The organism is Halobacillus sp. B23F22_1 (genome assembly GCF_043497005.1).
Lineage (GTDB): Bacteria > Bacillota > Bacilli > Bacillales > Halobacillaceae > Halobacillus_A.
In genome coordinates, this window is sequence record NZ_JBIEKE010000003.1 from 282576 (window position 1) to 340246 (window position 57671).

The window sequence follows — 57671 nt, forward strand, 5'->3', positions numbered from 1 at the left end:
CGACGTCAACATATTTATATTTTTATTTTTTATGGAGTATTTTATTGATTCTTTTATGCTAGAGTTTGAGAATTCAGTGTAACAAAGAGGTGGTAATACATTTACCTTTTGAGGAATAAATCTTTCTAATTTATTTCCGTGAGAGAATAACATAAGATCCACAGAGAATTTATCATAATCTAAAAGAGAGAGTAACGTTACTAGACTCTTTTCAGCTCCAGCCACATCTAAAGATTCAATTACAAATAGTATTTTTTTCAAGATTCTCCCCCTTATCTTAATACGTAGCTAGGTACCTTATAACATAATGTTCAATATCTTTTGCAAACTCCCTAAATTCAATCTGACTTAATACTAAATACACATATTCAATTAAGTATAATTTATAAAGTATTTCCCTATCGGTTCTAAAAAAACTTTTAATTTCTTGAGATTCGTAATCTGCGTTAGAGGCAATAACTTTAATTTCACTAGAAACACCACTATCAATCTGTTTCTCCATTTCGAGTTTATTTAAGAAAAATTGAATATCAAAAATGGGAGAACGGAAATCACAAAACTCCCAATCTATAGGAATAAGATTATTTTTGTAGATAATTAGATTATTACAGGTAATGTCTCCATGTGTAACCACTTGTGGAATATATGTCATAGGAAAGTTATTATTCAAGTAATTTATTGATTCTTCAACAAAATCGCTAATACATTTAGTTTGAGTTTTGGATAAAATATATGTGTTTTTCTTCAAATTATCAAATATTCCATTTTTCAAAGTGTTAAAATACATATCTGAATTAATCTTCTTTACCTTTGACAACTTTATCATCTTAACAAATAAGTCACTACACACCTTTGGATTATTAACTAGATAAGCATAAGTTGGATGATTTCCATTTATATAATATTCTTCTAAAATCATGTTCTTCTTATCCCATTTAACTAAATTAATCATTCTATTATATTTAATTAAGTTAAATTGCTTTTCTGCCAATCTTTCATAATTATGGTGGTACAGATTATAAATAATATTATTAGAGGTTGAGAATACCTTATAATTTGTATCACTTACTTTCATAACCAAGTCACCTTTTTTTGGTAAATATATTAAACGTGATTTAGACTTCAAAAAAATCTTTATATATAATAATATTTTTTTATGCTTATTTGTATGAGGAAGCAATGGGTTTATTTTGAAAAATAAAATAACAATAAGCTTTAATAAAGAAATATTTTTGTTAACATATAATCTTTTTTCTAATTGAATATATTTTTCCATAGCTCATTCCCTTATTTAAAAGTATTTATAGGTTTGTTTTTCAATCCATTTGTTAATTTTATTAATAACTTAAAAAGCTTAGGTTTTACAAAGAAAATAATAAAAAACACTTTTTGTTTAATGCTAAAGAAAGGATTAGCTAAAAGACCTGGTAAATTTCTATTAAATGTTTTCTTTAATATTTTCAGCTCCTTATTCGAATTCAATATATTATCTTCGGTTACAAAATAATTCCAAAATAAAAGATCTGTATATCTTATTTCTGATAAATGTAATATTTTCTTGTTTCTTAATCTTCTAAATAAATTAACTCTTTCATTTAATGCAAACACTTTATCTAACTTACTTACATTATATGGTGAATTCACAATACTACCTTCTCTTATTAAATAGTTATATAATTTCTTTCTAATATAAGTAACCTTTTTCGCTTCGAGTAATAGCTTATGGGTAATAAATTCGTCCTCATAAATTTTACTCTTATCAAATTTAACTTCTTTGAAAATCTCTTTTTTAAATAACTTGTTCCAAACTACAACGAAAGTCTCTGGTATCTCAGTATAAATTTTTTCTAGAGCTTCATAATTAGTAAGATTAATTATTGGACTATCTCTATCTTCACATTTTGAAACATCGTTCTCATCTTCATTAAGTTTAAAAAAATCGCATACAACTATATCTGACCCGTTTTTTATAGCAGTGTTATACATCACTTCATACATGTTTGTAAGTAAGTAATCATCGCTATCTACAAAACCTATATAATTCCCGGTTGCATAGTTAAGACCCATGTTTCTTGCGTCTGAAATACCTCCATTTTCTTTATGAATTACATTTACTCTAGAATCTTTTTGTTTATAATATTCACATATCTTCCCACAATTGTCCGGTGATCCATCATTTACTAAGATTAATTCAAAGTTTTTAAAAGTTTGAGATAGAATAGAGTCAATACATTTTTCTAAATACTTTTCGACCTTATAAACAGGAACAATGATGCTAATTTCTGGATTCATTAGATTCTCTCCCTATTTTTGAATTGGTAATGCAAATTAAGTAACTTAGGATTAAGCGCAATCATGATAATAATTAATTTATATTTTGAATTTAGGTGTTTACTTTGTAAAATTTTTTTATAATGATTTCTTATATGCTTTTGAATAGTTAATAAATATCTAATTCTTAATTCAGTATTTTGCACTTGATTAAGTATATATACACTATTATCAACGCTCCAATAAACAAAGGTTGAATAACATTCGTCTAGTAAATTAGGATACTTTTTACGTATAAATTCTAAAATTTCTTCCCATCCTACAAAACTTCCTAATCTTCCTTCATGGTATTCTTTATTAAGAATACTGTTCTCTCTTTTAAAATACATATAGCCAGTGAAGTTAGTGAATACAACTTTGCTAGCTTTAGCAAACATTTGATAAGAAGTCGCTAAGTCTTCATGTAAAAGTCCGACCGGAAACTTAATGTTTGACATACATTTCCTATTAAACAATTTATTACAGACTGAAAAGCGATAAATTTCCCCTTTAAAAAGTTGTCTTAAGCCTTCGTTGTTATCCATTTCTAGTATTAAATCTTTCTCCTTTTTAGGTACAGATACATTTTTTTCATTAACTTCCCCAAATGTACAAATAGAGATCTCGCTTCTTGTATATATACATAATTCATATAACTTTTTATACATATTTATATCAATATAATCATCACTATCCACGAAACCTATATACTCACCCTTAACTATATCTAATCCTGCGTTCCTTGCTGAGCTTAACCCTCCATTTTTCTTATGAATTACCCTGATCCTTTTATCTTTTTCTGCAAACTCATCACAAATTTCGCCACTTCCATCAGTAGATCCATCGTTAACAACTATCACTTCAATATCAGTAAACGTTTGTTCAAGAATACTATCCAAACACCTTCTAAGATAAGGCTCCACATTGTAAACAGGAACAATTATACTTATAGCTGGATTCATAATCTCACCCACTTTACAATTCAATTTTCTCCTTTACCAAAGTCGAAGAAACACCCTTCGTATAAGGAAAATACACAATATCCACTCCAACGCTGTGAAACTCTTTCTCAACTTCCATAAACAAAGCGTCACCCTTCCAGTCATCCCCTACAAACATGACATTGAAATTTAACATTTCCCAGGCTGCTATTTTGTCTCTATTGACTTGTGGAATAACCTGGTCAACATAACGGATGCCACTTACAATATCTCTGCGATCCTCAAATGGAATAACAGGCTGCTTGTTTTTATATTCCTGAACGAGCTCATCTGCACTTACGCCGACGATAAGATACTCGCATTGTTCTTTCGCTTTACGTAAAATGTTTAGATGGCCGACATGGAATAGATCAAAGACGCCGGTTGTATATCCGATTTTATATGGCTTCATAAACTTCTCCTCCCTTTTCACTAAAGCAGATGCCTTCCATTTGATTTACGACTTGTTCTGATGCCTGGCCTTGTTCGTAAGAGCCTATTTTCTCTAAAAATAATTTTAGCTCGTCCTGATAATGGTTTTCTTCAAACTTTTCAATCCTCTTAGTGAGCTCGTGATTAGAAGCTGCCTTAACAAATGGGAGTTCTTCTACATTAAAATATAGCTTTCTATCTTTCATCATGTATTCTTTCAGGTCAGGTACATATAAGAAGCAGGGCCGTTTGGTGATGGCATAATCAAACATGAGGGAAGAATAGTCTGTTATCAGTGCATCAGAAATGAACAATAGCTCCTGTATATCACTGTATTCCGTTACGTTTATAACACCCTCTCCCATCTGCTCGTCTTTTAATGAAAGGAGATGAGGATGAAATTTAACGATAATGGTCCACTCTCCTCCAAATCGTTGGGTGAGTGATTGGCGTAACTGCGGATAATCCAAGTCATAAACTGAGGTATCGTTCTTTCCTCTAAATGTAGGAGCATACAATAGCACCTTTGTGTTAACTGATAAATTCAACTTTCGTTTTACTAAGTTACAGCCGCTTCTTTCTCCAAATAAAAGGTCATTCCTGGGAGTTCCATGTTTAAAAATTTTTCCATCATACCAGTACGATCTTCTAAATATATCTGTACTGTTTTCACATCCTGAGATCAGTAAGTCACATTTCTTAGAATCATGCTTGGCCATCTTCACATAATGTTCAGGAAGTGTTGCTTCTGCGTCTTTCTCGATTTGTTTTAAACGCATCGAGCTGTGCCAAGTCTGGATGTAATATTGACTCTTTCTTTTTACAAATAAATCAGTGGTTCTAAAGTTGGTAATGATGATTTTAGATGTACAAAGTTCATAAAAGTACTTGATGGACATGACTTTTACTTTTCTTATTTTTGGGGGAATGTTATGTGCTTCTGGATTATTGAAAGCCCAGACGATATCGAATTTACTAGCATCTTGCTGAAGCACATACTCTGTAATGTATTTAGGGTTGCATCCATATTGGCTGCCGTAATAACTAAACATGAAGACTTTATTCTTTTTAATAGGAAAGCTGTTAAAGAAATAAATAATGATATAGGAAAGGAATTTTTTAAGTAGATTCATGTTACTTCGGCTCCTTCCCTGCTAATCTTTTCAAGTCCTGGTGGCTTAGAAAAAACTTTTAATTTCCTCATTACTTTTCGAAAGCCCAAGTAAGCAACATTCAAGTAAGGACTTTTATAAAATAAACTCAGCTGAAAATTCAGCTGCTGATCATTTTCGGTGGCCTGTTTAAAATTAGAATAGTTCTGACGAATGTACTCTTTTATTTCATTTCGATGCTCTCTTTTTTTATCTACCTTACGATTTAAAAGCAGAAGATTGTAATGAATGAGCAGGTTCTTTAATAATTGTTTGTAAGATTCTTGAGTGAGGCTCGTATGTTTTTTTTCCAGAAAATCATGCCTGACTTTAAGGCCTTTAATCATATCTAAATTTCTAGTTGTGTAATTAGCTACGATACTGTCATCACGCTGGTAATAGTTATATAAAGGTTCGTTCAAAACAATAAAGGTTTTAACGCGATGCATCACGTTGTGAGCCCAGAAGACGTCTTCAAATAATACTCCTTTTTCAAATTCCAGGTCGCGAATAAGGTCGGTTTTATAGAGCTTGCCCCAGGCGAAGTTTTTCACGGTTTCGTTTTTTACGAGTTCATACATTAGCTTTTCATTGTCGTAGATTAGAAGGTCGCCATTTTTTGAGTAATACCTTTGGTCAAATAGCAGATGCTCCTTATGTGCATAATAAAAAGCTGATTGAATGACATCAGCTTTAAAGGCGAGCATATGGTGAAGCATGTTGTCAATGGCTTGTTGTTCCAGCCAATCATCACTATCGACAAACATGGTGAATTCTCCAGTTGCGTGCTTCATTCCAAAATTCCGTGCATCCGACAGACCGCCATTTTCTTTATGCAAAGCTTTCACTCTCACATCTTTCTCAGCATATTGATCTGCTATTTCACCACATCGGTCAGGGGAACCGTCATCGACTAGAATAACCTCTATATTGCGGTAGGACTGTGTAAGTATGCTGTCTATGCAGCGGTGGATGTATTTTTCTACTTTATATATAGGAACAATAACGCTGACTGTTTTATTCAATTCTTACACCTCCTATGCTAGTTGATAGAGTTTATCTAATTCATGTTCATTATGATAATTTTGATTGCTGCAATTATGCTCCAGCTGACTTCTTAACTCCTTATCCTGATACAGTTTTTCGATACCATCGGCAATTCCTTCTGGAGACAGCTCACATATAAATCCATCAATTCGATCGTTTACTTGACTGGTTGCCGTTTGATAATTCGTGATAACCACAGGTTTACCTAAAAGCTGGGCTTCTCCTACGGTCACCGCCTTTCCTTCATAGCGGGAAGGCTGAACGTAGAGGTCTGCTGCTTTCATAAAAGGATAGGGATTGATTTTTTTACCTAACAAATAAAAGCAATCTTCCAATTTATTATCTTTGATTTGCTTTCTTAGCTTATCTTCATCTCCGCCATAGCCGACCACGTACCAGGCCAGCTGATTATACCCTTTATCTACCAGCAGTTTCATAGCATATACTGCCTGGTCAATTCCTTTAGCATGCGACAGACGGGCCACGGTTATTATTTTGAACCTTGGGTCGTTCTTCATTGGGTTGTCTACCGTCTCATTTGATAGAGTTCGCACTAAGTGAGGCGAGGTAATATTCTCTATCACTTTTACTTTATTTTTTAGTGGAGGGTATTTTTTAATGAAGGCTTGTTTGCACTGTTCCGACACAGCGATGATATGGTCGAACTTATCCCATAATTCAAGATCCATTTCCAACTCCGTGTCCACCGTCGAATAATCGGTATGAATCCAGGCAATTTTCGTCTTTGCTTTTACTTTTTCCGCCACCAGGTAATGTGGCCAAAGGTAACTGATCGCGACGTCATAAGTCTTATCAACTTTAGGTAAAAAAGGCAATGCGTACTTCCACATGTACTGCATTTGCTTATACCCGTTCTCAGTTGATGCCCCCTGGTTCGCCCGGTACTTCGCTATGAGTCTTGCCATGCCTATTGGCAGTTTTCCTTGCTTGATCACTTTTCCAATTGACATTCTAAATGTTTTATAGGACGGTACTTCATGTAATAGCTTAGGCTGATCAGGAAGAAGATCCATAAATTCCCCCGTATGGCTGCAAAGCATTAATTCAACGTCGTATTTATCGTAGTCAAAGTGGGTTAACATGCTGATTAAGCTGCGCTCCACTCCTCCTACTTCCATATCAAAGGAGGTAATTAACAGGTTTTTCATAGCTTTCTCCTTGCTTCCCATCATAAATTTTTAACAGCTTCGATATGCCAGCGTTTAAACTGTAATGGTTCAGCTCAAAACTATTAATGATTTTGTTAATATTCTTTTCTTTTTGTCCAGCTTTTCTAATGATTTCATCTGCCCACTCTTCCGCTCCATCACTCACGGACAGCGTAGAAAACAACCCTAAACCTAAATCGGCTTCTGGCTGAATCGCTTCAGATACAATACAAGGCAGTCCGCTCGCTTGTGCCTCCAGTAATACCAACCCTAGTCCTTCATAGATCGAAGGAAAAACAAAAACATCCATAGTATGAAGAAGGGTCGCAATATCATTTCTAACCCCTGCAAATTTTATGTTTTCTTTAATCCCTAACTCATCAGCTTCTTCTTCCACTTGTTTTCTAAGGTCTCCGTCCCCTACTAACAAAAGTTTCGCAGAGGGTTTTTTATTCACTACCGATTTCATCACTTTTAATAAAAAGGAATGGTTTTTTGCTTCGATAAAGCGCCCAATATGTCCAATGACAAAGCTGTGGCCTAATCCATATTCCATTTTGAATTCATTGACTTTCTGCTGAGGTTTTCCTATAAATGAGAAATAGTCAATCACATTAGGAAAGTATGAATATGCAGGCTTTTCAATTGTTCGACGGCCAAATAGGTATTTCCCTGATTGTTTACTGCACGCTAAATAATGGGTGGATACACGTTTAATGACTTTGCGCATACCACCAATATAAACTTTCTTAAGCAGTCGATCATGTTCATCATCCGTCGTATGAGCATGAGCAACTCTCACTTTCACACCAGCTAGTAAAGCAGCCGTATTGGCAATGCCACAGTGAAAAAGCGTGTGAGCGTGAACAGCTTGATAAGGGCCAAATTGTTTTATAGCTTTGTATAATTCTTTAACCGAGCTTGTTTGATTGAGATGAATCACTCGGCCGCCCAGCATTTGAATTTCTTTGTCGTAATGAGCTTCATCTTGACTATATGAAATAAAATCAAATTGAATCTTGTCCCTATCTATATTTCTGTATATATTCATTAACATCGTCTCTGTGCCTGCTCTGTTCATGCCTCCTGTGACATGGAGAACTCTCATAGGTTTTGATTGACTCATCCTTTCCCCTCAAATCCGAATAAAATAGCTAACTTTTTTCTTGCTGTTTCTTCCAGTGAATAAACTCAATGATATGTTTATACTCAGGCAGCTGTTCTTTCTCAATTCCTGCCTTTTTCAAATCGTATACAAATTGAACCCATTCATATTCAATTAAAGGTGGAAGTTTTGTCATTTGACGTTCTGAATTCAATAAATCATAGACATCCACGTCTAATACTTCGGCTATCTTTATAACAAGCGTAATCGAAGGATTTTTATTAACGTTTCGCTCAATATTACTTAAATTTGATTTTGATGTGTTGGCTTGTTTTGCAAGCTCTGATAACGAAAGACCTTTCCCGCGTCGAATTTTATGGATGGTTGTTCCTATCATTCATAAGTACCTCAATTTTTTTGTCATACAATACCTTCCTTATTTGTGGCTTTCTCGAATGTATCTTCAATACAATTAATGACTCTGTTTTGATCCATATCACTTAAGTTGGAACCTGATGGCAGACAAATTCCTGTCGTAAATAAATTTTCTGAAATGCTTTCAAAAGGGGCATGTGAGTAATATTTACAACCTTTAAATAGAGGTTGTAAATGTAATGGTTTCCAAACAGGACGTGCTTCTATGTTTTGGCTGGTCATATCTCTGATGATTTGATGTGGGGTGACCGATGTTACGTTTGGGTTAAGAGTAAACGTCGTAAGCCATCGGTTAGACTTCGTATAAATCAGCTCAGGCATAAAGCTGATTCCTGGGAGCCTTGATAACTTTTGTTTATACCTCTTAAAAATTCGGCGTCTTGCTGCAGCCCGGTGGTCGATCGCTTGCAATTGAGCTCTTCCTACCCCGGCTAACAAGTTGCTCATTCTGTAATTAAATCCTATCGTACTATGCTGATAGTGGATGGCCTTGTCGCGAGCTTGAGTAGCTAAAAAACGAACTTTCTCAAGTCCCTGTAAATCGTCTGATACGAGCATACCGCCTCCTGAGGTTGTTATGATTTTATTTCCGTTAAAGGAATAAAGCCCATAATCACCGATTGTACCTGTATGTTTCAATTTATAGGTGGACCCCAAAGATTCTGCTGCATCTTCAATAAGAGGGACATTATACAACTGACATATTTCTTGAAGCTGCTCCATCTTTGCGCTTTGTCCGTACAAATGAACAACTATGACTGCCTTTGGTAATTGGTGCTTTCGGTATGACTCTTCTAACGCGGCTTCTAATGCTTGAGGAGACATGTTCCACGTTTCGGGTTCAGAGTCTATGAACACAGGTTCTGCTCCTTGATACAAAATAGGATTCGCTGTTGCTACAAACGTCAAACTCGAACAAAAAACGGTATCTCCTCGCTGGACTTCTAATAAAGAAAGAGCTAAATGAATCGCAGCTGTTCCTGAACTGACAGCAACTGCTCCTTTAGCTCCTACATACTCTGCTATTTCTTTTTCAAAAGCGTCTATATTTGGACCAACTGGTGCGATCCAGTTACTTTTAAACGCTTCATCTATATAATGTTGTTCATTTCCTGTCATGTGCGGTGGAGAGAGGAATATTCTTGGCTTTGACAAATGGTTCACCCCCTGCACGATGCAAAAACTCAATGGGCATCGCTTTTTTAATACTTCGAGCTGGCGAGCCTGCTATTTTACTGGAGGTAGGAACATCTCGGATCACTGTTGATCCAGCTCCTACCACTGACCAATCTTCAATCGTAACTCCTGGAATGACGGTTGACGCTGCTCCCATCACTACCCCTTCACCTATGGAAACTTGTCCTGTCAGCGTAACGTTAGGGCAAAGATGGGTGAAATTCCCCACTTGATTATCGTGTTCTACGATGGATGCCGTGTTAATAATGCAATGTTCACCAACGCTCGCTGCTGCATTAACTACTGCGTAAGGCATGACCACGGTTCCCCTTCCGATAAAAGCTGAAGGGCTGATAATCGCAGAAGGATGAATAAGGGTAGCAAAGTGTTCGTCGCCGATTAGTTGAACCACCCGTTTTCTTGTTCGGTTGTTACCAATAGCTACTACAATTCTGATTTCTTCGCTTACCATGTGATTGATGTCAGCAATTGGCCCAAAGTAAATGTCGTTTTCGATAAAGCCAAACGTGTATTTATCATCAAGAATAGCGGTGAGTTGTTCTGTTCCTCTAGCTGCAATAATATCCTGGATAACTCTGCTGTGACCTCCATTTCCAATCACGATGATCTTCATATTACATCACTTCCCTGGAACCTTTAAATTTCTCCATTGCGCCACGCCCTTCAGGTGTTATTCCCTCTTTCTTTGCAACCTTTTGAATCGTCATCCATAAGATCTTTACATCCAGCTTTAGACTTTGATGTGTTACATACCATGTGTCGTAATGAAATTTTTCTTCCCATGAAATATTATTTCTCCCATTAACCTGCGCCCATCCCGTAATTCCGGGTTTCACTTCATGTCTTTGGGCTTGCTCTTTCGTATATAAAGGAAGATATTCCATCAGAAGAGGTCTCGGTCCAACTAAACTCATTTCACCTTTTATTACATTGAAGAGTTGAGGAAATTCGTCTAAGCTATATTTCCTTAGAAACTTACCTACTTTTGTTAAACGCATTTCGTCGGCCAAATCTCCTTCACTCATGGTTCTGAATTTGAAAAGATTAAATGGGTGACCAAATTGTCCTGGTCGCTCTTGTTTAAAAAGAATAGGAGCGCCCATGGTTGTTTTTACTAATAAAGCTACACCTATGACGATGGGAGAAGCGGCTAGTAAAAGAACGCTGGAGACCACTAGATCGATTGTTCGCTTCATATTATGTTCTCCCCTTTTACTTACTTGCTGGCATAAATAAATCCGCTGCTTTATTCAGCACCGGAGGTTTTCGTTGTGGTTTTAGGATGTTGTTTTCTTCATACCCATTTGGGTTACCTGCTTGCCATCTCCACGTGTCTTGACACATTTGTTGGATTCCTCTGCTTGCCTTCCACCCTAATTCCTTTTCAGCTTTTATCGGATTGGCATAACAAGCAGCTACGTCTCCAGGACGTCTTTTTAAGATCGAGTATGGAATTAACTTATCGGACGCAATCTCAAAAGCAGCAATCATTTCGAAGACGCTGTATCCTCGTCCCGTTCCTAGATTATAAGCCTCGACACCTGTAGAGGTTTGTATCTTTTCTAATGCCCGGCAGTGACCCTCAGCTAAATCGACGACATGAATATAATCCCTGACGCCTGTGCCGTCTTCCGTCGGATAATCGTTTCCAAAAACGTTCAACCTTTCTAGTTTGCCGATCGCCACCTGAGAAATGTATGGCATAAGATTGTTTGGTATACCATTGGGCGACTCTCCAATTCTTCCGCTTTCATGGGCACCAATCGGATTGAAGTAACGAAGCAGGGCAATGCTCCAGCCTGCGTCAGAAAGACATAAATCTCTTAACATATCTTCAATCATCAGCTTCGTCCGACCGTATGGGTTCGTCGCTGTTAACAAGTGATCTTCTGTAATAGGTACTTCATTAGGATTTCCATAAACAGTAGCGGAAGAACTGAACACTAAATTTTTCACATTGTAATTTTTCATAACTTCACATAAAATCACCGTACTGATGACATTATTTGCGTAATACCACAAAGGCTCTTCAACTGATTCTCCTACAGCTTTCAACCCAGCGAAATGGATGACAGCTTCAATGTCGTTTTCTTCAAACACCCTGGCAAGTTCTTCTTTTTCTAAAAGATCAAACGCATAAATCGGAAAGGTTTGGCCGGTGATCTCCGTTACTCGTTGCAGTGATTCACGATGACTGTTGGAAAAATTGTCAACGACCACGATATCATGACCTTCGTTTAACAGCTCTACACACGTGTGAGTGCCAATGTATCCCGCTCCACCCGTTACTAAAATAGCCATATGTTGCTTTCCTCCTTTTTCTACCATATTAAATAATTGCTTTCATACTGGATATTTAATGTCATTACATTTTCATAGAAGTAATAAGCGAAATAGCAAACGATAATGGCTAAGTATACAAACTTTTTATCTCGCTGATGAAAAAGCGGGATGATCCAGGAGATTAGGATCAGCTGATACAAACTAAAATAAATTGAAAACCTGGCAAATATCCAGTTTTGTGTAGCAATAACCATAAATACAAACCCAATGAGAGCCATATTAATAATGACATCACTGTTCGGCATGATTTCTCTCAGCTTATGCCTGCCTAAGTAAGCGACGAATAGGGGGACACTTTCAACGGCTACTCTAAGAAGATTTGCACCGCCTTCAGCGAAGTCTTTATATTCTCCATATTGGGTGTCTTCAATAGCAGAGAATAAAATTGAAGAAAATTGCTCAAATCCAGCGGCTAGCAGTACCGCCACTCCTAACAACGCAATCGTAGCTTTGGAAAAAGCTTTAGCTTGAACAAAGAAATAAACAGGCAGCAGGATGAGCGCACTTTGGTGAAATAGTGATGCAAACATTATTACGATGGCATATCTTTTAAAGCCGCCTTCTATTAAAAATTTAATTGCCGTAAATGCGATGGCCGCTGCTAATGTCTGCCGGATGCCATTCATTGTAATTAAAAATAAACCGCCCGTAATATAAACATAAATACTTAGTTCAAGCATCCGAGAATATTTGTATAATACGATCATAATTAATGTATTTGTAATGACTGCCGTCGTAATGATTAGAATCTGTGGGTCACTTGAAAAAGATTGTAACACCATTTGAAGGATTCCAAATCCAATGTCTTTTTGCTCCTGTACCAATTCCCACGTAAATGTATTCACTTCAAAAGAATGCATATAAAAGTACGTATCGCCAATGTTCGTACGTAAACCTGAAACAGCCGCGATCGATAGTAACGCAATCATAATGAATAATTTGTTCGGTTTAAATAAAACGTCCGTGTTCGTATGAACTTCCACGGCCAATACTCTGGCCAACAGAACTAATCCAAATACGAGGAATAAATTCATCCATAATAATGTCATATCGTTTTCCTTTCCAAGCATGTAAGCAGGCTGCTTAGTTAAGAACGTTCCTCGTTCGACTTGTGACGTAGATATAAAGTAAACAACCAAATGGAAGTGCTAACATCGTTAACCCTTTTTGGGGGGAGTCCCTTAAGAAATTCTTATTTCGCATCATTAAACTGCTGGACACATAATGAATCGCTTGTCTATATTTAAAAAAGACACTTGCAAAGCTTAGCGTCATCAATTCTTTCCTATAAAAAGCAAATCCTTTTGGATTTCTTCGATACTGTTTTAACATATTGCGCGAAGAACCGTCCGCCAAATACTCTACTCTGCATAACACTTTATTAAGCAGCAGCATTTCATAACTTTCATCGAGTCGAAAATATTTATAAGCCAGTCCGACGTATTTTTCATTTTGGAAGATAGGATAAGGGAATTCTTTTGTTAACTCAGTGCGATAGACTAATTTTTTATCACCTTTCACCCCATGATTGTTATACAAATCAAACAGTGTGGATTGCTTTAATCCTTGAGGTAATGGAGTACCAATAATTTCCCCATTCGTGTATGAATCAAGTCCAACAATTCCGCTTACGCTTTCATTCCCATACTGTTTCCAACAAGAGATAATCTGTTCAACAGCATCTTCCGGCATAAAATCATCGGAATCTATACACACATTAAGCTCCGTTTCTATTGCCTTATAGGCCGTATTATGAGCGCCATGCATCCCTTGATTGGTCTGAAAAATATAATCGATTGAGATTTTAGCGTCCTTCACCCACTGGTCGATCAATTCCTTTGTATGATCCGTCGAACCATCATCTACAATAAGCCACTTAAAATTTTGATTGGTTTGCTTTACTAAGCTTTGATACAACTTCTCTAAACAAAATGCGCGGTCATAAGTAGGGGTGAAAACTGTTAAAAGCTTCAGCTTACATCCCTCCCTAAATTGATATAAGTATGCTGGGTTTCTACCGCCGTTTCCCGAATGTCATAGCCGTTTTGCTTTAGTACAGACGAATCAATCTCCCTTGAATGCTGCTTCTTGGCTATTGCTTTCATAGCATTCGTCCATTCCTCCTGATTCGATAATGACAACTGCTGGACGAGTCCCAAGCCCATATCAACTTCCTGTGAAATTGTATCTGTAATTAAGCATGGCAGCCCTGCATTTTGAGCTTCTATTAAAGTCACAGGCAGCCCTTCATGCAATGATGGAAAAAGAAATAAATCAAAGGCTTGTAAAAGCTCATCAATATCCTCTCGAACGCCTAAAAAATCCACTTCACCTTCTATCTTAAGCGCTCTGGCTTTTGCTTCCATTCTCTCTTTTAAAACACCATCCCCTGCCAGTAAAAGAATCGCTTCAGGATGGATCTTTAAAAACTTTTGAAAAACCTCAAGTATGAATTTGTGATTTTTTTGAAGGTTGAACCTGCCAACATGACCTACCACAAAAACTTCTTCTGAAATATTAAATTCAGATCTAACTTTTGATCGCCTTTCTTCTGAATAAAGAAACTTCTTACTTTCAATCCCGTTCTTTAACACATGTACAGAAGAACGTCTGCCAAACAACCATTTAGAAGCTAGCTGGGAGCAAGCAAACCTATGAGTGGAATAACGGTTAATATTATTGCCTGTATAAGATTTATATAATTTCCTTACGAGTCCACCTTCACTACGAGTATTGTGACTGTGAGCAATCCGAACAGGAACCTTCGCTTTTTCAGCTTCCTGCAGCACAATGCCGCACATCTTATCCAGGTGAGCATGAACAATTTTATAATCATGGGTTTTAAAGAAAGCTTGCAATACTCTCTTATATCCCCGGTGTCCCACATCTGTTACGTAAGGCACGCGGTGGACGTTACCGCCTAATTCTTCAATTTCTTTATCAAAGACACCCGGTTTACATGTTAAAAAATCGAATTGTACTTTGGTTCGGTCGATGTTACGGTATAAATTCATTAATAATGTTTCCGCTCCTCCGCGGTTCATATTAACGACCACATGGAGCACTCTTAATGGACCGCCCACTTTCCCACCCCCTCTTTTTTCATATACATTTGATAGATTTCTCTCTTTTGGATTAATACGTTATGTTCACTGTATTTTTGCACGATTGTTCTTCTTCCTTCTTTACCTAGCTGCTTTTTAATTTTTATATTCTTGGCGATGAATTTCATCTTTTCAGCAAAACCATCAGAATCGTTTTTTGTGATCAGCCAACCGTTCACACTGTGGTGAATTAATTCTCGATGGCCTCGATTGTCGACGGCAATGACGGGCAGACCACAAGCCATCGCTTCCATAATGTTAACTGGAAGCCCTTCACGAAGGCTTGAACCTACTGCGACATCACTAATTGTTAGGAGCTGCTGGATATCTTTTCTAAATCCTAAAAAATCAATGCGATGGTCAACTTCTAACCTTTTTGCAAGCTCTCTGCACTCTTTCCTTTTCTCACCTTCTCCAGCTAACAGAATCCTTGCATTTGGGATCTCTTTAACCACTTTTTCAAATGCTCGAATTAAAAAGGACTGATTCTTGTTTGTGTTAAATTCTGCTGCGTAAATAAATAAAAAGTCATCAGGTTGATAGCCTAATGACTTTCTTAACGAACTTTTTTGCTCATCGCTTATTGGTTTAAATTTTTCTGTATTGACCCCGACTCCGTGAACAAGCTCATGTTTTCTAGTCTTCAGTTTACTTGAAGCGAGTCGATAATCTTCTTCATTAATGGTAATTAAACAATCCGTACAGTGTGCCAGGCCTTTTTCGATAGGATAATACAACGCCCAGTTCGCTAAAGGGGCGCCTTTGCAAAAGTGAAAACCGTGTGCTGTGTAAATCACCTTTGTTCCATGTTTTCTCGCGGCTCGTGCAGCTAACCTTGTAAGCACCCCACCCATTGGAGTATGGCAGTGAATCATCTCATATTGATTTTCATCAATGATGTGCTTCAACTTTCTGTAGGCTGTGATATTTTGTTTATTCACAGGCGATCGCTCTATCGGAAGGTTATATTTCTGATCGACGTACGGAAGGTTGATGTCACCGCTTGCTGCGACATGAACATCCCACCCTTGTTCTTTGAACCATTTTAAATAAGGAAGATGAAAGGCTTTAAAATGATAGTCAACGGTTGCAGTGAACAGAACTTTTTGAACCATTTTCATCACATCCTTATGCGTTTGATGAGAACTTCTTATCTAAAATGGTCGTCAAGTAAGTAAATAGTTCGTCACGCAATTCTTCCCTCTCTAAGGCCATCTCCAAAGTTGTTTTAATAAAACCCATTTTTTCTCCGACATCGTAGCGAGTGCCTTCAAAATCATAGGCATAGACGTTCTCTGTTTGATTTAGTTCAGCAATTGCATCTGTCAGTTGGATTTCGTTGCCCGCTCCTGGTTCTTGATGATCTAAAATATCAAATATGGCAGGGGTAAGAATGTATCGCCCTAAGATCGCTAAATTAGATGGAGCTTCTTCTGTTTTGGGCTTTTCGACAAGATGATGAACTGAATGAAGACGCTGGCTCACTTCATTCCCTGCTACGATCCCGTAACGATTGACTTCTTCCCGTTTAACGGTCTGCACGCCTAAAATAGAAGATTGTTGTTGATTGAACTGATCGATTAATTGCTTCAAGCACGGTGTGTCAGCTCGAACAATATCGTCACCTAATAAAACAGCAAAGGGCTCATCTCCTATAAACTTTCTGGCACACCAGATCGCGTGTCCCAATCCTTGAGGTTCCTTTTGACGAATGTAATGAATATCCACCAAGTTGGAAGATTTCTGAACCTCATTCAGCAACTCAAACTTTCCTTTTTCCATTAAATTTTGTTCAAGCTCAAACGCGTAATCAAAATGATCCTCAATCGCTCGCTTTCCTTTACCGGTCACGATAATAATGTCTTCAATCCCTGAGGCAATTGCTTCTTCAACAATATATTGAATCGTCGGTTTGTCTACAATAGGAAGCATTTCTTTCGGCATCGCTTTCGTTGCCGGTAAAAACCTTGTCCCTAAACCAGCAGCAGGTATAATTGCTTTTTTAACCTTCAATTCCTCTCCTCCTTTTCAGCTTATAATCGGCATTTGATTTTCTTTTGGATTTGAATGATTGGCAAGTGCAATCATTCGCTCCCGTAAGGCTTCACGGCTTAAAGAACTATACTCTTCTACAATCGCTTCAATTTCATCGATGTATAATTGCACGGTTTTTCCTATATAAATCTTAGGATAGATTTGCTCGTTATAAACCTCTTCAGCTTTAAGCAGTTCTTCAAACAATTTCTCTCCTGGACGTATTCCACTGTATCTAATTCCGATTTCTTCTATGGAGTTGCCTGAAAGTTTAATTAGATTTTTGGCTAAATCAACGATCTTAACAGGGTCTCCCATATCTAAAACGAAGACTTCTCCACCTTTTGTCAAGGCGCCCGCTTGAATGACTAATCGTGAGGCTTCAGGAATGGTCATGAAATAACGAACCATTTCTGGGTGGGTAACAGTGACTGGCCCGCCTTTTTCAATCTGATTGCGGAAAAGAGGAATGACGCTCCCCCGGCTCCCTAATACGTTACCAAATCGTACAGCTACAAACTTCGTGGAACTGTTTTGATTCATACTTTGGACAATCATCTCAGCTAAGCGCTTGGACGCGCCCATTACACTTGTAGGGTTGACCGCTTTATCCGTAGATACCATCACAAACGTACCGACTTTATTCCAACTGGCTGCTTTCGCTGTGTTCCACGTACCTATAATGTTATTCTTTACGGCTTCTTCTGGATTTCTCTCCATTAACGGAACATGCTTATGTGCCGCCGCATGATACACGACATCCGGCTGATGGTTCTCCATCACCGCCATCATTTTATCCGCATCCTGAACATCCGCGATTTCCGTAACAAACTCCATATCTTCCGTATGATGAGTAGACCGCATTTCCATTTCAATTGTATAAATACTGTTTTCTCCGTGACCTAGTAAAATCATTTTTCTCGGGTGGAACTTTGCCACTTGTCTAGTAATCTCTGATCCTATCGATCCTCCTGCACCGGTAATAAGAACGATCCTGTCTTCAAGGTAATCTGAAATACTCTCGGTATCCAGAACGATTGGTTCTCTTCCTAGTAAATCTTCCACTTCAACGTCACGAAACTGTTTGACGGACACTTTTCCTGTCACTAAATCCTCCAGCATAGGTAAGATCTGAGTTTTGGCTTCTGTTTTTGCACATTCTTGAAAAATTACATTTAGTTCTCGTTTGCTTAAGGATGGAATCGCAATGACGATATGGGAAATCTCAAGCTCTTTTACCTTTTGAACAATCTCGTGTACACCGCCCACGACAGGCAGCCCTAAAATATCAAGCTGATGCTTTCTCTCATCATCATCGATGAAAGCTACGGGGGTGAGTTCGGAATCGTTCCCTTTTTGCAATTGCCGTGTTACCATGGTGCCCGCTGACCCTGCTCCAACGATTAATGTTCTTTTTTGATTGTGTGATGCAAGCATGACTGAATCCCGATACACCCGCCATAAAAATCGAGATCCTCCAATGAGCAGGATGTGCATCATCCATGTTAATACGAGCATTCGTAGGAAGAGCGTTTGAAAAAGAACCAACTGAACAACTGCTGTTGCAGCTACTGAGTAGGTCACTGTCTTTCCAATAATAATTAATTCGCTTACACTCGCATATTCCCATACTTTACGATAAAGGTTTAATTGAAATGAGATATAAATATGACTGAAAAATATAACTGAAATAGTGACAATTAACGCTGACCATGAGTTGTAAAACAAGGAACTTACCAACAGCTTGATGGTTAGTAAAGAGGCAAGCACAATACAAAGATCAATAAATATAAAAATAGATAATCTTTGCCGATAGGTCATGAATTCGCTCCTTTCCTAGTTTGATAGACACTTAAAACCCTCAGAAAAGAAGTTTAACCAAACTCCTTTTTTCAAGGTTTTAAATGGGCATTTAACCCGTCCTCACACCATGCCAATGCGACTTGCGCTAAGGTCTTATTTCAACCCACAACATGGCTGAGTGCCTCCATTTCTAACGGTAAGGAGACATCACCGCAACTATTAACGAATTAAATTTCTTAATAACGAACAAAATAGTATAAAATCTTATCTTTTCGTGTTCATAATGGCCCCGACAACGGTCGCATTAACAATATCTAATACTTTCTTTGCTTCTACGACTTTCCGTAAGTCTGTTTTTTTACGACTAATAACGAGTACAACCCCGTCACACAAATTAGCAAGTAACCGGGATTCATTTGATTGAAGAACTGGTGGCGCATCTACAAGAATCACATCGTATTGATTGCAGACCTTCTTTAATAAATTCTCCATGATCTCTCCACCAAGCAGCTCGGATGGATTATTAACCACGGGTCCACTAGTTAGTAAATCCAGGTTGCCAATCCCTGTAGAATAAGCAACATCATCAAATGATAATCGTCCGGTTAATACATCCGTTAGACCCTCATTGTTGTCTACTTTAAATAACTGATGAATCATAGGATTCCTTAAGTTCGTATCAACGAGTAATACTTTATGCTTTTGCTGCACCATTGAAACAGCTAAATTAGCGATTGAGGTTGATTTTCCTTCTTTTTTTCCTGGAGATGTCATTAGAAAAAGTTTTTGATTACGGTTTTCCGTTAAAAATTGAATATTGGTGCGAATCGTTCGAAACTGTTCAGAAATTAGAGATTCAGGGAAAAAGTATGTGACTAGTTTACTTTTCTTTCCTTTACTTAATATCAATGGATTCCCCCCTTACCTCTAGTTCTTGTGTTTTGGATTTCCTTGTTTTTGTAGTACTGTTCTTTCTATTCATTGGAGAAACAAAACCAATGACAGGAATTCCTAAAAAGTCTTCTACTTCTTCTCTGGATTTAACTGAGCCGTCTAATGTATCCAATAAAAAGATTAACCCTATTCCTGCAATTAATCCAAACACTGCGGCAATCATTAGATTACGATCCTGGAATTCATTAATTGGATAAGGATTTACTTCGGCTTTGGATAGAAGTTGAACGTGCTTAAATTCTAGAATGTTAACAATCTCGTTTTTATAAACTGCTGCTGTTTTGTTTGCAATAGATGCTGCGGCTTTAGGATCATTAGCAGTTACAGAGATCTGTATTACTTCTGAATCTTCTAAACGGTTAACTTCAATTTGACTGGCTATAGAACTGGATGACTGAGGCAAGTCTAATTCCTTTTTCACTTGATCCATTATGATTGGATCTTTAATCATAACCATCAGCGTGTTCATATTTTGATCTTCCGTAGAAAGGATTATTCGTGTGGAAGTTTCATAAACAGGGGTATTATTTAAGTAACTATATGCATATGCCGCCCCCGTACATACAATAATCATGGCAAATACAATCCAAATCCGACCTTTAATGACATCCCAGTATTCCTTAAGGTTAATTTCCTTGCCAAGCTGTTCATCATTATAGACCATCCGCTTCATTTTGCTCATGTTTACCACCTTTATCCATTATTCTTTATAAAGAACGAGAAGGTTAAAAAAATATATTTATCCCAAAATTCAACCTTTTCTACAATTTACTTTCCTATATTGACTACATTTTAGTTCTATATAAAGAACATGTCAAGGGGTTAAAAAGGAAAAGTCCGAAAATTGAAACAAAAAGCAGTTAGTGAGTGAATGTCTTTCTTTTAGAAGGTAAGGAATTTTCAGGCTGCTTCCCTGTCTGAATCAGTTTTTCTACATATTTTTCTTTCGTTACAATTTTCTCCACATCAATCATAACGGGTATTAAGGTGGATGCTGGACCTGCTAATTCACTGCCTGTTCTTTCTACGCCATAGCCATAGTAAAATTTTATGAGACGGTAGAGTCTTTTCTCAATTAAGGCCACATAGTACTTGGCTTTATATCTTAGAATGTGATCATACATAATGTGCATAAACACCTCGAAGTTCCCTGCCCTTTGAAAATCCTCATGGATACAAAGCTTATCAATCTCCCAAACAAAATCTAAATTTGAAGTAATTTCGTTTAATTTAGAGAAAGGATATCTTCCTTCTACTGTGCTGTGAGGATTCGTAGGGTTATAAGGGATGAATTCAACCGTTCCGATCACTCTCTTTCTTATGACTCTCATTCTTTTATTCTTAGAAATCAGATTATACCGAATTCCATCTGCTGCGTAGGGATCATTAATCCAGCAAAATTTTTCACAAAAATATTCCCACGTTTTCTCAAACCTTTTTTGCTGCTTAGGTGTTTTTACGATTTCATACATATTGAGGCCACCTTTAACATGACCCTTGTAGAGATTAGTGTCCACAAGGGCCATGTTTTTAACTATCTAAATTTTCTCCACCGTTTTCACAATCCTTATCATGTTTGTGGTCTTTTCCGCACTTCCAGCAAGGAGAACCGATAGTTCCGTGAAACTTCATAGTGTTACTTACATTCAACTCGTCTAATACAGGAGTACGCCATTCTTTTCTCATAATCTCTCCACCTTTAAATTCTTAATAAAGAACAATAGAATGAAAAATCAGCACATCTAAAGTAAGACATGCTCATACTGACCCCCGTTACCAGATCGATCTTTTTCTTTATAAAGAACGTTCTTTTAAATGATACTATCACCTAAATTCGTCGTTGTCTACTCTTTTCCGCCGAATTATTAAAAGTTTGTCGAACGTTCCATAACTTCTGGTTCAGTAACAACCTCATCTCTTCCTGCACCAAGGCCCGCACTCACCATGACCACCACGACACCAATAAAAATAATTAAAGCCGGTGTCCATGTCTGCGTGAAATCAAATAACATTCCTAGCATAATCGGTCCAATGGCAGCCATTGTATATCCAATGGATTGCGCCATCCCTGATAAATTGGCAGCCTGATTTGCTGTAGCAGCTCGAAGACTCAGCAGCGTTAATGCCAGACTTACAGAGGAGCCTTGAGCAATACCGATAATAGCAATGCTAATTGTAAGTAAAGAAGTTGCGGAACCAAACAACATCCCACTTAAACCGATTAAGTACAAGAAGCCTATACTCCATACAATCTTTCTTTGACTGCTCATTTGTCCTGCTAATACTGGTGTTAAAAATGTCCCAGGCAATCCTGCAATTTGCATAAATGATAACATCCACCCTGCTGTTGCAGGCTCCATTCCGCGGCTTTGTAGAATTTCAGGCAGCCAGGTAATAAGACAGTAAAACATAAAAGATTGCATGCCCATAAAAATCGTCACCTGCCAGGCAAGTTTCGATTGAAATAACGGGCTGTTTTTTATATCGATCTTCGGAATTTTAACCGGCTTTCTTTTAACCGTAATTTGCGGCAGCCAGACGATGATGGCCACTATCGCAAGCCCACTCCATATTCCTAGTGAGCCCTGCCATCCGCTTGAAAGCCGCTGAGCAAGAGGAAAACTGATCCCTGATCCAATCGCAGCTAAACCACTTAATGAGATGGAATATATTCCAGTCAGCAGGCCTACTTTTTCAGGAAATTGTTGTTTTACAACACCTGGGAGAAGTACATTGCCTATAGCAATTCCAACCCCAATTAATGTTGTACCAATAAATAATGTAGCGACCCATTCAATTGATCGTATAAAAATTCCAATCGTAAGTATAACCATCCCTAAAAAGATCGCTTGGCTTTGACCTATTCTTAACCCTAACCTTGGAGCCATGGCTGATAAAACAGCGAATGCAATAAGAGGCAGTGTCGTCAGCATTCCGGCTGTTCCGTTCGATATGTTAAGATCTTCGCGAATGGAGCCAATTACCGGTCCAACTGAAGTAATCGAAGGTCTTAAATTTATGGCAACAAGAATTATACCGATCACAAGCCATTTTCTATTATGTATGAAGCTCAAATTCATTATCTTCCCTCGTTTCTAGCGAACAGCCCCCATAATTGACTGATTATAGGTATTTTCAAAAAGTGAACGAAAAATCTCAATACACCCAAAGAAAGATTCATCGTAAGTACCCGTATGTTGATCAACAGTCCACGAGGCAGCCAGGATTGTATGGCAATACCCCCATAAGAGCAGCTTTTCTTTATTTATATGAAGCTCTTTTTCAAAAATCTCCACGCGCTTTTTAATGCAGTTTCCTCGGTTTTGATCCGGCAGTCTATTTAATAAAAATTGTATGAGATCGTATTCTATTTCTCCAATTAATCCTTTTGGATCAATGGTTGTCCATTCACTGGCCCCTTCTTTTAAAATATTGTAATGATGAAAGTCACCGTGTAAGACCATTGGGCGAGTCATCTTCTTATTTAGGTATGTAAACACTTCTAAACCTTCTTTTATCGTACCTCGTGAAATTGGTCCAGTAGTTCTCGAGGAATCCAAGTAAAGCTTCCTTAATTGGTCTTCCCTATCCTCCGTAGTAGGAAGCTGCAAGTTTGAATATTTTACAGACTCTAAGTTTTTCATGACAAAAGCAGCAATATAAGTGGCTGCTTCATCATCCTTCACTTCAGCAAGGGGAGTGCCGGGCATGACTCTTTCTAATAATAATATATTCTTCTCTCGATCTTCATCTAATAGGTTGATTCTGCCTAATGGATTCAAAGCGAGCAGTGCTTCCCGCTCGAACCCTTCTTCAGGTAAAGATAATTTAATGACTACGTTCTTCCCGTTGTTTGTAGTGGCTGGTGCAACGTAATTATAAGAAAGTGAGAAAGGAGCGTGAATGGTAAGCGACCAACGTTCTTCACAATAATGAAGAAGTTTTGGCAGCTCATCAAGCCACGCTCTTCCTTTATCAGGGCAGGCTGCTACTACATTTTCGACAAACGTTTGGGGTAAATTCATTTCCTCTGCTCCTTTTCTACGAACCACTCCATACAAATTGATTATACAGTAACACGTTTTCTCACTTGAGGCACTCTCTTCTCTGACGATTTTATCATGTTTTGTAAATGCTTGCGGAAAAGGTACATTACAAGCAAATGTACTTTTGCCTGCGTGTATTTATAGATAAACCACGGAAGAGAAGGCATATAATCATGAATTGCTACGATACATTCCTGCGAGTTAGGAATTTGTCTGAACTCTAAGCGGCCCCGTTCATTTTTGCTGGAATCAAAAAATACGCCACCTGTTAAATAGTATAACGCCCGATTTTCTGTACTGCGTTCCATTGAATAGCCCATTTTTAAGAGGGGCCTTCCTGTCAGTGCTGTCTTTATTTTATAATTATTTTTCTGATCGTTTTCCGTTTGGATCAGGGGAGAAAATTTGTCTGCAAGCCATTCTACATAATGTTTAGCAGCCCACGTGGCATCTTTGCCTTCAGGAAGACAAATGCGCTGAACCGACCGCACATCCTGTTGAACTTGAGGTGTTTTCCTTTTTTTCTTGGAAGACCCCGATTGTTCTGCTTCTTCCTTAAGAGACCACTCAGCTGCTTCTTTAAATGTCATCGTGCCTTCACTTACTCCCTTTTCCATCCGCTCTTGGCTGGCAGTCATCGGATGTACGAGACTTTCTATTAAAGGATAGACCATTTCTTTAGGGGATTGAGTTGTTAAACTAACCCACAGCCTTGAAAGCTTCACGGTAATAAAAGGAACATCAAACAGGCGGGGTTTTTTGCCCATGGCTTCTGCGGTTTGAAGCATCATCTCTTTATAGGTCATGACCTCAGGACCGCCTACATCAATGGCTTTTCCTTTTAAATATTGGTTGTCTATGCTCGTATTTAAGGCGTTTAACACATCCGTTAATGCAATTGGGTGCGTTTTTATTCGGGTCCATTTTGGTAAAGCCATAACCGGCAGTCGTTTCACCAGCTTAGCAAGTATAGGAAAGGAGGAGCCTTTAGGTCCCACAATAAGGGCTGCTCGAATTGTCGTAACCGGCACTCCATAAGCACTTAATATTTTTTCTACTTCAAGCCTGCTCCTAAGGTGGCGGGAAAGACGTTTCGCTTTTGGTATAATCCCGCTTAGATAGACAATCTGTTTGACGCCTTGTTTCTTAGCTGCCTGCGCGAAATTATCGGCAAGAATGACATCCATATCTTCAAATGACCCTTGAGTGAGTTTAGCAGAAGGCAGCATCGAGTGAACAAGGTAAACGGCAATATCGGCACCTTCAAGTCCTTTTTCAGCATCAGCCATCGAATACAAATCACACGAACGCCATGTCACATGTTCACTATCTTCTTTTTGATCTCCGTTTCTAGATAAGCCAATCACATCTGCATACTTCGTCAGTTTCTCCAGCAAGTTGTTTCCTATATATCCGGTTGCTCCGGTCAAGGCAACCACTGGCCGTCTCTTATTAGCAATGGTAGTACTCACTTTGATCTGCCTCCTGTATGGTCTCGTTATGGACCCTTACCCTGTTCTTTACTAATAATAACTTTAGGGAGATGCTCAAAAAGAAACCGGCTTGGACAAGACAGAATAGAGAATAAAATAATCCGAACAATTTGATATGAATTGTTCGGATTATTTTACTTGCCGGGTACCAGGTACCGAAATTCAAAATTGCACTTCGCTCTTTTACAACTTTTCGGTACCTGGTACCTTTATGCGACTTTTGACATCACTGCTTTATTTCTGTCCCAGCCTCTACTTCACCATTCGATCTTCATCTTTCCAAAACTCTTTACGCAACTGGACTTTTTGAATTTTTCCAGAAGCTGTTTTTGGGAGCTCTTCAACAAATGAGAAACTTTTTGGCACTTTAAAATGAGCCAATTTATGACGACAGTATTCCGCGAGCTCTTCCTCTGTTATGGAATGCCCTTCTCTCTTTACAACTACAGCATGAGGCGTTTCTCCCCACTTTTCGTGCGGAACCGCAATAACTGCCGTCTCTAAAATAGAAGGGTGGTCGTACAACGCAGCTTCGACTTCAATCGAAGAAATATTCTCGCCCCCACTGATTATAACGTCCTTCTTCCGGTCGACAATTTCAATATATCCTCTGTCGTCTACGATTGCCATATCACCTGTATAAAGCCACCCGTCCCGTATCGTTTCATTCGTAGCTTCTGGATTTTTATAATAGCCTTCCATCACATTGTTGGAGCGGGCAGCAATTTCGCCAATTGTTTTCCCGTCCTTTGGTACCTCTTTACCAAATTCATCTAACACTCTTACTTTCGATCCTACCATTTCATAGCCTGTTTTTGCTTTTAGCAGGTATTGCTCCTCCCTGGCTAAGTCTTGTTCCATGGACCGTAAAATGGAAGTGGTAATAAGCGGAGTTATTTCTGTCATGCCATAGACCTGGATAAATTCCCAGTCCATTTCTTCTTCCACTTTTCTAACAAATGCAGGAGGAGGAGCTGATCCTGCAATCACAATCCTCCCTTTTTCCGGCAAAGAGGTTGGATTAGATTCATATTGTTCTAATACCATATTTAAAACAGTTGGAGCCATATGCATAATAGAAACCTGATGATCTTTTACCTTTTGTAAAATTAACTCTGGATCTACTTTTCGCAGCATGACTTGAGTTGCACCGTTTAACGTGTAATAAAAAGGAGAACCCCATCCGTTCACATGAAACATTGGCAGAACATGCAATAATGTATCTTGGTCAGAAACTCTCAGATGATGCATCGCCGATAATGCATGTAAATAATTTGATCGGTGAGAAAGCAGTACTCCTTTTGGGTTGCCTGTAGTACCACTAGTATATAAAAGACTGGCAATATCCGATTCTTCTAGCTTTACACGGTCAAAATCGTCCGGTGAATAGTTACTCCTCCAACTCTCATAAGCTATATGTCCCTCTAAAGAATTGCCATGAATTATTACTTCTTGAAGTTGAGGAATATCATGTAAAACGGGCTTCACTAGAGGATAAAGCTCTTCATCTACAAATAGTACCTTGCTCTCACTGTGAGTTAATATAAACTTATAATCTTCAGGCTTTAAGCGTGTATTTAAAGGAGTCATCACTCCTCCTGCTTGAAAGACTCCGTAAAACCCTTCAAGCATTTCACTTGTATTAGGAGCTAAGTAAGCAACTTTATCTCCTTTTTCCACACCTAAATCTTGTAAACCACGTGATAACTGATTTACTCGATCATTTAATTGATCGTAAGTCAGGGTTTTGTGATCATCAATAATTGCCGGCTTACTTCCATATAATTCAACAGCCCTGTCCAAAAAATCAGTAAGTACTAATGGGACATGCATACTTTTTCCTCCCCTTCTGTTAAATAAAGCGGTTACATTTTATTGTAAAGAATGGACTGTTATATATCAAACAAAACAGATATACAACAAGAAAACTTCCAATCTATTAAAATAGAAAGGAAGTTCTAAAAAGCTTAAGCTATGCCTAATGCGATTAACATGATATAAGTCATCATCAGAAAGGCGCCGGCGTGAAGAAGAACAAGCAGCCATTTTGTCCATCCGCTCCCTTTCAACCCAACAAATACGCCTCCTAATGGAAACAAAAGCATAAGAATGACGGTTACTCTGCCAAGTCCCCAAAATGAAAATCCGCTTACTAATAAAGCAAATAATGCAATAAAAATACCAAGCAGGACAAGTGATGCTATGTTAAACTTTTTCTTTTTGTTTATTTCATCTGATGTTAAGTAAAAACTGTTCGCCATTGAATCGGCATCCTCCTGTCGACAAATTAATTGATCTTTCTCTATTATAGTATTCCTGTAAAGGGAGAAGAAGGTCCGTAATGCTTAAAAGTCCTATTAATTAAAAGGGACGATTGATTAGAAAGTCACAGTTGTTTCTACTAAGCATATCAAATCCTTTCTCCCCTTAAAAGATCAGCCATATAATATTCATCGAACGTACGTAAACTCTTTTATACCCTTCCATTTCATACTCGCTTTTTTTTACATAAAAAGTCATCTTCCCCTAAAGAAAGACGACTTTCCTGTTAAGCTTAAGAATAATAATCCTTTGGCTTAACCTCTTCTCCATTTTTACCGTTAAATCGTAATCCCCATCCGGTCAAGGCAGCGATAAACATGACAATCAACAATCCCCACCCTTGGAATACGAAAGGAAAAACCTCTGTTGGGCTGACAACTGGGATGAACTCGTAGTTGTCAGCCGCTCCCTGAATGGTCGCCCAGGCGAGCAGGACACCGCCGCTCCAAGGAAAGATGTAACCTAACGAAGAGGTCACTGTATCTAAAAAGTTCGCTCGACGATAAGGGTGAATGTTCATCTCTTTTCCTAACTTTCGCACAAACGGGGCGGCTGCAATTTCAGCAGCTGTATTAATAGTGATAAATATATTTAAAAATGCCACAATTCCAAACATCGTTAATTCAGCACGACGTACTACATTTTTAATAATTCCTAAGAAGAAGTTCTTAATGGTTTCCATAGTTCCAGCCACTTCCATTAAATGGGCGGCAGCTAATATAAATAGTATTAGAATGGCCATATTAAAGTATCCGCCGATCCCTTCCATAAGAGCTCCTTCAATAACCGCATCACCAGCATCGTTTTGATAAATATGCAGCACTTCAGTCAGCGGAGTACCCGCAAGACCCATGACGACTACTGCAGCTACAATCCCCCACGTCAGGGAAGTCAGTAGATGATGCCCAGACAATGCCAAGAATAACACAAGGGCAAACGGAATCAATAAGAGAAGTCCATCAGCAGCGACTTCTTGTTGAAGTTCGTTCATGACTTGAGTATTCCCCATAGTCCCTCCGCCTCCGAAGATGACGAATAAAATAAGAGCCGGGACGGCAGCAGTAACAGAGTATTTAAATCTTGAGCGAACAACACCAGGTACATCGGCTTCCTGGGTAGTCGCCGAGACGATGGTCGTGTCTGATACAGGGGCTAAATTATCTCCAAACACGGCACCGCTTAATATTGCAGCTAGTAAAATGACGGGATCAGCTCCTAAAATAACACCCGCCGGGTACATAAGTATTCCAAATGTAGCTACAGTTCCATAGCCTGTACCTACAGCTGTCGCAAACAACGCAGAAAGCAGAAAAGTTACTCCTACAAAAGCTCCCCCTTCAAGGCCAGTTTGAAATCCAAGCCAAATCAGTCCATCAACTAATCCACCTGCTGATAAGAGGGTGGCAAACATTCCAGCCCAAAACCAGGCAATAACTGCAACTACACCAACAGGCTGCGCCATTCCAGAAATTAAACTTTGCGCATAATCGGCCCATTTTGACTTACAAAAGAATAAGCCGATGGCAACTCCAATTACCATCCCAAGTACAAGCGCCTCCTCTGTGACAAGCTGTGAGACACTAAGTGTGATCGCCCATATGATGAAAAAAACTAAGGGTATGGTTGCAGCAAAAACACCGCCGCGAAATTCCAATTTCTCTATCTTTTTTTTCCCTACCGCTTCATCAATGACTTCGTTATTTTCTTGATTTCCCACTAGAATTCCTCCTTGTGACTAAAATCCCTTCATAGTGTATCACTAAATCTAGTTTTTCCGTAATCTTTAATTATGATAGAGGAAGTGATCATAAAAACATGGAATAGTTGCACCTAAATTTATTCTTTTTTTTCCTTATAATAAGGTAAAATGTCTTACGGCCATAAAAGATATCAAACAGCCGCCTTTCTATTTATTTCTTCATTATTTCCTAGGAAATGATAGAGTCATGAATAAAACAATGTTCTAATTTGAAAAAATTTCGTTATTCATGGAAGTCATGGTAGGATGTAAACTAACTACATAAAAGGAGTGACCACTATGTTTAAACCACTAGCTACAGATCAAGCACCTGCAGCAATCGGACCTTATTCTCAAGCTGCAGATGTAGGAAACCTTATTTTTATTTCCGGTCAAATTCCTCTGAATCCACAGACAATGGAATTTGTATCAGATGATGTAAAAGAACAAGCTCATCAAGTTATGAAAAACCTGGGTGCGATCCTTGAAGAAGCCGGCTTAAGTTACAATCATATAGCTAAAGCAAATATTTATTTGGATTCCATGGATGATTTTGCCGTCGTTAATGATGTATATGCGAGTTATCTAAGTGAGCCCTATCCAGCGCGGGCTGCGGTAGAAGTAGGAAAGCTTCCAAAAGGAGCAAAAGTTGAAATAGAAGCCATTGCTGTCAAATAATAACCTTATTAACCCTTTAGATATTAAAAAAGATTGACCCTCAGTTGGATGAAGGTCAATCTTTTTTATTTTGACAGAGGGCGTCAATTATTCTTTCCCCTTACTTTCTCTTACGACATAAACTATTCCTTTTTGTCATAGGCTTTACAAACTTAAAGTTATAACCGTGCATTAATCTTCATCTTTTATATCCCGATCTTGAGGAATAGGTTCATTTAAATAGTCCTGTATCATGACACGGTACTTCTCCACTTGCTCAAAGTAAATATCAAATTGAGAATTATTAATTAAATATTGCTCTCCATCATGGAGACAACGTACCTTCTTCTCTTTAATTAAATGCTCAATATATTCTCTTGGAACGTCTAAATATTTAGCCGTTTCTTCTACAGTTAAATACATTTCGTTCACCTTCCCTTTTGTTTAAAGAAGTTGAAACTACTAAATCATAAACTTTGTTAGATGCTGAGCTTCCCTCAGTATGAGAGCCCTTGCTTTATGATAGAAAGAAGCTCTCATTTCCCAAAAGGCCTTTTCTTTTTTATAAACGAGTTAATAATGAAATGCAACAAATGCATATTAAAAAAGCTTTCCCGTGTTTCAGGGAAAGCTTTCGATCTTTTGTCGCGAATGTACCGACGACCACATTCGTCGTTTAGCCTCGAAGGCATATACTTCGTCTTACACAAACAGCTCATCGCTCCATAACTATATCATCTTCCACCGTCCCTGACAATCAAAATTTAATTGCAGATTTCGAATTCTTCTCCCGCTGTGCTATAATAAACGAATTACTAAATCAGCAGGAGGCTACTATGCTAACGTTTGAAGAAAAGATGGCTATTATAGAAGAGTTTGGTGAGCTGACTAAAAAAGAAGTCTCATTAGGTCGTGTCAACTTTCATTACGAAGAAAGTCTTTATGATAAGAAAAATGTTGTTTACCATTTACATCCTAACGGCAATGGTTTTGTATATGCAGGCGAGATAGAAGGCTGCCCTGCGGATGATCGAGGAATGGTAAACATTCGTGATTATAGTGAAACTGAATTGAGAAACATCGTACGTGAAGCAATAGATTCTTTAGCTTCTACGCCAGCAGAAAAAAATCCGGTTTTTGAAGAATGGATGAATAACGGTGATTTCTCGCTTTTTCTTATGCGGGAAGATGATGGTTATAATGTGTATGCAGGTGAAATTTTAGAAGGTGCATTTAATTCCTACGAGGAAGCCGCTAACTTTCTAGAAGAAGAGGGGTTCAGCCGCATTTAAATCATAGGCCGATACGAAAAAACTTTGGTTGTGCCCATTTTTGTGGTACTTGAACTTGCTTAACTGTATTGAGATAAATGTAAAAAGCTTGTAGAGAATTACCGGCCTCTACAAGCTTTTTTTATTATTCGTAAGCAGGGAGTGTAAAGGTTACCGTCGTACCATGGCCAATACGGCTTGCAGCTTTAATCCAGCCTCCGTGCTCTTCGATTATTCTTTTTGAGATTGGAAGGCCAAGGCCGCTCCCTCCCTCGGAGAACATTTTGGTTTGTTCGGATTGATAAAACAATTCAAAAATATGTGGAAGGTCATTATCTAGAATACCTGGTCCGTTATCTGTAACTTCCACAATGATTTCGCCGCCCTTCTCTTTCAGACGTAAATCAATCTTTTTCTCTTCCTTATCCATAAATCGCAAGCAGTTATTCAGTAAATGAACCATCACTCGTCTTAATTGAGCAGGATCAGCTTTTGCCTCATAAGATTTAACTTGCTCCGCTTCAAAGGTAAAAGTAATTTCTTCCCACTCCTCTTGAAACCCTTCCATGATTTCAACGAGAAACGAACGCATTTCTAACCTTTTAAAGTAAAAGGAAAGTCGTCCCATATCAAGTTCAGAATGCTGAAATAGTTCATCAATCAAACGTTCAAGTACAATTGACTTCATATGAACCGCCTGGAGCGCAGCATCCACTTCTTCGCGAGAAGCGTTTTCCCCTTGAGCAAATTCGACCTGCTCTTTAATAAAGGACATAGGAAGTCGCAAATCATTTGAGATATTGTATAAAAGTTTCTTTCTGTTTTCTGAATACTTTTGTTTTACTTCTTCTGATTCTAGTAATTGCAGCCTTAAATTCTCGAAAGAATCGGCGAGTTTACCGATTTCATCTTTTTTCATACGTACAAATGGGGTTTCAGTTTGCCCAGCACTCACTTCTTCAGCTGCTTTTGTCAGAGTCTTCATTGGTTTTATGACGTTTTTGGTTACAAAGTAAAGAAACAAGGCATTTGTGATTAGTAAAAGCACCAGCCACCCAACAATATGAATGGATAAAAACGTAAGCTGATCTCCCTGTTGTGTACTAAAGTTGAACGTATATAAAAGTAAATATCCTTCTACAAAAAGAAATAATAGCATTGGAATAATGACAATCGCCAAATTTGACCGCATAAATCGTTTACGAATAGACATCTTTTCTACTCCTTTATCTATGTAATACCGTCCTTTAAGGATATACCATGATACAGCTCATCGTCTACAAAAGTCTTTCCAACTTTTTTCATACTATTGTTTGTGAACCAAAGCATAGAATATCATATAGGCGGAATCAACTGAGGGAGAGGATATCATGTATCCATATGATTATAGACAGACAATGAATCAGCCGACTGTTCTGGCTTTTGCTCAAGGAGATGTTAATGGCGATGGAGTGATTGACAACGTGTACTTGACAGGGAAAAAACCTAACGATACGGGGAGTCCTTATACGACGGATATTACTCTAGTGATTCAAGACGGAAGGACTCAAACCTTTTACAGTGTACCTCTTCAATCAAACGCCGGATATGCCCCTGCACTATTTCTAGGTGATTTTACCGGGGACGGCGTAGATGATATTCAAATTAACATTAACTCGGGGGGAAGTGGAGGTTTCTATTTTGTTTACATCTATTCCTTCCTCAACAATCAAGCCAAAGAGTTGTTTAACTATGAAACGTTCAACGACCAATATTTGTATGATGTTATGTACAGGGATCACTACAAAGTAGATATATCCAATCAAACGTTAAAATTAAATTATGTCATTGATATTAGCAATAGAGACGAGGAATATTTATCAGAAATTTACACGGAGGACGGTAAACTTAAAACTCCTGTACAAGGATGGGTGTCAGGATTAAATACTGCTTACCCTGTTGATTTTGACGGAAATGGCGTATTTGAATTATTTGTATTTCAGCGTATCGCCGGCCGATATAACGCCGATGGCTTAGGTCTCGTGCAGTCCCCTCTTTATTGGGACGGTACCCATTTTATAATTAAAGATAACTGGCAATATGTCGCTGTGTTAGGGGAGGAACAGTCTTAAATAATTGGTCAGCTCTTTTTAGCTCAGAGCTGACCTCGCGCTAATTTTGTATCTGAAGCATTGTTTTGTTAATATACGGACACTCAGTATACATTCATTCCCATTCCGCTAATTACTAATTGGTAAAACCAATTATACATAAAACTGAATTGAATCGGTTCTAATCCATAAAAAAAGAACGCCGTCATTGGCGTTCAAAATAAAAACGCGAGAATCTTTTCTTTATGCTGGGCGTACACCTTTTCCCCTAATGTGCTTAGTTCTTCCATACAGAGAATATCATCAAAAGGGATTTCTCTAGATAGATCCTCGTCAATTCGCAAATACTGTTCTCCTAACAATATTTGACTTTGATAAGAAACCGATTCTGAAGACAAATGTAATGCCAGATCCAGTAGTTTAGGTTTTGTTTTTAAAGAAGGAATCTTTAAAGGCATCCATTGCCTTAACCCCCAGTACTTATTTTTGGAAAATGAAAATTCAATTTTCTGCTTTCCTGTTCCAAATGATAAAACCCTCACTTCTTCTAAACCTTTATTAAATGATTTAATTGATTCTGTAATTGCTGCCATAGACGGATTATTAGCCCACAGTCCGCCGTCAATGGATAAGTATCGTTGAGAGATGTTGTTGGGTGGAAAGTAGACAGGAGCAGAACATGATGACAGTACAGCATCCCATAAAAAAATATCGCTTATTCCTTTATCATCTTTATCTGAATAAGACCGATAGGAGAATGGTTTTCCTTGGGTAATATCAACTGAAGGAATGAGTAGCGGCTGCTCTATATCTGCCAGCTTCACTTCTTTAAAAACTTCTTGCAGCATGTTTCTTAAATCTTGATCACTATATACACTTTTTAAAAGTCCGACTTTTGCCTGCTTTGTAAATATTCTTTCCCCATACTTTTGATAAAAGTGAAGAACGTCCTCCATCCTTTTTTGTAAAGCAATAGATGCTGCGATGATAGCTCCTGTACTCGTCCCTGCTACTAAATCGAATGATTCTCCTATTGGTCTTTTTGTATCCTTCTCAATTGCTTTTAATATAGTTACAGGAAGAATGCCGCGAATCCCTCCGCCATCAATACATAATATTTTCACGGGCGCCACCTAAATTTATCATTTACTTTCAGTGTAACCATGATCAGCTTCCTTCATTCGGCAAGAATGAAAGCGAAGGGCAGAAATATTGTTTCCTGTATGGTAAAATGGAAGTAGGAAAAGATTAATATTATAACTCCAAGGAAGGTGGTTATAATGAAAGAACGAATTTTAGTAGCGTACGATGGTTCTGAACTTAGTAAGAAAGCTATACAAGAAGCACTTACTAAAGAACAGTTCAATAGTGAAGCAGAAGTTCATGTAGTTTCAGTTATTAAACCGACCGGCCCGTTTACAAATGCAAAAATGTCTGAAAGTATCGGAACAGAACTAGCCGAACAGTTGAAGTCAGATTTAGAAGCAATTAAAGAAGAGTTTAAAACTATTCACCACCCGATTGTCACTGAAGCTTTAGTTGGAAAAAGCGAAAGCAACCCCGGGATAAAAATTACTGATTATGCGAATCAACACGACATCGATTTAATTATAATTGGCAATCGCGGATTAGGTAATGTTAAGAAATTTTTCTTAGGAAGCGTCAGCAACAATGTGGTTCAGCATGCGAAATGTCCAGTTTTAGTTATTAAATAAGAAAAGAGCCTAAGTAAAGCGGACTGTGAGGGAGTTAAATTCCACACAGTCCGCTTTTTAAAGTTCTACTTTTTTTCAGTGGCCACAATGGTCTGGGCTCCTGAAGGCAAGAAAAAGCTTGTAGAAAAACAAGTAGTTTCTCTACAAGCTTAGCCTATCCTTTATATGAACAGACTCGTTTCAGTCAGTTATGAACTCCAACTTCTTTCTCATAAGCCGTTAAGGCTTCATCAAACATGCGAAGTCCTTCATCAATCTGCTCTTTTGTTACGGTTAATGGCGGAATCATGCGGATGATTTCCGTTTGATTCCCTCCAAAGTAAAATAGAACTCCATTTTCCAGAGCAGTATCTAACACCCTGAATAAACCTTCACTATTAGGTGAGCCTGTTTGAGGATCAATAATTTCGATTCCAATCATCAGCCCCACTGCACGGACACGTCCGATTACGGAATGCCTTGCTTTGATTTCATTAAGCTTTTCTGCTGCATACGACCCTACATTTCTCGTATTTTCGAGTAAATTTTCTTCTTCTATAACATCTAATACGGCATTAGCAGCTGAACAGGCAATGGGGTTGCCCCCAAATGTAGTAGCATGGCTTCCTAGCGGCCACTGCTTCATCAGCTCATTCGAAGCAACAGTCGCACTTAGCGGCATGCCGTTGGCAATTCCTTTGGCAATGGCCATAATGTCCGGAGTGACATCAAACGTTTGAGAGGCAAACCACTCACCTGTTCGACCGAATCCTGTCTGTACTTCATCGAAAATAAGTAATAAACCGTGTTGGTCACATAGTTCTCTTACTTTTTGAAGCCATGCTTTTGGAGGGACAATATATCCTCCTTCGCCAAGAACAGGTTCAACTAATACAGCCGCCACTTCATCTGGTGTCACTTGATGAGCAAATAACCGTTCGAAATCTTTCTCCAGTTGGTCAACTACATACCGTTCAGGGTCTAGTCCAGCCGGACAATCATCTGCTTGTGCATATGGAACTTGGTAAGATCCTGAAGGCTGAAGAAATTTTCGATACTTACTTTTGGAGCTTGTCACACTTAAAGCTCCCATAGACCTGCCGTGAAACCCACCGATAAATGAAACAATATAAGGCCGCTGAGTTACATGTTTCGCTAATTTTATGGCCCCTTCAATTGCCTCAGCCCCACTGTTTCCAAAAAAGAAACAATCTAGGTTACCAGGCATGACTTCAGCTAGACGATCAGCCAGCTTCAATATTGATTCATATATAATAACCCCAGAAGGCCCATGCCCAAGTTCGTCTGCTCCTTGTTTGATCGCTTCTACAACTTTCGGATGGCGATGCCCGACATTTGTAGTAGCAATGCCCGAAGTAAAATCTAAATATTTTTTCCCATCCACGCCAAAATAATAGCAGCCTTCTTCTTTAACGACCGGCAAATTCGGATGATCCTTTGCCATACTTGGTGCTAAACGATTTGACATGTTATCTACCAGGTGACTCCAATCGTTTCCCATAACCAAATCCTCCTACAACAATTTCTATTTATCGTAACATTAGATTTAAAAGAATAATAGATGAGCCATAAGTGCTGCTACCGGCAGTGTAACAATCGTACGCTGCAAGAAAATTACGAACAGTTCCAATAGGTTTAGCGGGATTTTAGATTTAATAAGTAAGATCCCGATCTCTGACATGTACACCAGTTGTGTAAGAGACATTACGCCGATAATGAATCGAGTAAGTTCAGATTCAATACCTGAACCAACGACAGCCGGAAGAAACATATCAGCAAAACCTACGATCATCGCCGGAGCAGCTTCAGCAGCTTCCGGGATTTGCAGTAACGTCAGTAAAGGAATAAATGGATAAGATAAAAACGTGAAAATTGGTGTAAATTCGGCAATTATTAAAGCTATCGTTCCGAGCGCCATAACGAGTGGAATTAAACCAAGCCATATATCAGCTACATTAAACACCCCACGGCTGATAACATCTTTTGCACTTTTCACTTGGTCTGCTTTTTTTACAGCCTGATCGACTCCCCAGCGAAAACTGGATACGCCAGCAGGTACAGCTTCATCAATTTGTTTTCCAACTGGTTCATAGTACGTGTGCTTCTTTCTTGAAAGCGGAGGAATACGTGGACAAATAACCGCAGCAACTACTCCGCAAACAGCTACTGTAAAATAAAACTGAACGAACATGTGATCAATACCAATGAACCGTGCGATCACTAAACTAAAGGCAATGGAAGCAATAGAAAAGTTAGTCGCTACTACAGCAGCTTCTCGCTTTGAATAGTAGCCTCCTTCATATTGTTGAGTGGTCAGCAATACGCCTACCGTTCCACTACCCATCCAAGAGGCCAGAGCGTCCACAGAAGAACGCCCCGGAAGTTTAAATAAAGGCTGCATTACCTTACGAACAACAGAGCCTATAAAATCCATAAGGCCAAACTCAAGAAGGAGCGGCATAAATAGACTGGCAAATAAGAACCAAACCATTAAGACAGGTATTAAATCAAAAAGAACAACTTGTCCTGTTAACTCAGAAGAAATGACTTCAGGTCCTATTCCCATAAGGGTCATCGTAGCAAAAACAGCCCCTAAAGCACGAAGTACAATCCAAAATACTCCAATATCAAACAAGCTCGATAAAAATTTATGATTTCTAATGCCGGGGTGACTGATAACTTTTATAACAAAAGCCCCCACTACAGACACCCAAAGCACAATGGTCATAAACAAAGGAATATATTCAGAAATCGCTCCTTGAAGGCCGTCTGCTAAAATTCCTAACCCGATGGTGACTGTGCCGTCAACTGAAACAGGGACGAGAAACAGCAATACCCCGATAATAGAAGGTATTAAAAACTTCATAAGCTGGCCTGCTGTGTACCCTGATGCTACTTGCATTTCCTTCTTCTCTATTTCCATAGTGTAATTCCCCCATCAATGAATGAATTTTGTATATATTATTGGTACATATGACTTATTTCGGGTTTGCGGTTTTTAATGATACATTTTAATGCATAAAAATTCAATAGAGGAAAGTAAATTAAATGAATTGTTTTTAAATTGGTTGAAAATGGCTTTACATCAGGCTTTTGAATAGTATATCAGAAATCCGCTTACATGTTTTAATATTGAGAAAATTCACTCCATTATAATTACAAATGTCAAACTATGTCGAAGTGAAAGTATGTATTTAGATCTAATAATTTGTTATATGCATACATCAATGTAATATTTTTCAAGTATAATAGAATAAAAATGAAAAATTACGAATATTCGCTTGATTACTAACATTATTTAGTGTAATGTAAGTCGCAACAATGTTTTATCCAGGAAAATTTCATATGCTTTCTTATCTCGAGAGGTGAAGGGACTGGCCCGATGAAGCCTCAGCAACCACTGTTCCACAGTATGGTGCTAACTCCAGCAAGTTATTAAAAAACTTGGAAGATAAGAAGAAGGATTAATTACGAATTAAAGTCTTCTTCTTATAAGAAGGCTTTTTTTATTTATCACGGTACTCGGTACCACTAAGGAGGAAATGTATGAATTTGAGAGATGCTCTTCAAACACAAACTCTTGTAGGAGATGGAGCTTTAGGAACCCTTCTCTATTCTTACGGCATTGATCAATGTTTTGAAGATTTAAACCGCAGCCACCCTGACGAGGTATTAAATGTTCATAAAGCCTACGTAGAAGCCGGTGCTGAGATCATTCAAACCAATACATACGGTGCGAATTACGTTAAACTCTCCCGTTACGGACTTGAAGATAAAGTTAAGGAAATTAATACAGCTGCCATCAAAATTGCGAAACAAGCTGCTGCTGAGAACAATTATGTCGTTGGTACAATCGGAGGAACTCGAGCAATTAGTAAGCAGGCGGTCTCGCTTGAAGAAATTAAACGCAGCTTTCGAGAACAGTTATACTGTATGTTATTTGAAGGTGTAGATGGTCTTTTACTCGAAACCTTTTACGACTTTGAAGAGCTCCAAACCGTTTTACAAATTGCGAGAAAAGAAACGAAGCTTCCTATTATTGCTCAAGTTTCTATGCATGAACCTGGCGTTCTTCAGGATGGAACTTCTCTAAACGAAGCCTTAACTACATTAGAAAATATTGGAGCAGATGTGGTTGGAATCAACTGCCGTCTCGGCCCCTATCATATGACCCAAGCATTAGAAGGCGTGCCTCTGCCAAAAAAAGCTGTTCTATCTGCTTACCCTAATGCCAGTTTACCTGCTTATCAGGATGGCCGGCTTGTTTATAAAACAGATGCAGATTATTTTAAAACGAGTGCACGCTCTCTTTATGAAGAAGGAGCACGTTTAATCGGAGGATGCTGCGGAACAACTCCTGAGCATATTGCTGCTATTGCAGAAGAAGTAAAAGGAAAAAAACCAATTCAGAATAAGGTGGTCTCACCTGCTAAAGCTGAGGTTGAAACACCTAGGGAAATTGAGGATACGAACCCACACCTCCATGAAATAGCAGCCGAGCGGTCATCAATAATTGTAGAACTTGATCCCCCGAAAAAATTGAATACGGATAAATATATGAGGGGAGCGCAAGCATTAAGAGACGCTGGTGTTGACTCTGTTACACTTGCTGATAACTCGCTCGCCTCACCAAGGATCAGCAATTCTGCCATTGCCTCCATTATTAAGCAGAAATATGATATCAACCCTCTTGTGCATATCGCATGTAGAGATCGTAACTTAATTGGACTTCAATCCCATTTGATGGGACTGCATACGCTGGGGATCACAGAGGTTTTAGCCATTACCGGGGACCCTACGAAAATTGGTGATTTCCCTGGAGCTACGTCTGTATATGATCTGTCATCATTTGATTTGATTCAATATATTAAACAATTAAATCAAGGCATTTCCTTTTCCGGAAAATCGCTTGGCATGAATACAAATTTTTCAGTTGCTGCTGCCTTCAATCCCAACGTCCGAAACCTCAACCGTGCCGTCGGACGCCTTGAGAAAAAAATTAAATACGGAGCTGACTACTTTATTAGCCAACCCGTTTACAGCGGGGAACAAATTAGAGAAGTTTACGAAGCAACAAAGCACATATCGGCACCCATTTACATCGGTATTATGCCGCTTACAAGTTCACGAAATGCTGAATTTCTGCATAATGAAGTACCTGGCATCACACTTTCTGATGAAATTAGAAAGCGTATGGAGAGTGTCAGCCATGACCCTGCTCTTGCGCAGGCAGAAGGAATTGCTATCGCTAAGTCACTAATTGATACAGCAGCCGAGCTGTTCAATGGTATCTATTTAATTACACCATTTCTACGCTATGAAATAACGGTAGAATTAACTAACTATATTAAAGAAGTGAATCAGCAGCGTTCAGAAAGGACGGTTTTAAATGGAAACAACACCATTTCATCAGCATCTATCAAATAGGATCTTAGTTTTAGACGGAGCCATGGGGACAATGCTCCAGGATGCCGACCTTTCCCCTGAAGATTTTGGCGGAGAATTATACGATGGATGTAATGAATATTTAAATATTACATCGCCTAAAGTTATTGAGTGGATCCACGATGAGTACCTTAAAGCTGGAGCGGATATTATTGAAACCAATACATTTGGTGCCACCGACTTGGTACTCGATGAATATGAACTGGGTCACTTAGCTGAAGAAATCAATATAAAAGCAGCACAACTCGCTAAAAAAGCAGCTGAAAAGCATTCAACTGAGGATCGACCTCGATTTGTAGCCGGTGCCATGGGGCCAACGACAAAAACCCTTTCGGTTACAGGCGGGACAACTTTTGAACATTTAACGAATGCTTACGAGGAACAGGCTCGCGGACTCTTAAAAGGCGGCGTTGACCTTCTTTTACTTGAAACTTCTCAGGATATGCTGAATGTGAAAGCAGCTTATCTGGGGATATCTAAAGCTTTTAAAAAATTTGGGAAGGAAATACCTCTTATGGTTTCTGGCACCATTGAGCCTATGGGAACTACACTTGCCGGCCAGACGATTGAAGCCTTTTACTTGTCCCTTGAACATATGAAACCTGCTGTAGTAGGACTAAACTGTGCAACCGGTCCGGAATTTATGAGAGACCATATTCGTTCTCTATCCGATTTGGCCACAACCTCTGTCAGCTGTTACCCTAATGCCGGGCTGCCTGATGAAGAAGGAAACTACCATGAAACACCAGAATCCCTTGCAGAAAAAATTGCCGGCTTCGCTGAGAAAGGGTGGCTGAACGTTGTCGGCGGCTGCTGCGGAACGACGCCTGATCACATAAGAGCACTGGTAGACGCTATAAAAGATTATGAACCTAGAGAAGCTCCCAAAAGTCACCCTCATGCCGTTTCAGGTATTGAACCTTTTATTTATGAGGATAAAAATGATCGTCCTATTTTAATTGGAGAGCGAACAAATGTAATTGGTTCGCGTAAGTTTAAACGTCTGATTGCGGAAGAAAAGTTTGAAGAAGCATCAGAAATCGCTCGTGCGCAAGTAAAAAAAGGTGCGCAAGTTATTGATATTTGTTTAGCTGATCCAGATCGTGATGAAGTACGGGATATGGAAGCCTTTATGAAACAAGTGATTAACAAGGTGAAAGTGCCGCTAATTATCGATTCCACCGATACGGATGTGATTGAAAAAGCCCTTACCTACTCACAAGGAAAAGTGATCATTAACTCGATTAACTTAGAAGACGGCGAAGATCGTTTTAAAGAGATTCTTCCGTTAGTTAAGCAGTATGGTGCCGCGGTTGTTGTAGGTACGATTGATGAAGTAGGTATGGCCGTTACAGCTGAGCGGAAACTTGAAATTGCCATTCGTTCCCGCGATATTTTAGTTGAAGAATACGGATTAAGTGAATCAGACATTATTTTTGATCCTCTCGTCTTCCCTGTCGGTACAGGAGATGAGCAATATATAGGCTCTGCCGAGGCAACGATCGAAGGAATCCGGTTAATTAAAGAACAACTGCCAAACTGTCAAACTGTTCTAGGCGTCAGCAACGTTTCATTCGGTCTTCCTCCCGTTGGACGAGAAGTGTTAAATGCCGTATACCTTTACCATTGTACAAAAGCCGGGCTCGACTATGCGATCGTTAATACTGAAAAGCTAGAGCGTTTCGGGTCTATTGCACAAGAAGAAATCGACCAGGCCAACGAGCTTCTATTTCAAACGACAGATGCTACGCTGGCGAAATTTACAGCTTTTTATCGTGGGAAGAAAAAAGAAGTTAAAGTGCCTACAGCTACGATGAGCTTGCCTGAAAGACTCGCTCATTACGTTGTGGAAGGAACAAAAGAAGGACTTGTCCCAGACCTGGACCTAGCTCTAGAAACGTATGAAACACCATTAAAAATCATTAACGGTCCCTTAATGGATGGTATGGCTGAAGTCGGACGATTATTTAATGATAACCAATTAATCGTAGCGGAGGTATTACAAAGTGCTGAAGTAATGAAGACTTCTGTCGCCTACCTTGAACCACACATGGAAAAAGATGATACGTCCAATAAAAAAGGGAAAATCCTTCTTGCTACTGTTAAAGGAGATGTCCATGATATCGGGAAGAACCTCGTCGATATCATTTTGAGCAACAATGGCTTTGAAGTCGTAGACCTGGGTATTAAAGTCACTTCTACCGAATTGATTGAACAAATAAAAAATGAAGGACCGGACTTTGTCGGTCTCTCAGGTCTGCTCGTCAAATCAGCCCAGCAAATGGTACTGACTGCTCAAGATTTAAAACAGCAGCAAATCGATATTCCGATTCTAGTTGGGGGGGCAGCACTTTCAAGAAAGTTCACAAATACTAAAATTGCTCCCCAATATGAAGGCACTGTATTTTATGCAAAAGATGCTATGGATGGACTTTCCCTATCAAACCGACTAAGCCAAAAAGAAGATCGTGAGCTTTTGATCCGCGAACAGCAGGAAAAACAAGAGCAGGCGATTGCTAGAGGTGCAGAGCAAGCAGCTAAACAGCCGGCCTCTACAGCCGTAGCAGAAAAACCTGTTTCCACCGTTTCTAAAACGGTACCTGTTTTTCAGCCTCACGATTTCAAACAGCACCTTTTGAAGAATTATTCCGTCGCTCACATCGAGCCTTACATTAATATGCAAATGTTAATTAGCCACCATTTAGGCTTAAAAGGTAAATTCTCTAAACTATTAGAGGAGAAAAACGAAAAGGCGTTGCACTTAAAAGAAGTGGTGGACGAATTGATTGAGAAAGCTCAAAAAGAAGGTACGATTCAACCTTCAGCTCTCTACCAATTCTTCCCGGCTCAATCTGATGGCGATGATGTGATTATCTATGATCCAAACGATCAGAAAACGATCATTGAACGATTTACGTTCCCGAGACAAAATCGTGCCCCGCATCTTTGCCTGGCAGATTATTTGCGTCCAGTGAGCAGTGGAGAAATGGATTACGTCGGTTTCTTCTCAGTAACGGCGGGAAAAGGAATCCGTAATCAAGCCGTTAAACTCAAAGAAGACGGGGAATACTTGAAGAGTCATGCCCTGCAGGCTCTCGCCCTGGAAACAGCTGAAGGATTAGCAGAGCATATTCACCAGCTGATGAGAGATAAATGGGGATTCCCAGATGCTACGGACTTTACAATGCAGGAGCGTTTTTCAGCAAAATACCAGGGTCAGCGGTACTCCTTTGGTTATCCTGCTTGTCCCGAATTAGAGGACCAGAGAAAATTATTTAAACTAATTAGACCAGAACAAATCGGCGTAGAACTAACGGAAGAATGCATGATGGAACCAGAAGCCTCCGTCACAGCCATTGTCTTCGCCCACCCAGAAGCACGTTACTTTAATGTGCATTAATACAAAACCGGTACCAGGTACACTATGATACAAAGTGTGTACCTGGTACCGATTTTACTTTTCTGTGTACCTGGTACCTTTTCTGGTACACTGAAAGAAAAAAGGATGATCTGAAGTGAGTGGGATCCCATTAATGGTTGATGTAGCGGGGCAACGTGTAACAGTTGTTGGCGGGGGAAAAATTGCGGAGCGAAGGATTTACAATTTGTTAAGCGGCGGTGCACTTATTAAGGTAATCAGTCCTGAAGTCACTTCCGGCCTGAGATCCCTTTCTGAAAACGAGCAAATTCACTGGAAGAAAAAGCGTTTCTCCCCCGATGATGTTAAAGATTCTTTTCTAATCATTGCCGCCACAAATGACTCCCTCGTTAATCAACAAGTGATAGAGGCAGCTCCTAAAAACGCACTGATGAATACAGTGGAACAGGCAGCAGATGGAAACGTTCAATTCCCGAGCCATTTTCAGCGCGGCAGGTTATCCATAAGTGTATCCACATGTGGCGCAAGCCCTATATTAGCCGCCCGAATAAAAAAAGACTTAGAAGAACAATACGACCAAAGCTATGAAAAGTATGTAAACTTTCTTTTTGAAGCCCGCGAGCAATTAAAACAGTCCTCCCTTTCCATGATTAAAAGAGGAAAAATACTCCGTCAACTCGTAGAGGAAGACTTTTTTGATCAACACAAGCAAAAAGACATGCTTCAGTATATACGATCCCAAAAATAAGCCCATCCCCCTTATAACTGGGAATGGGCTTTCATTCTATGCATGCTGTTGGTAGTAATGGCTTAAAGCGATAATCATTGCTCCCATTTTGGGCTTATCCGGCTCAAGCACCTGAGTTATCCCATAACTGCGAAGCTCATCTGCTGTGACACTTCCTACGGCAACAGCAGTCACCTCTTGATTAAAAGCAGTACTCAGCTTCTCACTTAACGTACAAAATAGATTTTGTACTTGCGTTTTGCTTGTGAAAACAACTGCATCTACCTTTTGTTCAATGATAAGTTGCTGTAATTGTTTTACTGTTTCTTGCTCGGGTTCGATGTAATGATAGGGCAGTGACTGATAGAGTTCAATAGGCAGGGTATTCAATTTATTTAGAATCGCCGGTTCATTCTTATTGTATTGCTGAAGAAAAAACGAGCTGCCTTCTAGATTAACCTGGTCGAGTTCTTGCACTAATTCATTCATTGTTCCATCGTCAGAGACAATACTCGGCTCCAGGCCTTTTTCCTTTAACCACTTCACCGTTTTACTACCACGTATAGCAAGTTTTGTTTCTTGTAAAGCTTGGATGTACTCTTCTTGACAACCAAGCCTTCCAGCCGCTTCTTCCAGTGCTCTTGCTCCTATTCCCGTTGTTAATATAACGTAGTTGAATTTGGATTTAATGAGCTTGACTACATCTTCTTCCGCTTCTTTTTCATTCAGTACTTTTTGCCCTTGGAGCGATTGAGTCATTGGCGTGCCGCCTTGCTTGCGTATAAGTTCCTCAATGGATTCAGCTTGTCGATCAGCGGCTATTGCGATTGTTCTTCCAGTAAGCTTTGTCATCTGCATGCCTCCATAGAAGTCAGTCTTTCGCCTCAACGATAACAAATGGGAAATGAAAGGATTCATGCACCCGTTCAATTAAGGCTTGTTTCATATTGGGGTGGTCACCTAACGGACGACAGAGTGAAGCTCTCACTCCCTCTTTTTGCAGGTTGGTTACTTTTTTCTCCATCGATTGAATAAGCAGACCATCAAACCATAGGTAAGGAACGACCACCACTCGTGAATTAAGGGACCATTCTTCAATGATATCATTAAACTTAGGTTCTATGGCAGCTAAATAAGCTGTTTTTACACGAACGTGTAGACGATCTTCTATCGATTGCGCAATGGATTCGATATCACGCTTCGTAGCTGGGTCGTAGCTTCCTCTTCCAACGAATAAAATCGTCGTATCGTCTGTTAGTGATGAATCTGCTTCTTCTATGCGGTCAACCGCCACATCTATGATTCTCTCCTGCACACCCAGGGGCTCGCCATAAGTTAATTCAAGCCACGGATAGATTTCTTTAACTTTCTTCAGTGCCATTGGAATGTCTTTTAAAGCATGTCCTGCGGTTAAAAGTAAAATAGGAACGACTGAAATAGAAGTCGCTCCTGCATCTATCAATTTACGCACACCTTCTTGAACATCAGGCTCACTAATTTCAAGAAAGCAAATTTGCTGTAAAGGGGCATCTACAGAGGGTTGAATGTCGGTTAAAAATTCAATCGCTTCCTGTTTTCCTTTATCATATCTGGTGCCATGACTAATATAAAGTACTCCTTGCATACCAATTCTCCCTCTTCTTATATAACTGATGAAATGATAGGCTGTGGTTCTTTCTCAAACCACTGTAAGCTCTCACGCAGTCTCACTACTTCACCTATTACTATCATTGATGGATTCGATACTTCATGTAATTTTGTATGAATGGAGGCTAACGTTCCCGTCACGGTCTTCTGCTCTTGAGTAGTGCCCCAGTGAATAATAGCGACAGGCATGTCCGGGTCCATCCCATGAGTGATGAGCTGTTCACACGTATGAGGGAACTTTTTTACTCCCATATAAATGCATAGCGTACCTTTATGGCGGGCTAAATTCGTCCAGTAGTCAACAACGTCTTCTTGTGGATTTACTCCAGATACAAAAGTAACAGAAGAACTTAGCTCACGATGAGTCAGAGGAATACCAGCGTAAGCAGGGGCTGCTGATCCCGAAGTAATCCCAGGTATGATTTCAAAATCAATTCCTTTTTCACTTAAGACAGCCGCTTCTTCTCCTCCACGGCCAAAGATGAAGGGATCTCCTCCTTTCAAACGTGTTACGACTTTATTTTTCTTAGCATATTGCCAGAGAAGATCATTAATATTTTCTTGACGCAACGTGTGCTGGTCTGGCTGCTTCCCGCAGAAAATCAGCTTAGCTCCCTTTGAAGCATATTCCAGCAGCTCTTCATTAACGAGTCGATCATAAAGGATGACGTCAGCCCTTTCAATTGCCTTCATTCCTTTAACGGTTATTAATTCCGGGTCTCCAGGTCCCGCTCCTACTAAATAGACTTTCGTCATTGTTATCCCCCCATGTTGATGAGCTGCTAAATCCAGTTTCTCTCTTGGAGAAATTGGATGATTTTCTCAGCGGATTCCTCTGCTGATTCTTGCTCTGTATGAATCACAAGTTCACTAGACTGCGGCGCTTCATAAGGAGAATCGATTCCTGTAAAAGATGGAATTTCTCCATTTCTTACTTTTTTGTAGATGCCTTTAGGATCGCGCTTTTCACACTCTTGTAAAGGACAATCCACGTAGACTTCAACAAACTCTCCTTCTGTTAAGCTAGCGCGAATCTTATCTCGGTCCGATCGGAAAGGAGAAATAAAGGAGGCGAGTACAATCGTTCCGCTGTCGGCAAAAAGTTTCGCAACTTCTCCCACGCGTCGGATATTCTCTTCACGATCCTGATCCCCAAATCCTAAATCCTTGTTCAGCCCGTGCCGTACGTTATCGCCATCTAGTACATAAGTTTGCAGTCCTTTTTCAAAAAGTTTCTGATTCACAATATTTGCAATGGTCGATTTCCCGGATCCTGATAGTCCTGTTAACCAGATTACACCGCTGGAATGTTTGTTTTTATTACGATAATATTCTTTTGTGATAGACGTATCGTGCCATGTAATATTTGAACTCATGCTAATTCTTCCCTTCTTTATTGCGTTACCTTTTGTAATCCTTCAATGAGAATTCCTGCTACTTCTGGACGGCTGAACGTTTCCGGCGGCTTCTCTCCGCTGCGCAGCATTTCTCTTACTTTGGTTCCTGACAGGATGACATGCTGACTCTTGTCGTGCGGGCATGTTTTACTAGAAACCATGGCTTTGCATGTGTGGCAGTAAAAGCTATGCTCGAAAAACAACGGCGTGATCCCCAGCTCGTCTTCCGTAAAATGGGAGAAGATTTTCTGAGCATCGTACGTACCGTAATAATCGCCTACCCCTGCATGGTCTCTTCCAACGATAAAGTGAGTGCAGCCGAAGTTTTTGCGGACAGTGGCGTGAAAAATGGCTTCTCTCGGACCAGCGTACCGCATAGCGGCGTTAAACACAGCAAGAAACACTCGGTCTTTTGGATAATAGTTATCAAGTAAAACGTGATAGCTTTTCAATCTTACATCACTTGGCACATCATCGCTTTTCGTTTCCCCTACCAGCGGATTTAAAAATAAGCCGTCTACGGTTTCCAGCGCTGTCTTTTGAATGTGTTCATGAGCACGGTGAACAGGATTACGAGTTTGAAAGCCTACAACTTTTTTCCACCCAAGTTCTTCAAATTCCTTTCGGGTTTCTTCCGGGTCTAAATAGTAGACTTCCGAATGTTTACGAGGCGGTCGTTTCACTAAATGAATTGGGCCGCCGACATAATAGTCAGGGCGATCAAATAGTTTCTTTACGCCAGGATGCTCTAACTCTGTTGTTTGATAAACTTTTGCAGCTTCTGTATCTTTTTGAGATGAATAGATTTCTTCCACTTCTATCCAGCCATAAACCTCACCGTTCTTAGAAAGACTTGCCCAGCTGCCTGCTTGCAGTTCTACTGCTTTTCGTTCATCAACGGGCAATGTTATTGGGATGCTCCAGGGGATCCCATTAGCCAGCCTCATGTCACGAACTACAGAAAGGTAATCCTTCTCGCTAAGAAATCCTTCCAGCGGGCTGTAAGCTCCATTGGCGATAAGCTCTAAATCACTGATCGCAATGTCATCTAATTCAATATCGTGTGCAGTTCTCTCAGGTGAAAACGTTTCTGCATCTACGATTCGGTTGACTAAAACTCCGCCATGCGGTTGACTCGTCATATTAAAATTCCTCCTTAAGTGGTTGCCGTGCTTTTTTTACTAACGTTGACCTTCCAAAATTCGTAAGTACTAATGTAGCAAAAATTCCGCTGGATATAATAATGACCGTGGATACTTTGGACATAAGAAAAATTTCTGTTAAACAAAAGGCCATCACAAGCGAGATTAATGGAGATGTGACCCATACTTTAGCAATCCTGTGAATCACTTTATTTCTCCAAATTCCGCGCCAGTCTTTCGTGGCTCCTGCACCCACAATGCCTGAGGTCGTTACTTGAGTCATTGGAATTGGAATCCCTAACAACGAGGCTCCAATGACAAGAAAGCCAGAGGTCCCGGAGATAACGACTCCGTCTGAGAGCGACAAATGAGAGATCCGCTTTCCGTTTGTTTCTAAAACTCTGCTGCCTAATAATAAAGCTCCAAGAGCCATAAACAGGCCGCCTGTCAGTAAACCTGTTCCTTTATTTAATACATCTGCTCCGACAAGAGGACCGACTGCACTAGCCACATTATTCATCCCAGCAGCAATCGCCTCCAGAAATCCTGTAATAATGAGCAAAACAGAAAGAGCGACCGTCAGCTTTTTCGATTTCAACTTCTTCGGTTTAAAACGCTCTTTCAGCAGTCCAAAAAGGAAAGTAAGCAGAAAGGCTGCCAAAGGAACAAAAACCCAAAACAATATAATATCGACTAATTTACTTAAATAAAGCTGTTGAAGAGAAATGCTTACTCCTACAATCGAACCGACTGTCACTTCACTTGTGGAAAGCGGGATTCCTAATAAGTTCGTTACAAACAGCGTAAGCGCTGAAACGAATAGAATGATTACTGCAGCTTCAACCGTCAGCAGGCTTTCAGGAATGAGACCTTTACCAATCGTCTCTACCACTTCTCCGCCCCACAATGCTCCAAACAGGCAGCCAATTCCGCTTAACAGCAGTGCAATCCATTTTTTGTTAATCACTCGAGCTCCATAAGCAATCCCCATTGTAGCGGCCGATCCGCTCGCCCCAACATTAAAGGCGTAAAAATAAGCAATGATGAGACTCAAAATGACGAGCGTCATGATTGATTATCCTGACTTGAAACCGTGTGTAAGCCACACTCGGTTTTTCCAAAGCCTTCCCACCTTCCTGAGCGATCATGAGGATCATCGGATGGTGTTGTACATGGCATGCACCCTATGCTTGCATATCCTTGATCGTGCAGATCGTTGTAAGGAAGATTGTTTTCTTTAATATGGTTCCAGACATCTTCCCATGTCCAGTGAATCAGAGGACATACTTTTACGGAACGAAAACGTTCGTCTTTATTAACGAAGTCCGTTTTACTACGACTGAGTGATTGCTCGCGTCTTAAGCCGGAAACCCAGGCTGTCGCTCCACTCAATGCTTCTTCTAACGGTTTAATTTTTCGAATATAGCAGCAATGATCAGGATTTGAATTCCACAGCTGATCCCCGTGCTTATCAGCTTGTTCCTGCAGCGTCAGCTTCGGTTTTTTCATTGTGATCTGCAGGTCAGGGAAACGTGCTTTTATGCGGTCAATCAGCTCATACGTTTCTTGGAAGTGAACATCTGTATCTAGAAATACAATGTGAGCGTCTTTCTTCACTCTTGAGATTAAATCAATCAAGACAATTCCTTCCGCACCAAAGCTGCATGCGTAAACAATGTCATCATAAGAGTTGTACGCCCATTCTAATATCGTTAATGCACCTTTCGTCTGATCATGTGGTTGAAAATCAGTAAAAGGATCGTTGATAAACGTTTCATAAGTTATCTGTTCATGAGTCAATGTGTAGCCCTCCTATAAAGAGAAAATTCCTTCGCCCGATTTTACTGATCTACTGTCTCTAGTCAGTCATATAAGAAAATCCTCTTCTTATTCATCTAATAAGAAGAGGATGAGAATACCGATCTCGGTCTCTTCTTATCTATCAAGCGGTGATGCCTGCTGGAGTTAGCACAGTACTTTTTAAGTCTGTTGCCGAGGATTCGTCGGGCCAGTCCCTCCACCTCTCTGGATAAGAAAAATATTTTTATGTGATTAAATGGAAATATACAGGATGAATTTGAAGCTGTCAAAGGGGTTTTTTGGCGATTTAACGCCCTTCAACGCCCAAAACCCTTTTATTCCTAGTGTTTTAGTCGGTTTTAAAAAATTTAAAAAAATTTTTGAGAAACCAAAAACGCTCTCTCAGCTTGTAAAAAAAGATGGTTTTGTACATCTCATTATATAAAAAGGAACAGAAAAAGTGACATCTCCTGCAGGACGAGCATACAGAAAATGTCCGAAATGACAGACAGAGATTACGCCATTTTTTTATACATAGGAATACAGGCAAACACAAGTATTAAAACTAGACTTGTCGCTGTAATTCCCCACCACATAAACTGTTCCCATAACGCCCCGATTGCCGTACTTCCTATGGCGACTCCGATATAATAGCTGATTAAATAAAACCCTGAAGCCCCGCTTCGATGATGTGATGCTGTCTTACTAACTAAAGCAGCTGCCATGGAGTGAGCAACGAAGAAACCCATACAAATCACCGCAAGTCCTATTAAGATGACGGGGGGCATAGGGAGAGTTGTCATCCACACACCAGCAAGTAAGACAAACAATCCGGCGATCATTACCTTTGGCAAACCAATTTTCATAGATAACCTCCCAGCTAAAGGCGGGGCCAGCACGCCAAAGCCATAGGCAAAGTACGTAAATGAAATCCATTTTAGCGGCCAGTTAAACGGATCAGCCTGCAGATAGAACGGCAAATAAGTCCAAACTGCAGTGAAAACGATTTGAAGTAATAGTCCCATGAGAAAGAGGACGAGCATATGTGTATCTTTTAAATGGACAAGCATGCCCTGCAAATCCTTGCGTAACGGCGTTTTCTGTTTTACGTAAAATCTCTCTTTAGGAAGCAGCAAAATAAACAATGTGGCTGCCACTATTCCAAACCCAGACATGATGAGCAAAGTAGTGTTCCAGTCTAAAATATCCGTCAGGTAGCCCGCTGCTACCCGGCCCCCCATCCCTCCAAGAGCATTACTTGAAATATACAATGTTACAGCCAGGCCAAGGTGCTGAGGAGAAACCTCTTCTCCTAGATATCCCATAGCCGCAGCTGGTACACCTGCAAGGAAAAAACCCTGAAGCAGACGCAGTCCTACCAAAGCTTCAAAAGAAGGAGTAAAAGGCATGGCAAATAACAGTAAAACTGTCATCCCTAAAGAAACGTGCATAAGCAGCAAACGCCCATACCGATCTGCCAAAAAACCTAAAATAAATAATCCAGCCACCATAGATATGACCGCCGAAGACACAAGGAAGCTTGACTGCGTGGCTGTAACTTGAAATTCATCGACGAATACAGGAAGCAGCGGCTGGAATACATAAAGCGTGGAAAACACCAACAAAGAAGCCAGCATTAAGGCGATTGTTACCCGCCAAAATGCTGGTTCTTTAGGTGTATAAGGTTTTTCTTTTTTCCCACCAAAATCCTTCACGATCATCATCCTTTAATTTCTAAACTGTTCTGGGAAAGAGGTTAAATCAATGCCCCAGACGAGCGGCAAGTAAAAGTAAATGGCAATCGTAACAAGGATAACTGCGAACACGTTTAGAAAGATACCCGCTTTTGCCATATCAGGGATCCTCAGATAGCCGGATCCAAAAACAACGGCGTTTGGAGGAGTGGCAACAGGAAGCATAAAGGCGCAACTCGCTGCAACGCCAGCTCCAATCATAAGACTGTAGGGGTGGACATTAATAGCAGCGGCTAATGAAGCCATTATAGGGAACATCATCGTTGCCGTTGCCGTATTAGAAGTAATTTCAGTTAAGAAGATAACGAGCGCTGTTACAATAGCCAGAATCAAAATGAAATTAACTCCTTCTAAAATCGTAAGCTGGGTTCCTATCCATTCCGCTAAGCCTGACGCTTCAAATCCAGAAGCAATCGCCAGTCCAGCACCAAACAAAAGAAGAATCCCCCAGGGCAGTCCTTTGGCCGTGTCCCAGTCCAAAATGAAGTCGCCTTTTTTATTTTTTGATGGAATAAGAAATAAAATAAGAGCGGCCATCATGGCAATAATCGTATCATCGATATTTTCATTTATATTTTCTAATACAAAAGAACGTAATATCCATGCGACTGCTGTTAGAGTAAAAACTGTCATGACGACTTTCTCTTCTGAAGACATCGCTCCTAAAGCTTTGCGTTCTTTAGAAATAACTTCTTTTCCGCCGGGCAATTCTTTTATTTTCATTGGGTAGGCCATTTTCACTAAATAAATCCAGGCGATGGCCATAAATATAATCGTCAGCGGTACACCAAAGGCCATCCAGCCGGCGAAAGAAATTTCTATACCATACTGATTTTCCACAACGCCCCGGAAAATTGTATTAGGAGGTGTTCCTATTAAAGTGGCTAATCCTCCAATTGAAGCACTATAAGCAATCCCGAGCATCGTAACTTTACCAAAATTAAACGATGAATGATCGACGGTTCCTTCTCCTTGTTTTTTCAACTGTTCAGAAGATTGATAAATAACGGCTAGACCAATCGGAACCATCATCATGGCAGTCGCTGTATTTGAAATCCACATTGATAAAAAACCTGTAGCCACCATGAAACCTAGTACAATACGTTCTGTACTAGTCCCTATCCACGAGATTATGACTAGCGCAATGCGCTTATGTAAATACCATTTCTGCATGGATAAGGCAATTAAAAATCCTCCCATAAATAAAAAGATAGTGTTATCACCATAAGAAGATGCTGTATCTCCCCCATTCAGGCCGCCTGTAAGCGGAAATAAAATGAGCGGGAGCAATGATGTCGCAGGAATCGGCATCGCTTCCGTAATCCACCATGTAGCTATCCATAATGTACTGGCCAGGATAGCAACTGCGCTTTGCGAAAGACCTTCTGCTTCAAAAAACAGCAATGTAAGCGCAAACAAAACAGGACCTAAAAACAGTCCGATCTTCTGACGTGTATCAAAAGGAGGGCCGGAACCGTTTGAATGGTTATCCTCTTCATGCTTTACGTCCCTATTTTGACCAGGGAGGTTATCAGAACTTCCCGTTACTGTAAACTTCATCAAATTCTTTGCTTCTTCATGCATATGCCAAAGACGCTGCCAATAATTTTTTAAATGAGAATAATTCTGCATCTGTAGTCCTCCATTTCTGTCAAAAAAAAATGAAAATTCAAATATATCGTCAAATTTACCACACTACGTCATGGGAATATATAGTTATTTAGAGGCATGTCTTTTTCATTAATCAAGGCTTTAAATTGTCTGGTAGTTCGTTTTTTCTTTTAACGGTCGAGGACGAGCCGTTCGGTACCAATGCAGACATAAGATAAAAATGATGACGAGGTCAATAGCATCTCCACCATAATACATGAGCATTCCTCCAGCCTCAGCCTGCTCTGCCGGTACACCTTCAGGAGGGTTGCCGTAGATATATTTGGACAATATGCCGTGACCAGCTAAAGCTGTTATCAACACAACCGCTCGATACAAATAGCTTCTTCTGTGAGCGACAGGATCAATATAAATCATAGATACAGTAAATAAATATCCTGCAATAAACACGTGTAAATGGATGAAAATATGCAGCCATAAACTTTGGTGCATAAGCGCATACGCATCCGTTGTGTACAACAGCCACAAGCCTCCAACATTCAGCAAGGATGCTGCCAGAGGATCAGTTACGATACGTACCGGCCAAGTCCTTAATAACTTTGTCATCCACTTTGCCTCTTGCACAGGCAGTGCTCTTAAAGCCAGAGTCATAGGGGCAGCTAATACCATTAGTAATGGCGCCAGCATGCCTAAAAGCAAGTGACCCGTCATATGGGCTGTAAAGTCTGTAAGAGCCCTTTGAGCAAGGGGACCGCTGACTGAGACCAGGCCAAGCACACTCCCAATCGTCCATAGAATTGACCGGAAAAGCGGCCATTCTCTCTCTTTCTTCTTTGAAATATAGAGTGCTGTTCCATACACAGCGAGTCCAACGATAAAGGGTAAGGATAGAAGGATTTGAGTAAAAAGAAATTCCCCTCCAGCTATGGATGAACCGCCGTGATGATGTCTCATACCTCAGCCTCCACTTTTGCTTTGCGACGTGTCTGCAAAAGCAGGACTACACCAGCAATAATCATAAAAAGCGCAATCACATTCCAGACAATATCGTAAATGATCACATGATCTACATATCGAATCTGGTGAATCCGCATTAATTTATGTTGAATGATTCCATCGTATAATTGGAAAGCACCTGCCCCAAGAAAGATCCCTCCCCACCATCTCTTCATCCATAGTGCCTTTCTTCTCCGCAAATCAGCAAACAGAAACAGGCCTGCGATAGTCGCAAACCAGCTGAATGCGTGGAAAAACCCATCGGAAACGAGACCCACATTCGTGGTCGATTGGTCATAGAAATGGTGCCAGTGTAATAATTGGTGAAAGAGTGTTTCATCTAAAAAAGCGACGATTCCAATGCCAAATAAAAAGCCTGACCACAAATTGCGGGATAAATAGGAATATTGATTTACCACGTTAGGGCCCTCCTTTGATTACAAGTTGTAATTAAAGGATTCCCCCAACATCTTCCTGTAAACATATTAAATTCTTAATCGTTATTTTCTATAAAAAAGTCCAAGCTTCATAATAATGCTTGGACTTTTTTATAGAAGGATTTTTTCTTAAGAATGTAAAGATTTCTTGCGTTAGGCAGAGTAAAGAGTTTTAGGAAACGACTCGCTTTCCCCGGGCGAATGGTGTGCCTCCTCAGGCTTATGCCTTCCGGGGTCACACCTTATTCGTCTCTCCTCAGGAGTCTCGCCGTTTCCTAAAACCCTTTTTCGATAAAAGAATACAAAAAAGGACAAGCCGTGCCCTTATGGAATTAGAAAATTCAGCAGGGCACCGATTATACGGTGGTTCCGTGTAACAATTATTATAAATAGTCACAGAGAAGACTTTCCGTTATACCCCGTGGAAAGTGACTCCTTTTCTCTATACTATAAGGGAGGAACCGAACTGCTTCTCCGAAAGTCTTCCCAAGTATTGGACTAAACGATTAATTCTTTTTCAAAAACTTACTTTTTCTTGAACAGCTTCTAATACCCTTTCTTTCAGTAACTGATTTAAATGAGGATGGCCGTTTAAATAGTCACATATGACAAAGTTTTGATCTTTTTGTAAAGGAAGCTGAGCTACAGCGCTTTTTACTTCCTTCATTAAGATTCCTGTAAATAATAAATAAGGAAGAATGATAACATTTTTCTTTCCGGCCAAGGCTGTATCTGCAATTTTTTGGTGAAAACGAGGTTGAGCAGCTGCTAAGAAACAGTAATCAACCGATTGGACATCCAGCCTTGATTTTATTAATTGAGTAATAACTTGCACATCTTTCAAGGTATCTGGATCACTGCTGCCTCTTCCGACAAGTAAAATGTTCATATCACCTGTCAGCGGCTTTTTTTCTCTAATTTTGTGGACGATTACATCAACCATCATCGGATGAACTCCTAAAGGACGTCCGTACGTAAAAGTGACACTAGGATAAGATTGACGCACCTTCTCTAAATCCTTAGGAATATCTGTTTTCGCATGCCCTGCGGCCAATAAAAGAACAGGTATTACGGCAATTCGAGTGGCACCTCTCTCTACACAACGCTTTACTCCTTGCATAATCGTAGGAGGTGATAGTTCAAGGAAGCAGTATTCCTGAATAAAACCATCTATTTCTTCCATCGTTTGTTTTATAAAAGAAGCTGCTTCTTCAGCCGCTTCTTTCACGCGGCTTCCGTGACCCACATAGAGTACGGCTTGCATAGTATCTCTCCTTTTTCAGGCTTCCAGCGCTCGAGATGGTAAAGGTGTTTGATTGGCAGCGAGCAGCTGGTGAAGACGGTCGCGAAACCGCACAACCTCTCCAACCACAATCATGGCAGGATTTTGGATGCCCGATTCTTCCACGGACTGTATGATAGTGGACAGCGTTCCCGTTACGACACGTTGGTGTTCAGTCGTCCCCTGCTGGATGATCGCTACTGGGGTATCTGATTTTTTTTCGTTACTTAACAATTGGTCGCATATATACGGGAGGTTGCTTACCCCCATATAAATAGCCAGCGTATCTATGTTTTCAGATAGACTTTTCCAATCGATTTCTTTATCCTTTCCTTTACAGCGATGACCTGTAATAACAGCGAAAGAACTCCCCAATTCGCGATTAGTAACAGGAATGTCTGCATAAGCAGGAGCCGCAATTCCCGACGTTATGCCAGGAACTACTTCGCACGAAATCCCCTGCTTAGCTAAAGCCTCCGCTTCTTCTGCTCCTCTTCCAAAGACAAATGGGTCGCCTCCCTTTAAACGAGTAACCGTTTTTCCCTGCTTGGCATATTTCACTAATAAATGATTAATGGTTTCTTGTTTTAAAATATGAAATTTGGGATGCTTCCCACAGAAAACGAAATGGACGCCAGGTTTTGCATGCTCTAACAAT

General features: G+C 39.6%; 55 protein-coding genes and 2 riboswitches (2 of these 57 cut by a window edge). Of the genes, 7 read left to right on the forward strand and 48 right to left on the reverse strand.

Annotated features, from left to right (window positions below; translation table 11 throughout):
- The 30 genes from ACGTNH_RS16550 to ACGTNH_RS16695 all read right to left on the reverse strand — a co-directional run.
- Window positions 1–261, reverse strand: the beginning of a protein-coding gene (locus ACGTNH_RS16550; RefSeq protein ID WP_394588042.1) for a glycosyltransferase. Its footprint begins 927 nt before the window's first position; the window shows 261 of its 1188 coding nt (coding positions 1–261); its start codon is at window positions 259–261; its stop codon lies off the left edge, out of view.
- 16 nt (window positions 262–277) lie between these two features.
- Window positions 278–1276, reverse strand: coding sequence for a phosphotransferase family protein (locus tag ACGTNH_RS16555; RefSeq protein WP_394588043.1), 999 nt, complete (start codon window positions 1274–1276; stop codon window positions 278–280).
- A gap of 11 nt (window positions 1277–1287) precedes the next feature.
- Entirely contained in the window at window positions 1288–2292 is a 1005-nt protein-coding gene (locus tag ACGTNH_RS16560; protein WP_394588044.1) for a glycosyltransferase family 2 protein, read from the reverse strand.
- Window positions 2292–3272 carry a glycosyltransferase family 2 protein gene (locus tag ACGTNH_RS16565; RefSeq protein WP_394588045.1) on the reverse strand — a complete coding sequence of 327 codons (981 nt, stop codon included), beginning with the start codon at window positions 3270–3272 and terminating at the stop codon, window positions 2292–2294. Before ACGTNH_RS16565 ends, ACGTNH_RS16560 begins: the two co-directional genes overlap by 1 nt.
- A 13-nt stretch (window positions 3273–3285) precedes the next feature.
- Window positions 3286–3702 carry an FAD synthase family protein gene (locus ACGTNH_RS16570; RefSeq protein ID WP_394588046.1) on the reverse strand — a complete coding sequence of 139 codons (417 nt, stop codon included), beginning with the start codon at window positions 3700–3702 and terminating at the stop codon, window positions 3286–3288.
- Window positions 3689–4855, reverse strand: a complete 1167-nt coding sequence (locus ACGTNH_RS16575) for a CDP-glycerol glycerophosphotransferase family protein (protein WP_394588047.1) — start codon at window positions 4853–4855, stop codon at window positions 3689–3691. The genes ACGTNH_RS16570 and ACGTNH_RS16575 overlap by 14 nt, the downstream gene beginning before the upstream one ends.
- The gene (locus tag ACGTNH_RS16580) at window positions 4852–5898 is read right to left on the reverse strand and encodes a glycosyltransferase family 2 protein (RefSeq protein WP_394588048.1); all 1047 of its coding nucleotides are present in this window, start codon (window positions 5896–5898) and stop codon (window positions 4852–4854) included. The genes ACGTNH_RS16575 and ACGTNH_RS16580 overlap by 4 nt, the downstream gene beginning before the upstream one ends.
- 12 nt (window positions 5899–5910) lie before the next feature.
- The gene (locus tag ACGTNH_RS16585; RefSeq protein WP_394588049.1) at window positions 5911–7089 is read right to left on the reverse strand and encodes a glycosyltransferase; all 1179 of its coding nucleotides are present in this window, start codon (window positions 7087–7089) and stop codon (window positions 5911–5913) included.
- Entirely contained in the window at window positions 7061–8215 is a 1155-nt protein-coding gene (locus tag ACGTNH_RS16590; protein ID WP_394588050.1) for a glycosyltransferase family 1 protein, read from the reverse strand. Before ACGTNH_RS16590 ends, ACGTNH_RS16585 begins: the two co-directional genes overlap by 29 nt.
- A 28-nt stretch (window positions 8216–8243) precedes the next feature.
- Window positions 8244–8591: a helix-turn-helix domain-containing protein gene (locus ACGTNH_RS16595; RefSeq protein WP_394588051.1), complete on the reverse strand. Its 348-nt coding sequence runs from the start codon at window positions 8589–8591 to the stop codon at window positions 8244–8246.
- Between the two features lie 23 nt (window positions 8592–8614).
- Window positions 8615–9748 carry a DegT/DnrJ/EryC1/StrS family aminotransferase gene (locus ACGTNH_RS16600; protein WP_394588514.1) on the reverse strand — a complete coding sequence of 378 codons (1134 nt, stop codon included), beginning with the start codon at window positions 9746–9748 and terminating at the stop codon, window positions 8615–8617.
- Window positions 9735–10439, reverse strand: coding sequence for an acetyltransferase (locus tag ACGTNH_RS16605; protein ID WP_394588052.1), 705 nt, complete (start codon window positions 10437–10439; stop codon window positions 9735–9737). The genes ACGTNH_RS16600 and ACGTNH_RS16605 overlap by 14 nt, the downstream gene beginning before the upstream one ends.
- A 1-nt stretch (window position 10440) precedes the next feature.
- Window positions 10441–11022, reverse strand: coding sequence for a sugar transferase (locus tag ACGTNH_RS16610; protein ID WP_394588053.1), 582 nt, complete (start codon window positions 11020–11022; stop codon window positions 10441–10443).
- 16 nt (window positions 11023–11038) lie between these two features.
- Window positions 11039–12127 (reverse strand): UDP-glucose 4-epimerase GalE, encoded by a 1089-nt coding sequence (gene galE / locus ACGTNH_RS16615; RefSeq protein ID WP_394588054.1) that lies wholly within the window; start codon window positions 12125–12127, stop codon window positions 11039–11041.
- 20 nt (window positions 12128–12147) lie between these two features.
- Window positions 12148–13218 (reverse strand): EpsG family protein, encoded by a 1071-nt coding sequence (locus ACGTNH_RS16620; RefSeq protein ID WP_394588055.1) that lies wholly within the window; start codon window positions 13216–13218, stop codon window positions 12148–12150.
- Between the two features lie 34 nt (window positions 13219–13252).
- On the reverse strand, window positions 13253–14143 hold the full coding sequence (locus ACGTNH_RS16625; RefSeq protein WP_394588515.1) for a glycosyltransferase family 2 protein: 891 nt from the start codon (window positions 14141–14143) through the stop codon (window positions 13253–13255).
- Entirely contained in the window at window positions 14140–15252 is a 1113-nt protein-coding gene (locus ACGTNH_RS16630; protein WP_394588056.1) for a glycosyltransferase family 1 protein, read from the reverse strand. Before ACGTNH_RS16630 ends, ACGTNH_RS16625 begins: the two co-directional genes overlap by 4 nt.
- Window positions 15237–16388, reverse strand: a complete 1152-nt coding sequence (locus ACGTNH_RS16635; RefSeq protein WP_394588057.1) for a glycosyltransferase family 4 protein — start codon at window positions 16386–16388, stop codon at window positions 15237–15239. The genes ACGTNH_RS16630 and ACGTNH_RS16635 overlap by 16 nt, the downstream gene beginning before the upstream one ends.
- 13 nt (window positions 16389–16401) lie before the next feature.
- Entirely contained in the window at window positions 16402–17286 is an 885-nt protein-coding gene (gene galU / locus ACGTNH_RS16640) for a UTP--glucose-1-phosphate uridylyltransferase GalU (protein WP_394588058.1), read from the reverse strand.
- 15 nt (window positions 17287–17301) lie between these two features.
- Entirely contained in the window at window positions 17302–19128 is a 1827-nt protein-coding gene (locus ACGTNH_RS16645; protein ID WP_394588059.1) for a polysaccharide biosynthesis protein, read from the reverse strand.
- A gap of 246 nt (window positions 19129–19374) precedes the next feature.
- Window positions 19375–20019, reverse strand: coding sequence for a CpsD/CapB family tyrosine-protein kinase (locus ACGTNH_RS16650; protein WP_394588060.1), 645 nt, complete (start codon window positions 20017–20019; stop codon window positions 19375–19377).
- Window positions 20006–20746 carry a YveK family protein gene (locus tag ACGTNH_RS16655; protein WP_394588062.1) on the reverse strand — a complete coding sequence of 247 codons (741 nt, stop codon included), beginning with the start codon at window positions 20744–20746 and terminating at the stop codon, window positions 20006–20008. The genes ACGTNH_RS16650 and ACGTNH_RS16655 overlap by 14 nt, the downstream gene beginning before the upstream one ends.
- Window positions 20747–20924: 178 nt before the next feature.
- Window positions 20925–21536, reverse strand: coding sequence for a hypothetical protein (locus ACGTNH_RS16660; RefSeq protein ID WP_394588063.1), 612 nt, complete (start codon window positions 21534–21536; stop codon window positions 20925–20927).
- A gap of 58 nt (window positions 21537–21594) precedes the next feature.
- A complete protein-coding gene (locus tag ACGTNH_RS16665; protein WP_394588064.1) occupies window positions 21595–21750 on the reverse strand; it encodes a paeninodin family lasso peptide in 156 nt (51 codons plus the stop codon).
- Between the two features lie 179 nt (window positions 21751–21929).
- The gene (locus tag ACGTNH_RS16670) at window positions 21930–23144 is read right to left on the reverse strand and encodes a CynX/NimT family MFS transporter (RefSeq protein WP_394588065.1); all 1215 of its coding nucleotides are present in this window, start codon (window positions 23142–23144) and stop codon (window positions 21930–21932) included.
- 15 nt (window positions 23145–23159) lie between these two features.
- The gene (locus ACGTNH_RS16675; protein ID WP_394588066.1) at window positions 23160–24089 is read right to left on the reverse strand and encodes an aminoglycoside phosphotransferase family protein; all 930 of its coding nucleotides are present in this window, start codon (window positions 24087–24089) and stop codon (window positions 23160–23162) included.
- 41 nt (window positions 24090–24130) lie between these two features.
- On the reverse strand, window positions 24131–25582 hold the full coding sequence (locus ACGTNH_RS16680) for an NAD(P)H-binding protein (protein WP_394588067.1): 1452 nt from the start codon (window positions 25580–25582) through the stop codon (window positions 24131–24133).
- 273 nt (window positions 25583–25855) lie between these two features.
- Window positions 25856–27436: a long-chain-fatty-acid--CoA ligase gene (locus ACGTNH_RS16685; protein WP_394588068.1), complete on the reverse strand. Its 1581-nt coding sequence runs from the start codon at window positions 27434–27436 to the stop codon at window positions 25856–25858.
- 134 nt (window positions 27437–27570) lie between these two features.
- Window positions 27571–27864 (reverse strand): hypothetical protein, encoded by a 294-nt coding sequence (locus ACGTNH_RS16690; protein ID WP_394588069.1) that lies wholly within the window; start codon window positions 27862–27864, stop codon window positions 27571–27573.
- A 293-nt stretch (window positions 27865–28157) separates the two neighbouring features.
- Entirely contained in the window at window positions 28158–29642 is a 1485-nt protein-coding gene (locus tag ACGTNH_RS16695; RefSeq protein ID WP_394588070.1) for a Na+/H+ antiporter NhaC family protein, read from the reverse strand.
- A 321-nt stretch (window positions 29643–29963) separates the two neighbouring features.
- Between ACGTNH_RS16695 and ACGTNH_RS16700 the strand changes: the two genes are divergently transcribed.
- Entirely contained in the window at window positions 29964–30341 is a 378-nt protein-coding gene (locus ACGTNH_RS16700; RefSeq protein WP_394588071.1) for a RidA family protein, read from the forward strand.
- Window positions 30342–30512: 171 nt separating this feature from the next.
- On the opposite strand, the gene ACGTNH_RS16705 is transcribed toward ACGTNH_RS16700, so the two are convergent.
- Window positions 30513–30743, reverse strand: a complete 231-nt coding sequence (locus ACGTNH_RS16705) for an excisionase family DNA-binding protein (RefSeq protein WP_394588072.1) — start codon at window positions 30741–30743, stop codon at window positions 30513–30515.
- Between the two features lie 413 nt (window positions 30744–31156).
- Between ACGTNH_RS16705 and ACGTNH_RS16710 the strand changes: the two genes are divergently transcribed.
- The gene (locus ACGTNH_RS16710) at window positions 31157–31612 is read left to right on the forward strand and encodes a hypothetical protein (protein WP_394588073.1); all 456 of its coding nucleotides are present in this window, start codon (window positions 31157–31159) and stop codon (window positions 31610–31612) included.
- A 124-nt stretch (window positions 31613–31736) separates the two neighbouring features.
- Here ACGTNH_RS16710 and ACGTNH_RS16715 read toward each other — a convergent pair whose 3' ends face one another.
- Entirely contained in the window at window positions 31737–32804 is a 1068-nt protein-coding gene (locus ACGTNH_RS16715) for a sensor histidine kinase (protein WP_394588074.1), read from the reverse strand.
- 157 nt (window positions 32805–32961) lie between these two features.
- Here ACGTNH_RS16715 and ACGTNH_RS16720 point away from each other — a divergent pair, with 157 nt between their 5' ends.
- Window positions 32962–33702 (forward strand): YybI family spore inner coat protein, encoded by a 741-nt coding sequence (locus ACGTNH_RS16720; protein ID WP_394588075.1) that lies wholly within the window; start codon window positions 32962–32964, stop codon window positions 33700–33702.
- A gap of 194 nt (window positions 33703–33896) precedes the next feature.
- Here the strand turns inward: ACGTNH_RS16720 and ACGTNH_RS16725 are convergent, their stop codons facing one another.
- Window positions 33897–34805 (reverse strand): CBASS cGAMP-activated phospholipase, encoded by a 909-nt coding sequence (locus ACGTNH_RS16725; RefSeq protein WP_394588076.1) that lies wholly within the window; start codon window positions 34803–34805, stop codon window positions 33897–33899.
- A 156-nt stretch (window positions 34806–34961) separates the two neighbouring features.
- Between ACGTNH_RS16725 and ACGTNH_RS16730 the strand changes: the two genes are divergently transcribed.
- The gene (locus tag ACGTNH_RS16730; RefSeq protein WP_394588077.1) at window positions 34962–35396 is read left to right on the forward strand and encodes a universal stress protein; all 435 of its coding nucleotides are present in this window, start codon (window positions 34962–34964) and stop codon (window positions 35394–35396) included.
- A 184-nt stretch (window positions 35397–35580) separates the two neighbouring features.
- On the opposite strand, the gene ACGTNH_RS16735 is transcribed toward ACGTNH_RS16730, so the two are convergent.
- Both ACGTNH_RS16735 and ACGTNH_RS16740 read right to left on the reverse strand, forming a co-directional pair.
- Window positions 35581–36897 carry an aspartate aminotransferase family protein gene (locus tag ACGTNH_RS16735; protein ID WP_394588078.1) on the reverse strand — a complete coding sequence of 439 codons (1317 nt, stop codon included), beginning with the start codon at window positions 36895–36897 and terminating at the stop codon, window positions 35581–35583.
- A 45-nt stretch (window positions 36898–36942) separates the two neighbouring features.
- Entirely contained in the window at window positions 36943–38319 is a 1377-nt protein-coding gene (locus ACGTNH_RS16740) for a YjiH family protein (RefSeq protein ID WP_394588079.1), read from the reverse strand.
- Between the two features lie 427 nt (window positions 38320–38746).
- Window positions 38747–38854: riboswitch (SAM riboswitch) on the forward strand.
- A gap of 88 nt (window positions 38855–38942) precedes the next feature.
- Here ACGTNH_RS16740 and ACGTNH_RS16745 point away from each other — a divergent pair.
- From ACGTNH_RS16745 to ACGTNH_RS16755, 3 genes are all read left to right on the forward strand, one after another.
- Complete coding sequence (locus ACGTNH_RS16745) at window positions 38943–40823, forward strand: bifunctional homocysteine S-methyltransferase/methylenetetrahydrofolate reductase (RefSeq protein WP_394588080.1); 1881 nt, start codon at window positions 38943–38945, stop codon at window positions 40821–40823.
- Complete coding sequence (metH, locus tag ACGTNH_RS16750; protein WP_394588081.1) at window positions 40786–44241, forward strand: methionine synthase; 3456 nt, start codon at window positions 40786–40788, stop codon at window positions 44239–44241. Before ACGTNH_RS16745 ends, metH begins: the two co-directional genes overlap by 38 nt.
- Window positions 44242–44356: 115 nt before the next feature.
- Complete coding sequence (locus tag ACGTNH_RS16755; protein WP_394588082.1) at window positions 44357–44968, forward strand: NAD(P)-binding protein; 612 nt, start codon at window positions 44357–44359, stop codon at window positions 44966–44968.
- 36 nt (window positions 44969–45004) lie between these two features.
- Here the strand turns inward: ACGTNH_RS16755 and ACGTNH_RS16760 are convergent, their stop codons facing one another.
- The 13 genes from ACGTNH_RS16760 to cobA (ACGTNH_RS16820) all read right to left on the reverse strand — a co-directional run.
- Window positions 45005–45799 (reverse strand): uroporphyrinogen-III synthase, encoded by a 795-nt coding sequence (locus tag ACGTNH_RS16760; protein WP_394588083.1) that lies wholly within the window; start codon window positions 45797–45799, stop codon window positions 45005–45007.
- 19 nt (window positions 45800–45818) lie between these two features.
- Window positions 45819–46571, reverse strand: coding sequence for a sirohydrochlorin chelatase (locus ACGTNH_RS16765; protein ID WP_394588084.1), 753 nt, complete (start codon window positions 46569–46571; stop codon window positions 45819–45821).
- 17 nt (window positions 46572–46588) lie between these two features.
- On the reverse strand, window positions 46589–47350 hold the full coding sequence (cobA, locus tag ACGTNH_RS16770; RefSeq protein WP_394588085.1) for a uroporphyrinogen-III C-methyltransferase: 762 nt from the start codon (window positions 47348–47350) through the stop codon (window positions 46589–46591).
- 26 nt (window positions 47351–47376) lie between these two features.
- Window positions 47377–47970, reverse strand: a complete 594-nt coding sequence (cysC, locus tag ACGTNH_RS16775; RefSeq protein ID WP_394588086.1) for an adenylyl-sulfate kinase — start codon at window positions 47968–47970, stop codon at window positions 47377–47379.
- Window positions 47971–47987: 17 nt separating this feature from the next.
- A complete protein-coding gene (gene sat, locus ACGTNH_RS16780; RefSeq protein WP_394588087.1) occupies window positions 47988–49133 on the reverse strand; it encodes a sulfate adenylyltransferase in 1146 nt (381 codons plus the stop codon).
- A gap of 1 nt (window position 49134) precedes the next feature.
- Window positions 49135–50202 (reverse strand): sulfate permease, encoded by a 1068-nt coding sequence (cysP, locus tag ACGTNH_RS16785; RefSeq protein ID WP_394588088.1) that lies wholly within the window; start codon window positions 50200–50202, stop codon window positions 49135–49137.
- Window positions 50199–50933, reverse strand: coding sequence for a phosphoadenylyl-sulfate reductase (locus ACGTNH_RS16790; protein WP_394588089.1), 735 nt, complete (start codon window positions 50931–50933; stop codon window positions 50199–50201). Before ACGTNH_RS16790 ends, cysP begins: the two co-directional genes overlap by 4 nt.
- Window positions 50934–51065: 132 nt before the next feature.
- A riboswitch (SAM riboswitch) is annotated at window positions 51066–51169 on the reverse strand.
- 279 nt (window positions 51170–51448) lie between these two features.
- Window positions 51449–52648, reverse strand: coding sequence for an MFS transporter (locus tag ACGTNH_RS16795; protein ID WP_394588090.1), 1200 nt, complete (start codon window positions 52646–52648; stop codon window positions 51449–51451).
- A gap of 12 nt (window positions 52649–52660) precedes the next feature.
- Entirely contained in the window at window positions 52661–54319 is a 1659-nt protein-coding gene (locus ACGTNH_RS16800) for an SLC13 family permease (protein ID WP_394588091.1), read from the reverse strand.
- A gap of 120 nt (window positions 54320–54439) precedes the next feature.
- Entirely contained in the window at window positions 54440–55252 is an 813-nt protein-coding gene (locus ACGTNH_RS16805; protein ID WP_394588092.1) for a cytochrome c oxidase assembly protein, read from the reverse strand.
- Window positions 55249–55713 carry a DUF2243 domain-containing protein gene (locus ACGTNH_RS16810; protein WP_394588093.1) on the reverse strand — a complete coding sequence of 155 codons (465 nt, stop codon included), beginning with the start codon at window positions 55711–55713 and terminating at the stop codon, window positions 55249–55251. Before ACGTNH_RS16810 ends, ACGTNH_RS16805 begins: the two co-directional genes overlap by 4 nt.
- 535 nt (window positions 55714–56248) lie before the next feature.
- Complete coding sequence (locus ACGTNH_RS16815) at window positions 56249–56995, reverse strand: sirohydrochlorin chelatase (RefSeq protein WP_394588094.1); 747 nt, start codon at window positions 56993–56995, stop codon at window positions 56249–56251.
- Between the two features lie 15 nt (window positions 56996–57010).
- Window positions 57011–57671, reverse strand: the 3' portion of a protein-coding gene (gene cobA / locus ACGTNH_RS16820; protein WP_394588095.1) for a uroporphyrinogen-III C-methyltransferase. Its footprint extends 119 nt past the window's final position; the window shows 661 of its 780 coding nt (coding positions 120–780); its start codon lies beyond the right edge, outside the window; its stop codon occupies window positions 57011–57013.

Excerpts from the sequence above, each read along its gene's own strand:
- ACGTNH_RS16555 (WP_394588043.1), bottom strand. The coding sequence starts at position 1,276 with ATGGAAAAATATATTCAATTAGAAAAAAGATTATATGTTAACAAAAAT.
- ACGTNH_RS16560 (WP_394588044.1), bottom strand. The coding sequence starts at position 2,292 with ATGAATCCAGAAATTAGCATCATTGTTCCTGTTTATAAGGTCGAAAAG.
- ACGTNH_RS16565 (WP_394588045.1), bottom strand. The coding sequence starts at position 3,272 with ATGAATCCAGCTATAAGTATAATTGTTCCTGTTTACAATGTGGAGCCT.
- ACGTNH_RS16570 (WP_394588046.1), bottom strand. The coding sequence starts at position 3,702 with ATGAAGCCATATAAAATCGGATATACAACCGGCGTCTTTGATCTATTC.
- ACGTNH_RS16575 (WP_394588047.1), bottom strand. The coding sequence starts at position 4,855 with ATGAATCTACTTAAAAAATTCCTTTCCTATATCATTATTTATTTCTTT.
- ACGTNH_RS16585 (WP_394588049.1), bottom strand. The coding sequence starts at position 7,089 with ATGAAAAACCTGTTAATTACCTCCTTTGATATGGAAGTAGGAGGAGTG.
- ACGTNH_RS16590 (WP_394588050.1), bottom strand. The coding sequence starts at position 8,215 with ATGAGTCAATCAAAACCTATGAGAGTTCTCCATGTCACAGGAGGCATG.
- ACGTNH_RS16595 (WP_394588051.1), bottom strand. The coding sequence starts at position 8,591 with ATGATAGGAACAACCATCCATAAAATTCGACGCGGGAAAGGTCTTTCG.
- ACGTNH_RS16600 (WP_394588514.1), bottom strand. The coding sequence starts at position 9,748 with ATGACAGGAAATGAACAACATTATATAGATGAAGCGTTTAAAAGTAAC.
- ACGTNH_RS16605 (WP_394588052.1), bottom strand. The coding sequence starts at position 10,439 with ATGAAGATCATCGTGATTGGAAATGGAGGTCACAGCAGAGTTATCCAG.
- ACGTNH_RS16610 (WP_394588053.1), bottom strand. The coding sequence starts at position 11,022 with ATGAAGCGAACAATCGATCTAGTGGTCTCCAGCGTTCTTTTACTAGCC.
- galE (WP_394588054.1), bottom strand. The coding sequence starts at position 12,127 with ATGGCTATTTTAGTAACGGGTGGAGCGGGATACATTGGCACTCACACG.
- ACGTNH_RS16620 (WP_394588055.1), bottom strand. The coding sequence starts at position 13,218 with ATGACATTATTATGGATGAATTTATTCCTCGTATTTGGATTAGTTCTG.
- ACGTNH_RS16635 (WP_394588057.1), bottom strand. The coding sequence starts at position 16,388 with ATGGTTCAAAAAGTTCTGTTCACTGCAACCGTTGACTATCATTTTAAA.
- ACGTNH_RS16645 (WP_394588059.1), bottom strand. The coding sequence starts at position 19,128 with ATGACCTATCGGCAAAGATTATCTATTTTTATATTTATTGATCTTTGT.
- ACGTNH_RS16655 (WP_394588062.1), bottom strand. The coding sequence starts at position 20,746 with ATGAGCAAAATGAAGCGGATGGTCTATAATGATGAACAGCTTGGCAAG.
- ACGTNH_RS16660 (WP_394588063.1), bottom strand. The coding sequence starts at position 21,536 with ATGTATGAAATCGTAAAAACACCTAAGCAGCAAAAAAGGTTTGAGAAA.
- ACGTNH_RS16665 (WP_394588064.1), bottom strand. The coding sequence starts at position 21,750 with ATGAGAAAAGAATGGCGTACTCCTGTATTAGACGAGTTGAATGTAAGT.
- ACGTNH_RS16670 (WP_394588065.1), bottom strand. The coding sequence starts at position 23,144 with ATGAATTTGAGCTTCATACATAATAGAAAATGGCTTGTGATCGGTATA.
- ACGTNH_RS16675 (WP_394588066.1), bottom strand. The coding sequence starts at position 24,089 with ATGAATTTACCCCAAACGTTTGTCGAAAATGTAGTAGCAGCCTGCCCT.
- ACGTNH_RS16685 (WP_394588068.1), bottom strand. The coding sequence starts at position 27,436 with ATGCATGTCCCATTAGTACTTACTGATTTTTTGGACAGGGCTGTTGAA.
- ACGTNH_RS16690 (WP_394588069.1), bottom strand. The coding sequence starts at position 27,864 with ATGGCGAACAGTTTTTACTTAACATCAGATGAAATAAACAAAAAGAAA.
- ACGTNH_RS16700 (WP_394588071.1), top strand. The coding sequence starts at position 29,964 with ATGTTTAAACCACTAGCTACAGATCAAGCACCTGCAGCAATCGGACCT.
- ACGTNH_RS16705 (WP_394588072.1), bottom strand. The coding sequence starts at position 30,743 with ATGTATTTAACTGTAGAAGAAACGGCTAAATATTTAGACGTTCCAAGA.
- ACGTNH_RS16710 (WP_394588073.1), top strand. The coding sequence starts at position 31,157 with ATGCTAACGTTTGAAGAAAAGATGGCTATTATAGAAGAGTTTGGTGAG.
- ACGTNH_RS16715 (WP_394588074.1), bottom strand. The coding sequence starts at position 32,804 with ATGTCTATTCGTAAACGATTTATGCGGTCAAATTTGGCGATTGTCATT.
- ACGTNH_RS16720 (WP_394588075.1), top strand. The coding sequence starts at position 32,962 with ATGTATCCATATGATTATAGACAGACAATGAATCAGCCGACTGTTCTG.
- ACGTNH_RS16730 (WP_394588077.1), top strand. The coding sequence starts at position 34,962 with ATGAAAGAACGAATTTTAGTAGCGTACGATGGTTCTGAACTTAGTAAG.
- ACGTNH_RS16735 (WP_394588078.1), bottom strand. The coding sequence starts at position 36,897 with ATGGGAAACGATTGGAGTCACCTGGTAGATAACATGTCAAATCGTTTA.
- ACGTNH_RS16740 (WP_394588079.1), bottom strand. The coding sequence starts at position 38,319 with ATGGAAATAGAGAAGAAGGAAATGCAAGTAGCATCAGGGTACACAGCA.
- ACGTNH_RS16745 (WP_394588080.1), top strand. The coding sequence starts at position 38,943 with ATGAATTTGAGAGATGCTCTTCAAACACAAACTCTTGTAGGAGATGGA.
- metH (WP_394588081.1), top strand. The coding sequence starts at position 40,786 with ATGGAAACAACACCATTTCATCAGCATCTATCAAATAGGATCTTAGTT.
- ACGTNH_RS16760 (WP_394588083.1), bottom strand. The coding sequence starts at position 45,799 with ATGACAAAGCTTACTGGAAGAACAATCGCAATAGCCGCTGATCGACAA.
- ACGTNH_RS16765 (WP_394588084.1), bottom strand. The coding sequence starts at position 46,571 with ATGCAAGGAGTACTTTATATTAGTCATGGCACCAGATATGATAAAGGA.
- cobA (WP_394588085.1), bottom strand. The coding sequence starts at position 47,350 with ATGACGAAAGTCTATTTAGTAGGAGCGGGACCTGGAGACCCGGAATTA.
- cysC (WP_394588086.1), bottom strand. The coding sequence starts at position 47,970 with ATGAGTTCAAATATTACATGGCACGATACGTCTATCACAAAAGAATAT.
- sat (WP_394588087.1), bottom strand. The coding sequence starts at position 49,133 with ATGACGAGTCAACCGCATGGCGGAGTTTTAGTCAACCGAATCGTAGAT.
- cysP (WP_394588088.1), bottom strand. The coding sequence starts at position 50,202 with ATGACGCTCGTCATTTTGAGTCTCATCATTGCTTATTTTTACGCCTTT.
- ACGTNH_RS16800 (WP_394588091.1), bottom strand. The coding sequence starts at position 54,319 with ATGCAGAATTATTCTCATTTAAAAAATTATTGGCAGCGTCTTTGGCAT.
- ACGTNH_RS16805 (WP_394588092.1), bottom strand. The coding sequence starts at position 55,252 with ATGAGACATCATCACGGCGGTTCATCCATAGCTGGAGGGGAATTTCTT.
- ACGTNH_RS16815 (WP_394588094.1), bottom strand. The coding sequence starts at position 56,995 with ATGCAAGCCGTACTCTATGTGGGTCACGGAAGCCGCGTGAAAGAAGCG.